Below are 57274 nucleotides of genomic sequence, written 5' to 3'. Positions count from 1 at the left end.
GTCGATGAGCTGCGCGAAAAGGATCACTCCAAAGAAGGAAAGCACCTGCAGCTGACGAAAGGGATTCACCTTGTATTTGATCAGTCCCGCTTCCCGCTGAAACAGGCTGTATACTTCGATACACCGGATAAGCGGATGGTATTCGCGATTCCCCGTGAAGGCAAAACATATGTGGGCACAACGGATACTGTTTACAAGAGCGACAAAGCGAAGCCGAGAATGACAGAAGCAGACCGAAAATACGTCGTCGATTCCATTAACTACATGTTCCCGAGTCTTGAAATTAAGCCTGAAGATGCTGAGTCAAGCTGGGCCGGGCTGCGTCCGCTCATTCATGAAGAAGGAAAAGATCCTTCTGAGATCTCCAGAAAAGATGAAATTTGGACATCTAATTCCGGATTGATCACCATCGCCGGCGGAAAGCTGACAGGGTACCGCAAAATGGCGGAACATATCGTCAACATTGTGGGAGACAGACTTAAAGACGAAACCGGACGGGATTTCGGCACATGCAAAACGAGAAACATGCCAGTCTCCGGCGGACATGTAGGCGGCGCATCCAGTTTCCCTCAATTCAAGAAAATCAAAACGCAAGAAGGCATCGCACTTGGTTTGACTGAGCAGGAAGCAGAACGTCTCGCTCAGCGCTATGGATCAAATGTGGACCAGCTCTTTGAAATCATAGGCCAGGTGAAGGAAGAAGCAAATCGGACCGGTATCCCTGCCTATGTACTGGCAGCAGTGGAATACGCCATTACAGAAGAACTGGCATCCACCCCTGCTGACTTTTTCGTCCGCAGAACCGGTGCTGTGTATTTCAATATTGACTGGGTAAGACAATACAAAGACGCTGTAGTCAATTACATGGCCGTGCGCCTGAATTGGACAGATGAACAAAAGAAGCAGCACGTTGATTATTTGAATGAACAAATCAATGAAGCGGTTGTGCCTCTGGCTGAATAATAACAGAAACCGTTCCGCGCTGCGGGGCGGTTTTTGTCTGACTTTAAAGGAATTTGGTGGTATTTGGCTGACAGAATCTGTTTACCGCCGGGCACTCGCGGGAAAAGTCCAAGTAATAGGCATTCCCGGCACAGCGCGCTTTCAGCGTTCTTTTATGCCTTTACCGGGACTTGACAAATTCCGCCCGGAACAGGCGATTTATGTTAAAATAAGAGAGCGCTTCTTTAAGGAAGAAGGCCGGTTATGAAACTAAATTTTCGTACTGCAGGAGGTAAATAATGAACTGGAAACAAAGCTATGAACGCTGGAAGAGCCAAACTAACCTTGACCCGGAGCTGTTGGATCTGCTTGTAAGCTTTAAAGATGATGAAAAGCAGCTAGAGGATCTTTTCTACAAAAACCTTGAGTTTGGTACAGGCGGGATGCGCGGGGAGATTGGACCCGGCACAAACCGGATGAACATTTATACAGTTCGGAAAGCTTCCGAAGGCCTTGCACAATACATACGATCTTTCGGCGAGGAAGCAAAAAAACGCGGTGTAGCCATCGCGTATGATTCACGCCATAAATCACCTGAGTTTGCGATGGAAGCGGCTAAAACCCTCGCATCTCACGGTATCCAGACATACGTTTTTGAAGAGCTCCGCCCAACACCTGAACTGAGCTTTGCAGTCCGGGAATTGAATGCTTTTTCAGGCATCGTTGTAACGGCAAGCCATAATCCGCCGGAATACAACGGCTACAAAGTATACGGAGAAGACGGCGGCCAGCTTCCTCCTGCAGCGGCAGATGAAGTAATCGCTAAAGTAGATGAAGCGGATGATGAATTATCAATCCAGGTAAAAGATGAAGCATCCCTTAAAGAAGCCGGATTAATCAAGATGATCGGTGAAGAAATGGATGCAAAATATACAGAAAAACTGGTTTCCATTTCAGTGAACCCGGAACTTTCCAAGGAAGTCGACGTAAATGTGGTCTTCACACCTCTTCACGGAACAGCAAACAAGCCGGTCCGCAGAGGTCTGGAAGCACTGGGCTATAAAAATGTGACCATCGTCAAAGAACAGGAGCTTCCGGATCCGGATTTCTCAACTGTTAAATCACCTAACCCGGAAGAGCATGCAGCATTCGAACTCGCGATCCGCGACGGCGAAGCAGCAGGTGCCGATATCCTGATCGCAACAGACCCTGATGCAGACCGGCTCGGAATCGCTGTGAAAAACGAAGACGGCGAATTTACCGTTTTGACAGGAAATCAGACGGGTGCGATTCTTTTACACTATCTGCTGTCTGAAAAGAAAGCAAAAGGCATCCTGCCTGATAATGGGATTGTTTTAAAAACAATCGTAACTTCAGAAATCGGCAGAGAAGTAGCGGACTCCTTTGGACTGACTACAGAGGATACGCTCACAGGGTTTAAATTTATCGGCGAAAAAATCCGTGAATATGAAGAATCCGGCGCCTACACCTTCCAGTTTGGATACGAGGAAAGCTACGGGTACCTGATCGGTGATTTTGCCCGCGATAAAGATGCAATCCAGGCAGCCCTTCTTGCTGTTGAAGTATGTGCGTTCTACAAAAAGAAAGGCATGACTCTGTATCAGGGACTTCTGGAGATCTTTGCGGAGTACGGCTATTTCAAAGAGGGGCTTAAATCCCTCACACTGAAAGGAAAAGAGGGAGCCGAGCAGATTCAGGATATCCTCTCTTCCTTCCGTACCAACCCGCCTGCAGAAATGGCAGGGAAAAAAGTAAGCACGATCGAGGACTATAAGACAAGTGAGAGACAGATCGCCCGATCAGGAGAAAAGGAAGAGATCCATCTTCCAAAATCAAACGTCCTGAAGTATTTCCTCGAGGACGGATCCTGGTTCTGCCTCCGTCCATCCGGTACAGAGCCTAAGATTAAATTCTACTTCGCTGTAAAAGGAACTTCATTAGAAGATGCCGAGCAGCGTCTGGCTCATCTTGAAAAGTCCGTTATGGAGTCTGTAGAAGGAATCATTACCGATAAAGCCGGTAAATAAGTACGGGCCTCAAAACAAAACAGGCGGAGAAATTCTCCGCCTGTTTTTGTGTGATTTCATTAGCTTTCAGCTCTCTGACTATACTGAAAGTGAAAAAATTCTGCAAGCCAAACCAGAGCCCGGTGTTATTGCTCCAAAGTCCGCTCCAAATCCTTATCCATGATGAATACTTCAATCCGTTCCCCAGTCTTTGTGCTGATGTCGCTGTGACTGGACAGCACCTTGCAGCCAGAAAGCCCTTCAATGATTTCCTCATATTTTTCACTATACATCTCCCGCAGCAGCTGTCTCATATGTTTGACGAGCTTGCGTCCGTCATCCCGGTTTACGAGATGCTTCTCCTCAATCGTCAGCACCCCTTTGAAGCGGGTAATGACCATGTCCCTCATAATATAAGTTTTGGCTTCCTGTGGTCCGCGGCCGATCAACTCACGCTGATACTTGATAAGTGCTTCGCTGATATCTGCTTCCAATTTCTTTTTTTGTGTATTTGGCACGTTCTTATCCTCCAAAAGCCTGTCTATTTTCCAGCCTATCTTAATCATGATGAAAAAGTTTGTCAACAGAAGAAAAAGAGAGAAATAGTGAGTGAGATTAGGATTTGATTAAAAAAACGATCGATTATGGGTCATTTTGAGTAAATAGAGCCGGATTTTCGCTGTGCAAAGGGATTTACTTATGAGCCCGGCAGGATTAAAATAATCACGTAACCAACAATTGAAGATCGGCCTAGTCCCTTGAACAGGGAACGGAGGAACCAATTACTTGGGGTTAATTCTGCCTAGCAGAAGGGATGAGATACTCTTTCGCCATCCTACCCGTCAGCTAACTTCGTCGGCTAAAGCGAAGGAGGTCCATGACCGCCTTACCCACAGGTGTTTTTTTGCGGAGTTTTTTAGCAGGAAGCATTTGGAACAGCCGGTCTTTTTAATGTGTTTACAAACTAAAAAAGTGAATGAAAAAGTCTGGGAGACTGGACGTAAAGGAAGCTTCAGGCTTGCTGGACGTAACGTAGACCAATGAGTACTTTTTCTCCATTATGACGATTTGATTATTTGGTGCAGCCTTCTTTCTGAAGGCCAGTCACCCTCTATTCAAATTGGTCCGGGGAAGAGGTAAGCATTGGTCTATTTTTTGTTTCCGGGTTCTTCTTTTCCGAAGGAGGAGAGGGACAGGGGGGCATACAGCGCCAGCAGCGGGAGCTTCCGGCACTCATTCGCCAAAACCTTCTGGAGGGTACTAAGCATGGATATTGCAGCAATTGGCATTGCAGCCGTCTGTTTCGGCCTGTTTTACGGATTCATCAAATTCTGCGAAAAAGTCATTAAAGAATAGGGAGTGGCGTTGTGATTGTATTACTTATAGCCGTACTGGGATTATCCATCTATTTAATCGATGCACTTATTCATCCTGAAAAATATTAATTCGAACGCCGGAGGAGAAAATCATGGATTTTGTACAAATAGGAGTTGTCCTGCTGATTGTTATTTTGCTGGCAATTCCAATGGGGAAATATATCGCTCAAGTCTTCTCGCTTGAACAGACGAGGCTTGACCGGGTATTCGGTTTTGAGAAAATCATATATAAGCTGTCAGGGATAAAGCTTGAACAGATGACGTGGAAGCAATACGCAGTGGCGGCTCTGCTTTCAAATATCGCAATGTTCGCCATTACTTATCTGGTCGTCAGATTCCAGCATGTTCTGCCGGGAAATCCAAGTGGAATTGCTTCTATGGATCCGCTTTTATCCTTTAATACCATCTCAAGTTTTGTAACGAATACAAATCTTCAGCACTACAGCGGAGAGTCCGGATTGTCGTACCTTTCCCAAATGATGGTCATCATGTACCTGATGTTCACTACTCCAGCAACGGGGTTAGCTATCTGTATCGCTTTCTTCAGGGGGCTGACAGGTCAGAAATCCATGGGGAACTTTTATGTGGACCTTGTCCGTGCCCATACGAGAATCCTAATTCCGTTATCCATCGTGGTCGGTCTCGTCCTTGTGAGCCAGGGAGTCCCGCAAACGCTTGGAGGAACCATCAATGCTGCGACGGTGGAAGGGGCTGAACAGCAAATAGCCCGCGGACCTGTTGCCGCTCTGGAATCCATCAAACACCTTGGAACGAACGGAGGCGGATTTTTCGGAGTCAACTCGGCCCACCCATATGAGAATCCGAATCCTTTCACTAATGTCCTTGAGATTATCTCAATGTTCCTGATTCCTGCATCCCTGCCGATCGCATTCGGCCATATGGCAAAAAGCCGGAAACAGGGCTGGATCCTGTTTGGATCAATGGGCATCATTTTTCTCGCCTTCCTGGCCACCGTCTATTTTGCTGAAATGAATGGAAACCCTGCACTGGCCAATATCGGGCTGTCTCAGGAAAACGGCAGCATGGAAGGAAAAGAAGTCCGTTTCGGAATTGCGCAGAGTGCGCTGTTTACAACGGTCACAACGGCAGCCACCACCGGAACGGTCAACAATATGCATGATACACTCACTCCGCTTGGCGGAATGGTGCCGCTCGGCCTAATGATGCTGAACAATATTTTCGGCGGTGACGGAGTCGGAACGATTAACATTCTGATGTATGCCATCCTTGGTGTGTTCCTTGCAGGTTTGATGGTCGGACGGACACCGGAGTTCCTTGGCAGAAAAATTGAAGCGAAGGAAATGAAGCTGATCGCCATCACGATCCTGGTTCATCCGCTGATTATTCTAGTGCCTACTGCCATCGCACTGGCAACGGAGGTGGGTTCCTCAGCCATATCGAATTCAGGGTTTCACGGTGTTTCACAGGTCGTGTATGAGTTTACATCCGCTGCTGCAAACAATGGATCCGGCTTCGAAGGGCTTGGAGACAATACGCCATTCTGGAACATTTCAACCGGAATCGTCATGCTGCTTGGACGGTATCTGTCCATTATCGCCATGCTAGCTGCAGCGGGATCGCTGCTTGCGAAAAAGCCGGTGCCTGCAACACTTGGAACATTCAGAACGGATAATATGACGTTCTTTACGATTCTGGTTTTTACGGTGCTTATTGTAGGAGCCTTAACATTCTTCCCGGTTCTGGCACTTGGGCCAATCGCTGAATGGCTGACCATTTTAAACTAATACAAAGAGATGAGAAGGAGCAAGATCATGAGCAGGAAAGCGACGATGACAAATGAACTTGTCAAAAAGGCGTCCATTGATGCCTTTAAGAAATTAAATCCCGTGACAATGGCTAAAAACCCCGTCATGTTTACAGTAGAAATCGGTTTAATCATCACTCTGATCCTTACAATTGCACCGTCTGTGTTCGGGCCGGGTGAGGGTGCCGGCTACAACGGCATCGTCAGCATTATCCTGTTTGTCACCATCCTGTTTGCAAACTTTGCGGAAGCACTTGCAGAAGGTCGGGGGAAAGCCCAGGCTGATTCATTAAAGAAAACGAAGCAGGATACGAAGGCGAAGCTGCTCCAGAAGGATGGCTCCCATAAAGTGGTCAGCAGCACCGACTTGAGAAAGGGAGACATCGTTTTAGTCGAAGCAAACGAGCTCATTCCGAGTGACGGAGAAATTATTGAAGGGGTATCTGCCATTGATGAATCTGCGATCACGGGTGAATCTGCACCGGTTATTAAAGAATCCGGAGGCGACTTCAGTTCCGTAACCGGGGGGACGAAAGTTATTAGTGACTCTATTAAAGTGAAGATTACGACGGACCCGGGCGAATCGTTCCTTGACCGGATGATCGGTCTCGTTGAAGGGGCAAAACGTCAGAAAACACCAAATGAAATTGCCCTGAACACGCTGCTAGTCAGCTTGACTTTAATTTTTTTGATTGTGTGTGCAACACTCGTTCCAATTTCTTCTTATGTAGATGCAGCAGTACCGGTTGCAACATTGGTTGCTCTCCTCGTCTGTCTCATCCCGACGACAATCGGCGGATTGCTTTCTGCTATCGGGATTGCCGGTATGGACCGTGTGACTCAGTTTAATGTCATCGCCATGTCCGGTAAAGCCGTTGAAGCCGCAGGCGACATTAATACGATTATTCTTGATAAGACCGGTACCATCACGCATGGGAACCGGATGGCTGCTGATTTCGTGCCGGTTGGCGGAGCCGATAAAAACGAATTAAATCAGATTGCAATGGAAACGTCCCTTTTTGATGAAACACCGGAGGGCAGATCGGTCGTTGAACTGGCAAGAAAGCAGGGAGCACGGGGAGAAAGACCTGCAGGAGCAGAAGGTGTGGAGTTCAAGGCCGAGACCAGAATGAGCGGAACCGATTTTGCAGGCGGTCGTGATGTCCGCAAAGGGGCGGTCGATGCCATTAAGGAATATGTAAAGGAACGCGGCGGCAAAATCCCGTCCGATCTCGATGACAAAACGGTCATGATTGCCACTGAGGGCGGAACCCCGCTGGCCGTTTCAGAAGGAAACCGGATCCTGGGCATCATTTATTTAAAGGATACCGTCAAACCGGGTATGAGAGAGCGTTTTGAAGAGCTACGCAGAATGGGGATCAAAACGGTAATGTGTACGGGGGATAACCCTCTGACTGCAGCTACCATCGCCCGCGAAGCAGGTGTGGATGATTTTATCGCCGAAGCAAAGCCGGAGGATAAAATCGCAGTAATCAAAAAGGAACAGGCAGAAGGAAAGCTCGTGGCGATGACAGGTGATGGAACAAATGATGCTCCTGCACTGGCCCAGGCGGACGTCGGCCTCGCAATGAACAGCGGAACGATCGCCGCCAAGGAAGCAGCAAACATGGTCGATCTGGATTCTGATCCGACGAAAATCATTGAAGTAGTCGCGATCGGCAAGCAGCTTCTAATGACAAGGGGTGCCTTGACGACCTTCAGTATTGCAAATGATATCGCCAAGTATTTTGCGATTATTCCGGCCATGTTCATGCTTGCCATCCCGCAGATGGAAGCACTGAATATAATGAGGCTTGATTCGCCTCAAAGTGCAATTTTGTCCGCTTTAATCTTTAACGCCATCATCATTCCGCTCCTGATTCCACTGGCGATGAAAGGGGTCAAATACATCCCGATGAGCGCGGTGAAGCTATTGAACCGGAATTTGTTCATCTATGGATTCGGCGGCGTGGTCGCCCCGTTTATCGGGATCAAAATCATTGATATGATGCTGTCTATATTTTAAACAGTGGTGCCTTTAAAGGCACCACAGCCAATAGGAAAGGATGCAGAGAAAAATGCTTAAAAACCTTAGAATTGCTTTAATATTGCTAATCATATGCGGAGTTGCCTACCCGCTTCTGATGACAGGAATCGCCCAGGCTGTCATGCCTGCACAGGCAAACGGAAGTCTGGTTGAAAAAGACGGCAAGGTCATCGGTTCAGAACTGATCGGACAGACGTTCAAGGATCCATCCTACTTTACAGGACGTGTTTCTTCTATTGAATACAACGCTGCGGGTTCAGGATCCGGAAACTATGCTCCATCCAATAAGGATATGATTGACCGGACGAAGAAGGACATTGAGGCTTTCCTGAAAGCTAATCCAAAAGTGGATAAGAAGGATATTCCGGCAGACCTGCTCACGAACTCGGGATCAGGACTTGACCCTCATATCACACCGCTGGCTGCTGAAATTCAAGTTCTAAGAATTGCTGAAGCACGAGGGCTTGATGAGAGTGAATTGAAGGATCTGATCGAAAAACATACAGAAGGACGCCAGTTTGGATTATTTGGAGAGCCAAGAGTGAATGTCCAAAAACTGAACATGGAACTTGACCGGCTGAAGTAAAAAGGAAGGAGTGGAAGGGATGGCAGAACAATTCAGACGAAAAACCCCAGAGGAGCTTCTGGACTCCATTTCCAAACTCCACCGTGGCAGGCTGAAAATTATCCTTGGTGCCGTAAGCGGCGCCGGGAAAACGTACCACATGCTGCTTGAGGGCCACGCCTTGAAGAAAAAAGGGCTGGACGTGGTCATTGGCGTGATCGGCAAGGGGGAGAACCGCCCGAAAACCGAAGAGAAGATCGGAACGCTTGAAACGGTAATGCCGGTTCAATGGCGAAGAGGGGATACCACCCGCTATGATCTTGATCTTGAAGCACTGTTCGAGCGCAATCCCGAGGTTGTGCTTGTGGATAACCTGGCAAAACGCAACAGACCGGGCTCTCCCAATCCAAGCCGATTTGATGACGTCCTGGATCTCCTGCACCATGGAATCAGTGTCGTTACCACACTTAATATTTATGAATTAAGCGGTGCGAAGCAGATTGCCAAGAAACTTACAGGCGTCAATGTCCGTCTTGAAGAGTGCTTGCCTGAAGACACACTGACCAGGGCAGATGAAGTCAAGCTGTTGGACGTCCCTCCTGAATCGATCCTAAAACGAATCCAGGAGGGCTGTCCGGATAACCTGTACGGGGAGCTTTTCAACAAAGGGAATCTGGCGGCATTAAGGGAACTGGCCCTCCGTTTTCTTGCTGGAGAGGTGAGCGAGGATCTGGAAGATTACCGTGAAAAACAGGGGCTGATTGGAGCCTCCGGTGCTTCCGAACGGATTCTTGTCACTGCCCAGTACCACTGGAACGGATCGATCCTGATCAGGAGGGGCCATCAAATCGCTAAGCGGCTCGGAGGAACGCTCAACGTCGTCTGTTTTGTGCCGCACAACCGATCCGTTTCCGCGGAGGAAGCCTCTTTTAAAAGATCAATGAAAAAGCTGACTGAAAAGCTGGACGGTGTGTTTGAGGAACGGGTTCTTCTGAATGAAGAAGCGTCTGCAGCCATTGTCTCCTATGCGATGAAAAAAAACATCACGCGGATTGTCATGGGCCATTCAAAGAAAAGTGTATGGGAGGAAAGAGTCAAGGGATCGGTCGTCAACAAAATCCTGCGCCATACCCGGAACATTGACATTTTTCTCGTGCCCGACCGTGCGGAGGTTGAAGGGGAAAGGCTGCTTCCGGCCCGGCAAAACGAATCGGGACTGAACCCTTTCAAACGGCTTACCGCAGATGAAATGGCAGATGAAATCAGTAAAATTCGCCGCGGGACGCTAAAGATTTATATCGGAGCTGCCCCGGGCGTCGGGAAGACCTATACGATGCTGCGGGAAGCGAATGAGCTGAGGAAAGAGGGCCTTGATATTGTCATCGGTCTTCTTGAAACACACGGACGGAAGGAAACGCAGGAGCAGGTAGGCGAACTGGAACTCATTCCAAGAAAGCAGATTCCGTACAAAAACGTGCTTCTTGAGGAGATGGACACCGAAGCTATTATCACGCGAAACCCTGAGGTCGTGCTTGTAGACGAGCTGGCACACACAAATGTGCCCTTCAGCAAACACCTGAAACGGTTTGAAGATGTAGAGGAAATTCTCGAAGCCGGAATCTCCGTTATCTCGACCGTCAATATTCAGCATCTGGAATCACTGAACGACAGTGTCGAGCAAATTACCGGTGTCAGAGTCCGCGAAACCGTGCCGGACAGGGTGATGACCCTGGCAGATGAGATCGAGCTGATTGATATTTCCCCTGTAGCATTGCGGCAGCGGATGAGAGAAGGGAGCATCTATGCTCCTGAAAAGGTCGAGCAGTCCCTGCAGAATTTTTTCAAGACCGGCAACCTCATCGCCCTCCGCGAGCTCGCTTTAAGGGAGGTGGCGGATGATGTGGATGAAAGGCTGGAATCTCTGGAAAGAAGTCGGGCCATGCGCGGTCCTTGGCGGAAGCAGGAAACCATTTTCGTCTGCATCAATCTCGGGCCCGAAAGCGAAAGGCTGATCCGGCGGGGATTCCGGATCGCCTACAGGCTGAAAGCAAAATGGTATGTAATGTACGTAAAGGGCCCCGCTCCATTCACTGCTGATCAGGAGGCCCTTTTGAAAAAAGCCAAGCTTCTCACTGAGCGACTCGGCGGCATTTTTTTACTGAGGGAAACGAAAGACCAAAAGAAAATTGTCCAGCATATCGTCATTCAGCTGATCGACAAAAAGGCAACCCAGCTCATTGTCGGCCACACCTCCCGCTCCAGAGTCGAAGAGCTGTGGAAAGGGAGGGTCGTTCAAAACCTGCTGAAGGAAACGAGAAACTATGATGTCCTTGTTGTTGCCAATCCTTACGAAGAATCCAAAGCGTAAATAAAACAGGAGGGTTATGCATGTCCGGTGACTCCAGCTAGCATTCATGCTGTCCGGTACATTCGTTTTTTAAAAAACGGAAAGGGATGAACATGAATGAAGGAAGCAGTAATCAAAACACGGCCAGCCACAGTGGTGATGCCGGAAAAAAGTACAGCAAACGAGCTTCAAAGAGGACTGAAAGCAAGGCATCTAACGATGATTTCAATAGGAGGAAGCATTGGAACCGGCCTGTTTCTTGCGAGCGGCACTTCGATCTATACAGCAGGACCGGGCGGAGCACTGCTTGCTTATACAATCATCGGAGTGATGGTCTACCTGCTAATGACGAGTCTCGGAGAAATGGCTTCCTACATGCCGGTATCCGGATCGTTCAGTACGTACGCTTCCAAATTCGCTGATCCCGCACTTGGATTCGCGCTAGGCTGGAATTACTGGTTCAGCTGGGCCATCACCCTTGCTGTTGAAACATCGGCTGCCGCTATCTTAATGAAATACTGGCTGCCGGATTCATCTTCACTCATGTGGAATGTGCTGTTTTTACTGCTGATCGTCGGACTGAATCTCATGCCGGTCAAAAAATATGGTGAAGCAGAATACTGGTTCGCCATGATTAAAGTGGCAGCGATTGTTGTCTTTATCATTACTGGTCTTCTTATGATCTTCGGAATCCTCACAGGAGAGACCTCAGGGCTAAGCGGCTTCACTGCTGGAGATGCACCCTTCCACGGCGGCATTCTCGCTGTCCTCGGCATCATGATGATTGCCGGCTTCTCCTTCCAGGGAACCGAAATCGTCGGGATCGTGGCCGGAGAAAGCGACAACCCGAAGAAAAACATCCCGATCGCCGTCAAACAAATCTTCTGGAGAATCCTGCTGTTTTATATGCTGGCCATTTTTGTCATCGCCATGATCATTCCGTTTACTGACGAAAGACTGATGGGCGGCGGCCTTTCCAACATGGCCATGAGCCCCTTCACTCTTGTGTTCGAAAGGGCCGGAATCGCCTTTGCTGCATCCGTCATGAACGCCGTCATCCTGACCTCCGTCCTGTCCGCCGGTAATTCAGGACTATATGCTGCAACCCGGATGCTGTATGTGATGGCAAAAGAAAAGAAGGCACCCGCCTTCTTAACCAGAATCAATAAAAACGGAGTTCCCATCTTTGCTCTGCTCCTGACAGGATTGATCGGCATGCTTGCCTTCATGAGTTCGCTTTACAGCGAAGAAACCGTCTTCCTCTGGCTGCTGAACGCCTCCGGACTGACCGGATTCATCGCCTGGATGGGAATTGCCGTCAGCCATTACCGGTTCAGAAAAGGCTACCTCGCTCAGGGAAATCGTCTCGAAGACCTGCCTTATAAGGCAAAATGGTATCCGCTCGGACCGATCATGGCCGGCACACTCTGCCTGTTCATCATCCTTGGACAAAACTATCAGGCCTTTATCGGAGGGCCGATCGACTGGTATGGCATCCTTGTCACCTACATAGGCCTGCCAATCTTCATCGGCACATGGATCTGCTACAAGCTTTTCCATAAAACAAAATGGGTGAAACTGCAAAAAATGGACCTATCACAATGACCATAGTCTGCCGGAGAAATCACTTCGGTAAATGGCTATAAATGAAACCCGCTCACAGCCGAAGGATTTACAGCCATCAGGCGAAGTGATTTCCTGCAGTAAAAGGGGGACCCGGCATATGGGGATGCCGGGTTTTTTGTGGTTTTTTGATTTAGTACTGGGTGGGGTGATGGTGGTGGTGGTGGTGGTGGTCGTGCTCTGACCCCACATTCGCTAAAGTACTAAACCTCCGTCCCCTTGCCTTTAATAATGCAGTCACAGCAAGGGTTTCAAGGGATGAAGCTTGTTGCCCCTGCCGCTTTAAAGCAAGTGGGGTCAGAGCGATGCACTGACCCCACTTTCGCTAAAGCATTAAACCTCCGTCCCCCATCGCTTGAAAAGCCTTAAGAGCAAAAGGCTGAAGGGAAGCCGCTTGTGCCCCCGCCGCTTTAAAGCAGGTGGGGTCAGAGCAAGCTCCCTAAAAAACCTTCATAACAGAGAATCATACCTTGCTTACTTGTTTTCCTGTTCTTCTTTCAGCTCGTCTTTATCATCATTTTTGTTCATTTCATCGTTCTGCTCAGACGGTTCCTCTGTCGGATCTGGCTCTTTTTCATCATTGGGGGCATTGCAGCCGGCAAGCATTCCAAGGCTGAGAAGAGACGCGGCCGAAAGGCTCATCCATTTGTTGATTTTCATAAGTCGTTCCTCCTTTATTCAAAGAATACACTTATGGTGTGATGGATGCTGATTTCTATACATTCAATTGGAATCAGGCAGGTAAAGGGTTTCCGTGCCATCCCCGTTTTCGCTGGCAAGTCAGGTAAACGTTTCCGTGCCAGTCCCCACATTCACTGCCGTACTAAAGCTCCGGCACCTGCCCTGCAAAGTGCCGTGGCACAAGGGATTGCAGCAGTGGGTCTGTGTCCCCCGATGCGTTAAAGCAATACGGGACTGACCCGGCCCTCACATTTTCCACCGTCCCATCAGCCAGACTGACCGCCGTCACGAGACTGACCCGGCTCATACACCTGCATCTATCAAGCTGACCGAGTCTTACACGTTTGCTACCCTGCCATCTCCATCTAAAGTCTTACTCGAAAATCCTTCTTCACGTGTAAGATTTGGGAGGGGTTACCTGATATACTGAGTAGTAAGAAGGAGCGGAACTGGATGATGCAGGATGAGAGAAGAATACGGGAATTGAAAACGCTGAAGACCATTGCGGAGAAGCTAAATCAGGGCAGTGAACTTGCTTCACTTTTACCGGAGGTTCTAAAGGAGCTTATCGGGCTTGCGGATATGCAGACCGGCTGGATTTTCCTTGTAGACGCTGAAGGGAATCAACGGCTGGCTGCTGATTATCACCTTCCGGAAGCATTGGCCTTTGATCATAAGAAAGCGATGTGCGGGGAGAGCTGCTGGTGTATGGACCGTTTTCGGACCGGCAGGCTTCAGCAGGCGGCTAATATCCTGAATTGCCGCCGGATAGAGGATTCAGAGGAGCATGAGTACGGGGATACCGGTGGAATTACGCATCACGCCACGGTTCCTTTGGCAGCCGGAGGGGAGAGGTTCGGAGTACTGAATGTGGCAGCACCCGGGAAGACTCATTTTTCTGAAGATGAGCTTGCCCTGCTTGAGTCGACGGCACTTCAAATTGGGTCTGCGATAAAGCGGATTCAGCTGGCAGAGGACGGGCAGAGGCTTGCTCTGGAAGCTGAACGGGGAAGGCTGGCCCAGGATTTGCATGATTCGGTGAACCAGCTTCTATTTTCGATTTCCCTTACGGCTGGCGGTATGAAAGAGATGGTGGAGGAGCCTCATTTAAAGGAAATGCTTCTTTATATGCAGGAACTCTCAGGTAAGGCTCTTGATGAGATGAAGGAGCTGATCTGGCAGCTTAGGCCAGCCGGACTTGAAAAAGGATTGATGTGTGCTCTCAAGCAATATGGTGAGATGCTTCAGCTTGAACTTGAATGTGTATCAGAAGGAGTGCAAAATCTTCCGCCCAAATTGGAGGAAGCCCTGCTCAGGATCGGCCAGGAGGCTCTTAATAATTGTGTTAAGCATTCTGGTCTGCAGCAGGCGCGGCTGACGATAACCCGAACCGCTGACAGCGTGCAGCTGATGATTGAGGATCATGGCAGCGGTTTTATCTCCACTGATGATCCTGAAGAGCTTGGATCGCTTGGGTTAAAAGGAATGAAGGAACGGGCTGCCCGGCTTGGAGGAACATTCCTTATCCGCAGCAAGCCAGGGAAAGGCACGATTGTTCAAGTATGTATACCAGTTAAGGGAGCAATCAAGAGATGATAAACATACTCATTGCGGATGATCATCCGGTCGTAAGAAGGGGGCTTGCCTTCTTTCTCGGCATGCAAAAGGATATGGAAATTACAGGAGAGGCATCAAGCGGAGCTGAGGCTGTTCAGAAAGCTTCTGAGCTTAATCCGGACCTGATCCTTATGGATTTAAGCATGCCGGAAATGGATGGTGTTCAAGCTGCAAAAGCAATCAAGGCAAAGCATCCGGAAATGAAGATTGTCATATTGACAAGCTACGCCGATCAGGATCATGTCATACCGGCAATCCAGGCGGGGGCATCCGGTTATCAGCTGAAAGATGTTGAACCAGCAGAGCTCGCCCAAACGATTCGGGATGTAATGAAAGGCGAGAACAAACTCCATCCGAAAATTACGGGCCATGTACTTGCCCATCTTTCAGGCAAAAGCAATAAGATAAGCCGCCTGTCTGAACTCACTGCAAGAGAACTTGAAGTATTAAAGGAAATCGCAAAAGGAAAAAGCAACAAAGAGATCGCTTCATCTTTGTTCATTACCGAAAAAACGGTGAAGTCTCATGTATCCAATCTCCTTCCAAAACTGCAGGTCGCTGACCGGACACAGGCAGCACTCCTTGCGGTAAAAGAAGGATTAGCTTAGGAGGAACGGAAATGAATATCCTGATTTTAAGCGGCGGACCGCGGAAGACAGGCAGGTCTGCTCTTGCAGCAAACTACCTGGCATCTTTGAATGACGGCATGGAGCTGATTGATTTATCTGATCTTGTTTTACCTGTTTATTCAGGAGAAGAGGAGCAAAACCATTTGCCTGAAGTGAAAAAATTAAAAGAAGCAGCCAGGAAGGCAGATGGTTTTGTCATGATTTCGCCTGAATACCATGGAGGCATATCAGGGGCGTTAAAAAATGCGCTCGATTATCTGGGCAGTGATTATTTTGCCCATAAAGCAGTGGCTTTAACAGCGGTAGCAGGCGGTGGCAAGGGGGGCATCAATACGCTGAACCAGATGAGGACAATTATGAGAGCCCTATATGCCAATGCCATTCCTAAGCAGCTTGTACTGGACCCGCATTGCTTCAACAGGGAAGAAAAAACGCTGCTTGAAGAACCGGCCAGACTGATCAACGAATTATTGGATGAACTGCAGCTTTATACGAAAGCAGGAATACAAATCAGAAAAGAAGGCCTCCGCTAAAGCTTGGAGAGCCTTCTTTTTTATGTGAAAGGAAGAGCCTCTTCCTGAATGTCCGGTGCTGAAGCATGGTCGATGTAGCGGAGCAGCGTATATAAATTCTGCTCAATCATCGTGTAATCATGGTCAAAGTTATAGGCATGAAGGAAATGTTCAATCTTTTTGGAAAGAAAATCATCCTGGGTTCTGACCATTAAAATCAGCAGGTTATCCCATTGGGAGCGGTGTGTATAATATAATGCTTTGTCATAGTCCGCGATGTTCACGATGATCTTCCTCCTCATTTGGGAGTCCTTCTTAATGTGTACGAAAATCGTGAGCGGCCGCAGGGGAAAAGTTGCCTCTTCAGTTTGAATCAGGCTGGGAGTTACTGTGAAGGATAAGATTATTTTAATTGGTCAGGGGCACAATAATGGAAACAAACGAAGCGGAGGGATCTTTCTTGAAATCGCGGAACTGGCTGAAGCTCGCTGCCCTGCTCCTTTTTTTCGTTTTCTGTGCGGATTCCGGTATGGCCTATCTACAAAATGAAGAAGTGCAGCTGGAGGAAGGCCAATATGTGCTTAAGGCTGTAAAAGGAAGCTATCCCTGCGCTGCCATCCGCACCTTCTCCTATAAGGGACGGAGAGAAGCGGGGGAAGAAGCCCTTGATTACTACAGAGTGGAGGCTGCCGGAAAAAATAAAAACCCCCTTGTCCTGATTGTAGAAGTGACTGTTAATCCGGAAACAAGTGAGCCGAAGAAAGCACATGTGAAAAAACTTTAAACGTTTCTCCTCCTCTTTCCGGTGGTATAAAGTAGTCAACCATACAAAGGGGGCGGAAATAGATGTTTTACCAAACAGAAAGAAAACTGATTTCCTTGTTTATGGAAAAAGAATGGGACGAAGCCTATGCCCTTGTACTTAAAGCAGAATCGGAATATCCCAATAAACTTCACAAGACCAGCTTCTGGAAAGCCTGCCTTCAATGTATAAACCATGAAACGGGCGACGCGATGGAAACGCTCCAGAAGGCCTATGATAAAGGATTTTGGTGGAATCCCGATTTGTTGAAAGGCGACAGCGACCTTGATCCGCTCCGTGATAAAAAAGCGTTTCAGCAGCTTGTGGAAGAATGTGAAGAACGCAGGGAGCAGGCGAAGAAGGAGGCAGTTCCTCTGGTCGAATTTCACGGGAAACAGGATCCGGAGGAAGCAATTGTCGTTTTGCATGGCAGAGGAGGGAACATGGAGGATACGATTCCTTATTGGATGAACGAGCTCTCCATCCGTAATTATTTGTTTGCCTTTCCCCAATCATCTCAAATGGCCGGGTACGAAGCATTCTGCTGGGATGACGAAGAACGGGCCACAGATGAAATTTCGGGTGTCCTGAAAAAAATCAAAAATAATTTTCCGGACATTAAGCGAATCATTCTGGCAGGATATTCACAAGGCGGGAAGCTCGCATTGAAGCTTGTGCTGAACGGGGAATTTGAAGAAACAAAGGAGTTTTTTGCAGTGGTACCGGCCATCCGCGAAGACGAAGTACAGCTTTCTGCGAAAAGCGGGACAAGCGGCTGGCTCGTTGCGGGTAAGGATGATCCTTTTTATGAAGATACTAAGAAATTGAAAAAAAAGCTCGATGAACAGAAAATCCAATGCAACTGGCTGGAATACGGAGAACTGGGGCACACCTATCCGGAAAACTTTTCAGACCAGCTGTCCGATGCGCTCAAAAAAAGTATGTAGAGAAGGGCAGAAAGCGATGCTCCTCTCCCTTTTAGTTTGGAAAAAACGGAACAGAATCCAAGACGTCCTTCGAAGGGCGTCCGCTTTTGTTTTGACGGTGAAAAGACCGTAATTTCTTGATGCCTTCATCAAACTGTTCCTTGGACATCTGGTTTGACGCATACATATTATACATGAGTGCAAACGCAATCGGCATCGTATCAACCTCAACATTTACATCCACATCTGAATTCCCGCTGTGATTAACGGAAGCAAGCTGATGGATCTCTCCTGCGGAGGGATATTTTTTTCCATGTCTGAAATCTTTTGGTTTTTCCACTTTGATTCTCCTCTTTTGATTGAATGAAATTGTCCTGGAGCAAACTATTTCCGTGCCAAACAGAATTTACGTGCCAAACCAGAGCAGTCACGTGCCGAACCCGGTACTTTCCGTGCCGAATCATCCGGTTTACCTGCCGGAAACAAAGATCAACGTGCCAAACAGAATTTATGTGCCAAACCAGGACAGTTACGTGCCGAATCTGGTACTTTTCGTGCCGAATCATCCGGTTTACCTGCCGGAAACAAAGGTCAACGTGCCAAACAGATTTTACGTGCCAAACCAGAGCGGTCACGTGCCGAATCCGAACCTATACGTGCCGAATCATCGGGTTTACCTGCCGGAAATAAAGATTAACGTGCCAAACAGAATTTACGTGCCAAATCCGAACTTATTCGTGCCATAGCCCGACTCTTTCCGTGCCGAAAAAGTCCCTTCACATTCACAAGCGGGCGAGAAAACAGCCCGCCTGCAGGTGTATTAGTGTTTGTAGAATCCTTCTCCGTCGGACTCCTGGTTGGAGTATTGCTTGTTGTATTGGTCCTGGTCGTTGTCTTGCTTTGCTTTCGTGTGGGCATCGCTTTCGGAGCTCACGTAAATTTTAACGTAAGAATTTCCGCTATTGTGGATGGATGCCTGGCTTTTAACGGCTGTATCGTTGTCGGATTCTGATGCGGATTTGTTGTAAGCTTTGCTGTTACTGTCGCTGTTTGCTTTGTTGTAAGCTTTGCTGTCTGCATCGCTGTAGGATTTATTATCGTTGTCGTTTTCGTTGAAGCTTTTGCTGAAGCTGTCTGCATCGCTTTTGGAGTTAACGTCTACATGTTTGGACAAGTATGGTTTTTTGTAGCTCATATACACACCTCCCTTGAAGGTAATACTTATGCATATGCAAGTACAGGAGAGCCTGTCTGTGCCATTCAATCAATCCAATTGAAAAAGGAGCGGATCTGCTGAAGGATCCGCTCCTTTTTCATTTATGAGAATAAAGTGAGAAAATGAGCTGGTTACATTTTGCTTAGCTGTGCTGTATATGCGCTTATATCGATTCCGAGGGAATCCGCCAGGCGCTGGCCATACTCGGCATCGGCGCGGTAGAAATTGCAGATTGCCAGCAGTTTCGTACGCTCATGGACACTCTGGAGATCATCTGTAAGGTTTTTGATCAGATTGTCCTGTTCTTCTTTCGTATAGCTCCGGTATTTTTCACCGGCTTGTTTAAAGTCATTCGGCTTTTCGATTTTCTCCCTCGTAATGTAGCCGGACGGCAGCGGCTGAACACTGTCGCGGAAGGCAGGTGATTCTTGAGGGGCTTCGGCATGCCTTGTCGGTTCGTAGTTAACAGGAGACGGCTGCTGATTTGTCTGCATGAAACCGTCGCGCTGATTGTTGCGGACTGGTGCATAAGGGCAGTTTACCGGAATCTGCATATAATTCGGTCCGAGACGGTGACGCTGTGTATCCGGGTAAGAGAACAGACGGCCCTGAAGAAGTTTGTCTTCAGAAGCTTCAATTCCGGGTACGAGTGCGCTTGGAGAGAAGGCCGATTGCTCGACTTCCGCAAAAAAGTTATCCGGGTTGCGGTTCAGTGTCATCGTTCCGGCTTTCTGCAGCGGATACTCATCCTCCGGCCACGTTTTTGTCGGATCGCATGGATCAAAATCAAGGCTGTCATATTCGTCAAGCGGCATGATTTGAACGTAAAGTTCCCACTGCGGGAATTCGCCCCGTTCAATCGCATCATAAAGATCTCTCGTTGCATGATTGAAATCTGATTTTTGAATCTCTGCCGCTTCTTCAGCTGTCAGGTTTTTCACTCCCTGAACCGGTTTCCAGTGATATTTTACGTAGACTACATTGCCCTGTGCGTTAACCCATTTAAAGGTGTGTACGCCGAACCCTTCCATATGGCGGTAATCGGCAGGCGTTCCATAATCCGAGAACAGGAACGTCATCATGTTCGTGGATTCCGGTGTTAAGGACATGAAATCCCAGTAGCGGTCCGGATCCTGTATATTCGTAGCAGGTGATGGCTTCAGTGAATGAACCATATCAGGAAATTTCATCGCGTCTCTGATGAAAAAGACAGGCAGATGGTTTCCGACTAGGTCATAGTTTCCTTCGTTCGTATAAAATTTAACGGCAAAACCGCGCGGGTCCCGGAGTGTTTCCGGTGATCCCTTTGAATGGATGACGGTGGAGAAGCGGACGAATACCGGAGTTTCTCTTCCTTCTTCACTCAGGAAATCAGCACGGGTGAAGGGGAACATGCTCGTTTCGGTTTTAAACACTCCATGTGCACCTGCACCTCGGGCGTGAACAACCCGCTCGGGAATCCGTTCGCGGTCAAAGTGGGCGATTTTTTCAAGTAAATGATAGTCCTCAAGGAGTGTCGGGCCGCGCTGGCCGGCAGTTCTGGAATTCTGGTTGTCGCCGACAGGCACACCTTGATTAGTAGTCAGATTTGGACGGTTATTTTCAGTCATTATGTATCCTCCCTAGTGATTTATTTATAATTATTATTATATAGGTAATGTTATAATAGTCAATATTTAATTATAATTATTTTAATCTGGGTTTTTAAAAAGGGAGAATTTGTTTTTAGTAAATCTATATTTGATCTCTGAAATTCGGGTATCAGCGCTTAAAGGGACTCGTCCAATTTGGACCACGTAATCATTTTTTCTGGGATACAGCAGATAAAACTTTTCATTTTCCGGGAATTACATTATCATTAAATCGTAATAGTTACGATTTATAATCTGACGAATGCTGGTGATTAGGAGCAGAAGACAACGCCGTTTTGCCTGACCGTTCCACCAGTTTAGCTCCTCGAGGTTTCAAGATTCTCATAATCCCTGAAATGAGCTGCTGAATCTAAATGGCTGCCACAATCAAAACGCTATCAAGCTATAGAGTGTAAGTAAAATCATGCACAAACACACAGGAGGTTAGTCAGGATGTCTGATAAAAATTTGGACGTTACGATTATAGGAGGCGGTGCAGCGGGATTAAATGCTGCATTAGTTCTCGGCCGGGCGAGGAGAAAAGTTCTGGTTATCGATGAAGAGAGGCCCAGAAACAGAGTAACCAGGGAATCACACGGATTCCTGACTCAGGATGGCATTTCACCAAGTGAGTTTCGCAGAACAGCAAAGGAACAAATCTTAAAATATCCGTCCGTTTCATTTGTGTCCGGAATTGTTGACGGAGTTACAGGAGTCGATGGGGATTTCCGTGTTCATACAGGATCAGGAGATGCTTTCCGCTCCCGAAAAGTCCTATTTGCTACAGGGATGAAGGATGTAGTTCCGGACATTGAGGGGCTTGCAGAAGTTTACGGCACAAGTGCCTTTGTCTGCCCGTTTTGTGATGGATGGGAGTTAAGAGATAAAAAGGTTTGCGTAATTGGGACAAATGAAAAGGTATTTCATTTAGTGAAAGTTCTCACGGGATGGACAAAGCATATAACGCTGCTTACCAATGGTATGGATATTTTAACAGCAGATCAGCTGCTGGAATTGGAGCAACACCAAGTGCCGGCGAACCAAGACACCATCAAATGCATTGAATCGGTTAATGGTTTTGTAAAAAAGATTACTCTGCGTACAGATGAAGCGATTGAATGTGAGGGGATTTTCTTCACCCCAAATCTCGTCCAGGCCACTTCAATCCCGGAGTCTCTTGGCTGTAAAATGACGAACGATGGTCCTTTTGCTGCGATAGCAGCAGATCAAATGGGGCGTACAAATGTAAAAGGGATATTTTCTGCAGGAGATGCATCCACTACATTTCATCAGCTTATATATGCAGCCTCAAGTGGAGCAATAGCAGCCGTCACGATTCAACTAGAGCTTAATGAAGAAGAATGGGATGGGTTTAGGAAGTGAGGCACCTTGGCAGGTGAGGCAAATCGAAATGATATGGAGATGCAAAAAAACAGCAGAACAACCCCCGGGTTTGCCGAAAACTGAAAAAACCGCCTGCTATAACAGGCGGTTCATTAATTCGGATGCAGCAGTTCCTGAAGCTGGCGCTGATTCGTTACAAGGTCAGCGAGGGTGTAGCCATCAAGGATCTGGAAGTAGGACTGAAGAGCTTTGTTTAATACGTGGCGCAGTCCGCACACCGGAGAAATGACACATTGGTTTGCGACAGGATCAAAGCATTCCACCATGTTGAAATCATCTTCAGTCTTGCGGACGACCGATCCGATATTAATGTCAGAAGGATCTAAAGCGAGCTTGATGCCGCCGTTGCGGCCCCGTGTTGTACTGAGAATGCCCATTTTTCCAAGCTCGTATGTTACTTTCATTAAATGGTTTTTAGAAATTCCGTATACATCTGCGATTTCCTTAATGTTGGAGAGCTTCTCCTGGTCTTTCGCTGCCAGATAAATCAGGACTCGCAGCGAGTAGTCGGTATAATTTGTTAGTCTCATATATACAACTCCGCATTAGAATCTTATTTTTATAGTAACACAATAAAGTGCTGAATCGGTTGAGAATGACTCAAATCAAGCGCATTTGTGAATGTTTTGTGAATTTTTATGGGGGTAGTGATCCAAAAAAAAATTTATGCGTTAAGGAAACCTTTACCTGATTTCATTTTTTTCCCCGAGGGCTCATACATTGAGATAACGATGCAATTAAGGGGGAAAGCCATTGAATGGATCCAGACACGAATCCCTTCAATATGCGATCGAGCAAATAAGTGAGATCGCTGATGGATTTGGGCTTGATTATTATCCGATGCGCTATGAAATCTGTCCGGCGGACATTATTTATACGTTTGGTGCATACGGGATGCCGACCCGTTTTTCTCATTGGAGCCATGGAAAACAATTTCATAAAATGAAAATCCATTATGATCTCGGACTCAGTAAAATCTACGAACTCGTCATCAACTCGGACCCTTGCTATGCCTTCCTGCTTGATACAAATTCTCTCGTTCAAAACAAGCTGATTGTCGCCCATGTACTCGCTCACTGTGATTTTTTCAAGAATAATTGCCGCTTCGGCAATACAAAGCGGGACATGGTGGAGAGCATGGCAGCAACGGCTGAAAGGGTCAAGCATTATGAAATCCTGTATGGAAGAAAAGAAGTAGAGGACTTTCTGGATGCGGTGCTCGCGATTCAGGAACACATCGATCCTTCACTGATGAGGCCGAAGCTTGCATGGAGCATGGATGATGAAGAAGAAGAGATCGCTGCTAAAAACAGTCCATACGATGATTTATGGAACCTGGACGGCAAAAAGGAGAAAAAGGAAAAAAAGAAAAAGAAGAAGCATCTCCCTCCTTCTCCTGAAAAGGACCTTCTCTTATTCATTGAAGAGTACAGCCGTGAGCTGGAGGAATGGCAGCGGGACATTCTGACGATGATGCGGGAAGAAATGCTGTACTTCTGGCCGCAGCTGGAGACGAAAATCATGAACGAAGGCTGGGCCTCCTACTGGCACCAGCGGATCATGCGGGAGCTTGATCTCACCTCAAGCGAAGCCATCGAATATGCAAAGCTGAATGCAGGCGTTGTCGTTCCGTCGAAAACGAGCATCAATCCATATTACCTTGGGCTTAAAATCTTTGAAGACATCGAAGAACGATATGACAATCCGACCGAGGAAATGAAAAAGCTCGGCGTCAAGCCGAACTCCGGCCGCGAAAAAATGTTTGAGGTGCGCGAGATCGAATCGGATATTTCCTTTATCCGCAACTATTTAACAAAGGATCTTGTCCTCCGTGAAGATATGTATCTTTTTCAAAAGCAGGGCCGCGATTACAAAGTAGTCGATAAGGAATGGAAAAGTGTCCGCGACCAGCTCGTCAGCATGCGAGTGAACGGGGGCTTCCCTTACCTTACCGTGAACGACGGAGACTACATGAAAAACAACGAGCTGTATTTAAAACACTGGTACGAGGACATCGAACTTGATCTTAAGTACCTGGAAAAAGTGCTTCCGTATGTTCACCAGCTATGGGGACGCCCGGTGCACATGGAAAGCATGCTGGAAGGAAAACGGGTGCTGTTCACGTATGACGGGAAGAACGTGCATCGGAAGTATTTGTAAGAGATGCAGAGAAAAAGAAGGGTGTTTGCCCTTCTTTTTTGTTTTATTTAAGGAGATAATTCATCCTCTGTCACCCATTTGTGATTTTTTACTTTTTCACCGCCACCAGCCGGAGTGTAATCTACCATGTAAACAGTGGTTTGCTCTGCCGAATCGATGACTGCTTCCGCACCCTTCATTCCTTTCATATGGTCTGCCTCTAAGGTTACTTCCTCTCCTGGCTTGAAAGGCTGCTCGCCTGCGCTTCGTATTTCTTCATGAATGACCCATTTATGGTTCGTTACTTTTTCTCCTCCTGATTCTGGAGTATAGGAGACGGAATAAACGGTTGTATCATAAGCACCTGCGATTGTGGCTTCCGCCCCTTTCATCCCGGCCATGTGGTCTGTATTCAGGACGGCCTTGTCACCTGTTTTATAGGCTGGATCTGAAGCTTCCTGCAATCCGTCAGGGACTTCTCCTGAGCTGGAGTGGTTCATCTCCGAATGATCCATATCACCATGCCCTGATTCTTCACTATCTCCGTTTGAACAGGCTCCGACCACCAGGATGGTTAAAAAGGACATGCAAAACATCAAGAATTTTTTTGCCATGACTCTTTTCCTCCTTTTATTTGTTATAAAAAGAATACCAAATTTTTTTGGATGGGCGAACCCCAAGGCCGGACTTCTTTTCTATTTTCCTAAATGCAGTACCCGTCTCCGTTCGATAGACACCGATCATCCTGTCCTTTCCCCGTTAGATTTTGACCTGTATACTGGGAGAAAAGAGCAGGGAGGGCAACCATTGCTGATATCATTCGTTCTATTTATTCTTGCAGGATTCGCGGAAATCGGGGGAGGCTATTTAATCTGGCTGTCGATGAGAGAGGGAAAGCCGGTGTATTGGGGAATTGCAGGAGGGATTGCACTGGCGCTTTACGGGGTTATTGCCGCGTTTCAGACGTTTCCTTCCTTTGGGCGCGTCTATGCAGCATATGGCGGGATTTTTATTGTCCTTTCGGTGTTATGGGGCTGGGGTGTGGACCGGAAAACCCCTGATTTTTATGATTGGGCAGGAGCGGGAATTTGCCTAATCGGCGTTTCGGTCATGCTGTTTGCACCGCGTACATAAGCAACTTTGAAATCCGGACTTAGAGGAGTCCGGATTTCTTTGACACACATATTAGCCACTGGTAATATAATATACATTAGTCCTTACTAATGTATAAGGAGGATCTTAGTGGAAACAATCGCTCTGGATACAAAAGTGAAATTCCTTCGCGGATTTTCAGATAAAACCCGGATTCAAATACTGGAAGCACTGCTGGATGGAGAGAAAACGGTCTCTCAGATCACGGAAAAAATCAGTGGAAACCAGTCGAACATTTCCCAGCACCTTGCCTGCCTGAAGGGCTGCGGAATTATTACCGGAAGACAGGAAGGGAGATATTCCCTTTATCGAATTCGAAATGATCAGATTCGTGAGCTGCTGATGATGTTTAATACGGTACTTGCGGATATTGAAAACGACGTTGAGCGGTGCGGGGTTCAAATAGAGGAGTGAGACGGCGTGTCAGATAACTGCTGCAGCAATAAGGATGACAGAATGAACGGAGAATTTTCAGGGGAAAAGATGGTTTACCTCGTGGACAGGATGGATTGTCCGTCTTGTGCAAGGTCCCTGGAAAAGGGAATCGGGCAGATGAAGGACATTCTGGATGTTAAGGTGAATTACAGCACCGCTAAGATGCAGGTAACTGCCGCTAACGAAGCGGCTCTCTTGCCGGTGGAAAATCAGGTGGAGAAGCTTGGCTTCAAAGCACAAGCTGTTCAAGGCAATACCCGGACATACCATGTCACCGGGATGGACTGCGGAAGCTGTGCGAAAAGCATAGAAAATCACCTCGGGCTGCAGCCGGCCGTCCAAAAGGTGAGCGTGAGCTTTGCTTCTGGGAAGATGAAAGTGGAACATACGAACAGCCCCGGGGAAATCATAAAAGAAACAGCGAAAATCGGTTTCAAAGCAGAGCTTGAGGAAGCGGGCGAAAACCCAGTCTCAGGTAGAAAAGATCATCTGTGGCTGATTTTGTCTGGTTTACTCATTGCAGCGGGCTTTGCAGGTACTTATTTTGACATCCCAGCCGCTTTCTCTATCCTGTTTTATGCAGGCGCCATGGTCATAAGCGGGCTGAAACCGGTAAAAGCAGCCTTCTATTCGATTAAAAGCCGCTCACTCGATATGAACGTGCTCATGTCTGCTGCTGCCATTGGCGCAGCCCTGATCGGTGAATGGCTTGAGGGAGCGACCGTCGTCTGGCTGTTTGCCCTTGGTAACGTCCTTCAGAATAAGTCCATTGAACAGACCCGGAAGTCCATCCGCGGGCTCATGGATCTTGCTCCGCCAGAGGCATGGGTAAAAATCGGGACAGAATTTGTGAAAAAAGCGGCAGCCGAAGCAGTACCTGGGACCATTATTTTAGTAAAGCCCGGGGACAAAATTCCGCTGGACGGAGAAGTTGTAAAAGGGACATCCAGCATCAACCAGGCTCCGATCACAGGTGAGTCCATACCGATAGACAAAGCTGCCGGAGATTCCGTTTTCGCGGGAACCATCAATGGACACGGAACCCTCGAGATTAAGGTTACGAAACACTCTGAAGATACAGCCCTTGCAAAAATTATTCATCTTGTAGAAGAGGCGCAGGAGCAAAAAGCTCCCACGGAAGCATTTATTGATAAATTTGCAGCCATCTATACGCCGATTGTGTTTGTTTTAGCCCTTCTCATCATGGTACTTCCGCCGCTTCTAAGCTTAGGAACATGGGGAGAGTGGTTTTACAAAGGACTCGAATTGCTCGTGATCGCATGTCCTTGTGCACTCGTCATCTCTACGCCGGTCGCAATCGTTTCTGCCATCGGAAATGCTGCACGGAATGGAATTTTAATAAAAGGTGGAACGTTCCTTGAGAAAGCAGGCGCATTGACCGCCATTGCTTTTGATAAAACCGGAACGCTGACAGAAGGACGCCCCGCCGTAACACACGTAAAAGCGGAAGAGGGAACACAGGACGAACTGCTTGCCATCGCCTATGCACTGGAGCATGACTCCACTCATCCAATAGCCAAGTCGATCACAGAGTTTGCCAGGCAGAGAGGAGCTGTCCGGTTCACTGCGGAAAACCACCGGAATATCGCCGGCAGAGGAGTGCAGGGAGAAATAGATGGAATGGTATACTTTGCCGGGAACAGAGCTCTTTTTGAAGGGAAAAAGGTCTCTATAGAAGCACCGGATGAAGAGGGCGAGACCATGATCTGGATTGGAACAGAGGAAAAAATCCTCGGTTCCATCGCTGTATCCGATACCATCAGGGATTCAGCAGCTGCAGCCATCCGTGCTTTAGCAGGAAAAGGAATCCGGGAGACTATTATGCTGACGGGCGACAATGAAGGCACAGCGAAAAAAATAGCCAGTGAAGCACACGTCACCCGTTATTTTGCCGAACTGCTTCCAGAGGACAAAGTGACAGCTGTGCAAAAGCTGCAGCAGGAAGGCCACCTTACCGCCATGGTTGGAGATGGAATCAACGATGCACCTGCCCTCGCCGCTGCTGATATCGGAATCGCGATGGGCGGTGCCGGAACAGATACCGCCATGGAAACCGCCGATATTGTCCTGATGGCTGACAACCTGGATAAACTCCCGCACACCATCAGTCTGAGCAAAAAAGCACTCCGTATCATTAAACAGAACATCTGGTTCTCCATTTTAATTAAAGCAGCCGCCCTCGCTCTGATTTTTCCGGGCTACCTGACACTGTGGATGGCTGTACTGAGTGACACCGGAGCAGCACTGATCGTGATTTTAAATGCATTGAGATTGCTGAAGGTTAAAGATTGAGGAAAGAGAGCAGCTTGGGGGCTGCTCTTTTTTACGCTTTGGATTGTGTACCGGGACATGGAATACAAGAAAGTGCCACTTTTGATTGTACGGAGAACTGGGGGGGCGGGGCGGATTTTGTCGAAAAGTCGATATATTGAAATTTTGACCAATATATTCCGATTCTGACCGATATATGGAAAACTTGATCGATATATGAAAAATTTGACCGATAAACTGGAAATATCGCCGATATATGATTTTGAGCTGCCTGAAAAACATCCCAAACATGCAAATCCTCTGCAAAAATCTCAGCAAAAGCCAAAAAGAGCCTATTTGGATGTCAGCAAATCCATGTTTGTATGTAAATAAGGCCCAAAACCCACTCGAGTGCAAAAAAAAGCATTCCAAAACCGGAATGCCGGAGCCATTTTGCCCGCTGAAAGCAAGCTGAAGGCTTATATCTTCGAAAAAATTTTTTTATCTTCGAAATCAGGAATATATCTTCGAAATCATAAAGATATCTACGAAAATAAAATTATATCTGCGAAACCTTGATTTTATCTCCGAAATCCGTTTTATCACAAAAAAGAAGGCATCGCTCCAGGCTGTGGTCCCGACTGAAAACTCTATAATTAATTAAGGCTCTTTTCGCATAGATTGTTGCTATTTTGACCATCCTTATACGAGGTGATAAAATACTCTTTCAGGAGGCGGTTTCTCTATGATGAAAGACATCTATGCCCATTTTTCGGACTTAACTAAAGACGAGCAAATCCAACTTTTTAACCTTTTAAAAGAAGACTTCATCGATAATGATGATGCAGATATGAAAGATGCGTTCACAACGATTAGAGAAACCCGCTTTAAAGAGGGATTAGGCTGCATTCATTGTGGAAGTGTGAAAGTAAAACGAAATGGCAAGTACAGAGATAGACAAAGGTATCTCTGTCGTGACTGCGGAAAGTCTTTTAATGACCTCTCCAATACACCGATTTCGGGGACACGTTATCTCGGTAAGTGGGCTAAATACTTTCAAATGATGGTGGAAGGATACACTTTACCGAAAATCGCAAAACGGTTAAAAATACATATCTCAACTGCATTTTACTGGAGGCATAAAATTCTTTTTGCTCTTCGTTCAATGGGATATCAAATGTTGAAAGGGATTATCGAAAGTGATGAGACCTTTTTTAAGGAGTCTCTGAAGGGGCGGAGAACTCTGGACAGGAAGCCTAAGAAACGTGGAGGAAGAGATAAAAAGAGAGGGATTAGTAATCTTAAGATTGCTGTTGTGGTCGCTCAGGACCGAGGTGGGCAAGTCATTGCTCAGAAGGCTGGAACTGGTCGAGTAAGAGCTGAAGAGATTGACGCGGTTATTGGAAGTTATATTGACCCGTCTTCTTTGTTGTGCACAGATACAGCCACGAACTACAAGAAATTCGCTCTCATCAAGGCACTGAAACACGAACCCATCAATCTGAGCAAAGAGGGATATGTCAAAAAAGGCATCTACCATCTGCAAAACGTGAACAACTACCATAAACGATTAAAGGGATGGATGGGTAGGTTCCAAGGAGTGGCAACGAAGTATTTGGACAACTACCTCTACTGGTTCAGTTTCCTTCAGCAAAGTAAGAAGTTGGCGGAAAAAGAGCAGATAAACCAAATGCTCCTCAGTTCTTGTCAAAACTCTAATAGTATTACAGTGAATTTCTTACGGGAGATATAAAAAAAAGCCATTCTTTTGGGAACGGCTCTAATTGTTATTCAGTTTAGGACAGCAAATCCTTTAATTCTGAGACAACATTTTTCTAATAATTCTTATTTGACCTCTATGGTTAATTTCATCTTCAAATACGTGAAACCAGATGAAATAGTTATTAGATGGGTGGTTATCCCATATTCTGTTTTCATACAACCAATCATCATCTAGATTAGCAAACTCTCTTAAGGTTCTGCTTCTCACTTCTTCTAGTTTGGCTAAATAAAACTCTAAGGGACGTCCTTTGATATGTGCTCTTCCTTTATCTCCTAGACTGTATGGTGCACCCCATTCCTCCATCTCTTGCTCATTCGGTTTCCTTCCATCAAAAATCTCTATTTGAAACCCTTTTTCAACAGCAGCCATATGTAATAAAAGGGAACCGATACTATTACTTTCCTTGCTAGGTAAATAATCTAATTCGGCAGTAGTTAAGCCAAATACAGCTTCTAAAGTTGTTTTTCTAGCATAGTTCATTTGTGAGACAAGATGACCTATTTGGGGGCTAAAACCCTTTAATTTTTCTATCTTAAATTCCATAGAACTGCACCTCATTTACTCGATTAGAAATTTCGATATCCCTATTCTTTAGCTGGGTATCTCCTATAACAATAGTACCATAAAAAGTAAATTTATCCTTGTATTATTGAAAGCAACAATCTTTACGAAAAGAGCCTTAATTAAAGAGGACCTGGCTCCCGTGCCCCGCCAGCCGGCCTTTTAACTCTGAATCGAGAACTTCGCGCCCCACCTATGAACTCCGAATCAGGATGCGGCGCCGCCAGCCGGTCCATGCCCCCTGAATCAAACAGTCATCCCCTAATCATATATCCCGGCCACTGGCCTTCACCTCTTAATCCGCTCACCCGAATCCCGCGTCTATCCCCTTATCCTGCTCACAGCCAGCAGCATGAGAAACGAGATGCCGATCATGCTGGCGACGAGGAGCCAGGCGAGCTGCATGTTTCCGGAGTCGAGGGCGATATAGATGGCTGTGGGGGCGGTTTGGGTTTTGCCGGGGATGTTGCCTGCAAACATCAGGGTCGCCCCGAACTCGCCGAGTGCCCTGGCGAAGCTGAGGATGGCTCCGGTGATGATGGCTTTTAACGCGAGGGGGATCGAGATGAACAGGAATAGTTGCCTGCTATTTGCTCCGTCGACTTTGGCGGCTCCGGTGATTTCTTCATCAATCGCTTCAAATCCGGTTTTGGCTGACTGATACATAAGCGGGAAGGCGACGACTGCTGATGCGATGACGGCCGCCCACCACGTAAACATAACGGACTGATGAAACACCCATTCCACCCATTGGCCTGCGGGGCTGTTTCTGCCGAAGATCACAATCAGCAGAAACCCCGTTACGGTTGGCGGCAGGACGAGCGGCAGTAGAAACAGCGTTTCAATGAAGGTTTTTCCTTTGAAGGACTGGTTCGCCATCAGCCTTCCGAGAAAAATGCCAGCCGCGAGCACAGCTAAGCCTGATACGAAAGCTACCTCCAGCGAAAGCATTAGCGGATCCCAAAATTCTGCACCCACTAGTTCAAACCTTTAAATCCGTATTCTTCCAAAATCCTCTTAGAAGAGTCCGATTGGAGAAACGTATAGAAAAGTTTTGCTTCCCGGAGGTGGGCTGTGTTCTTCACAATCCCCGCCGGATAAAGAATCGGGGAATGCGTTTTTTGGCCGGCCGTATCTGCTATTTCCATATTTGAGGTGGACAGGACATCGGTTTTGTAGACGATTCCGGCATCCACATTTCCTGTTTCCACATAGGTAAGCACTTGACGGACATCCTTTGCATAGACGATTTTTTCTTCTGCAGCACTCCACACATTCTGGTTTTCCAAGCTTTCTTTGGCATAGCGGCCAGCGGGTACGGTCTCGGGTGTTCCGATCGAAATCCGTTTTGCTTTGCTCAGGTCTTGAAAAGATTGTATTGGGGAGTCTTTAGGCACTGCGAGAACCAGTTCGTTCCCTGCCAGAATGGTCCCTTTATCAAGCATGAGTCCCTGCTGCACGAGGCGGTCAAATTGTTCTTCCGCAGCTGATATGTAGAGATCAGCAGGGGCTCCCTGGGAAATCTGCTGCTGAAGGGCACCTGAAGATCCGAAATTAAATTGGATATGAATAGCAGGATGTTCTTTTTCAAAAGAAGTCCTGATTTCTTTTAACGCATCCTGCAGGCTTGCTGCTGCGGAAACAGTCAGCTCCTTTTCCTTGCTCTCAGCCGCTGAACACCCAGCAGTTAATAGGACAAACCATAATAGAATAATAGGGATTTTACTCAACCTGCATCTCTCTCTTCTGTTAAGTGATATCTGTTTTAGTATACATAAAGTTGTGATGCTGAGTAAAACCCGGTACCGGAGTTATGATTTGTCTTTTAAAACTCCTGATAACCTTACTGTTGCTATAACTAGAAAGGCTCCTATGAAGCTTCCTGTCATCACAGTCCAAGGCTGGTCTTCCCCTAGAAAATAAGACAGCAATGCAACAATCGGAGAAAAGATAAATGGCACATACCATCGGAACATTTTTCCTCACCTCGGTTTATTAGATAATTAGCCCATTCAGGCAGTGAATAACCATCTTGAATTTTAGCAGAAAAGAAAAGGATAATTGGAAGGGAAGGGGAAATGATAGAGAGATTCTTATAAATAGGGGAGAGGTCATATGACAAGCCTTAATGAAATCAGCCGGGAAATATGCCGCTTCATCGGGCTGCGCAAAGAAGCAGCTGCAGGTACATTCCATATGCCTTCAGATGAAGACTTTAGCAGATGGGCTCAGGAATTCGGGCTGGAGCAGGAGATGCTGGAGGCAGTTTTCCTTGCTTTGGAGAACGAAGAACAGTATCAAGAGAAAGTGGAGCCTGAAGGATTCAGGAAACTGCTTCCTGTTATGAAAACTGCAGAGGCAGGAGGAAGCTTTTATACGATAACGTACATAAGGCAATTCGAGAATGCGAGCACAGTTTTTCTTCATGCAGATTGGGAGGAAGAAGATCATCAGCATCTAAAAGGTATCGACCACTTTTCCATGCAAATCGATGAACGATTCAGCTGCCGTTTTGAAGGAGGAGGCGGGGGAGATGGAACTTATACCCATCGATTTATTGTATCTCCTGCACTTCCGGATGATTTGAGGGGAATATCTTTGCTCTTTACAGAAACGGAGGATCCTTTCTTTGGGAAACCGTCCGGAAAAAAGATGGTGTTTGATTTGTCTATTTAAGATTAGATGAATGAATATGCAAAAACCGGCCAGCCGGCCGGTTCCACTTTCCTCAATGATTTGCTGCCTTTGAATCAGGACGGTGATAGACGGCTGTTTTTTGAATAAGCTCTGAGCTTTTGGCATTTAATCCTGTGACTTCCACCTGATTGTGATTTTGCCTGAGCTTAAGAACAATTTTATCGATAGCCCCTACACCGGAATCATCCCAGATATGTGCATCGGTCAGATCCAGCGAAATCGTTTTGTCTTTGTCGGTAAAATCTATTTGCTGAACAAAATCGGTAACGGAGGCGAAAAACAGCTGACCGGTTACTTTATATGTCTTTGTGGATTTTTCTTCCTTCACTGCTGTCTGAACTTTTGAAAGCTGGCCTGCGAAAAAAATGGCGCTCAGTAACACACCTGCAAGCACCCCCTTTGACAAGTCATGTGTCAGGACAACTGTACCAACGGTCACAGCCATTACAGCCGTATCTGTCAAAGGAACTTTATGAAGCCTGGTGAGTGAGGACCAGTCAAAGGTGCCAATAGAGACCATGATCATAACCCCGACTAAAGCAGCCATTGGGATTTGGATGAGCAGATCATTAAGCAAAACAATCAGAACGAGAAGGAAAACGCCGGCTACAAGAGTGGAAAGTCTTCCGCGTCCACCCGATTTAACGTTAATGACGGACTGGCCGATCATGGCACAGCCTGCCATTCCGCCGAATAAACCAGCTGTAATGTTGGCGATCCCCTGTCCTCTTGCTTCCCTATTCTTGTTGCTGTGCGTATCTGTCATATCATCGACAATTTGCGCAGTAAGCAGAGACTCAAGGAGTCCGACAAATGCGAGAGCAATGGAATAGGGGAAAATGATTTCCAGTGTTTCAAAGGTAAATGGGATATCAGGCAGCATGAACACAGGAAGCGATTGTGACAGCTCTCCCATATCTCCGACCGTCCGCACTCCTGCCCCTGTAAAAATGGCAACAATCGTAATAACAACAATGGCGACTAGCGGAGAAGGGACCGCTTTCGTCACTCTTGGCAACAAGTAGATCACTGCAAGCGCTCCGGCGGTCAGTGCATACATCTGCCACGATTCTCCAGCAAAGTGTGGAAGCTGGGAAGTGAAAATCAAGATGGCCAATACATTCACAAAGCCGATCATCACCGGGCGGGGGATAAATTTCATCAGATGTCCGAATTTTAGGACTCCGAGAACAATTTGAATAACCCCTGTAAGAATAGTAGCCGCAAGCAGATACTGCAGGCCGTGATCGGCGACAAGTGAGCCCATGACCAGCGCCATTGCGCCGGTAGCAGCTGAAATCATGCCAGGTCTGCCTCCCGTAAAAGCAATCACCACCGCTATGCAGAAGGAAGCATAAAGACCCACCATCGGGTCAACGCCTGCAATGATGGAAAAGGCAATGGCTTCTGGAATTAAGGCAAGAGCCACCACAATCCCTGACAGGATATCCCCGCGTACATTTCCAAACCACTGCTGTTTAATTGTCTGTTCCAAATGGAAACGCCTCTCTTTATTTTATATTTGGCTTCTGCCGGCTGTTTTTCCGGTTTCGCCATCTTGTGACTTTCAACTCTCATGAAAGCCGGGGCCGTTGGCAACGAAAGTGATTATACCACGGTTTGCAAATCGGATACAGGATGATTTAAACGTGTAATCCCAATATTTCTTTCCAATATGAACCATAAATTTTTAAAAAAGAGAAACGTTAGACGGTCTGTAAACGTAGAAAAGAGAAGGGAGGAATGCAGTTATGCTAGAAACACTGATTCTTCTGGCGTTCGCTGGAGGATCCTATTACCTGCTGCAGCATCGCAAAAACATCATGAAAGCGGCTGACCTTTCGCGTAAAGCAATCTATCCGCAAACAAAAGAAGAGTTCAGTTCAACTCTCGTTCCTTCAGAGTGGAAGGAAATGGAGCCGATCTCCAAAGAAACAAGATCGTATCAGCTTGTGAAATGGGGGACGCCCGGTCTCCTTTTGGTATTTGCCGGAGCATCAGCGGTCATTCTTGTTTCGGATGCAGAATACAACGTTCTTCTGCTGCTGAATGTATTCGCTGGGCTGTTTAATCTGATTAAACATCAGGGAAACCTTTTTATTCTTGAAAAAGGATGCATCATAGATGGAAAGCTTTACAGCTTCCATCAAATCAAGGATTTTGAAGCGGAACGCATTACTTTGTCTCATTCTTTATACGGGCTAAACTCAAGACTGAATAAAGCGTATAAACTGACTTTCCGGTACCGTAACCAGTGGCACTACTCGCGATATGTGGTCATTGAGGATGAAAAGCATTTGAAGAAAATAACCGATTTGCTGGAGGAGAGAGGAGTCAGTGGAACGATCCGGGCTTCAGCACCTGCAGTGAATAAATTTACTGACAGATGAAGCCATCAAGGTGTACATAAATGCTTTTTTGGGGAGTAAAGGAGGCCTGAGAAAATGAAGAAAAATTATACAGTCATGTTTCTTATGTTTTTTGCCGCATCCATTACGGGTGGTTTAGCATTAAAGGATACCTTTGATTATTCAATGATTGCGGGAGCTGGTTTAGGGATCGTATTCCTTCTATGTTCCGCATTGTTTGCAGGAAAACAAAAAAATTCGAAGGCACAGCAATAAAAATGGATATCTTCTATAATATTTCAAAAAAGAGGTGAACTAAATGTTGAACATAGGTGATATTGTTTTTCAGTTATTTGCACTTTTAATTCCTATTGCAATCATTGTCACTATTATCATTGTTGTTCGTTCTTCTAAGAAGAGGAATGAACAATTAGATAGAATTGAAGAAAAGATAGATAGAGGATCAGGATAATCGTCAAGGAAATAGGTTATTAGGCTCGGCTTAAAAAGCCGGGCTTTTGTTTACAGTAGTGAGAACACGTTCTTGAGAGGGCATTATCTTGTTTAGGAAACGATGCCAGAACAGGTAATGATCAAACACTTTGAAATTTATCCGCACGGGGAACTCAGCATGAGAAAATGATCTGGAATTGAATAACTGAGGTTAATGAGGGAGGTCAAAATGGTTAGTAGGGAACTTACTAAAGGTGAAGAACTTCCAATGGAATTATTGTTATTAGCAGACCCTTCAAGAGAGAGTGTTGAGGAATATAGGAATAGAGGAGACTGTTTTATAGCTGAAAACGAACAGCAAATAATTGGTGTTTATGTATTACTGCCAACCAGACCAGGAACAGTTGAACTTGTTAATGTTGCAGTGATAGAAGAACAACATGGTAAGGGTATAGGAAAACGGCTTGTAAAGGATGCAATTGAGGAAGCTAAGAAAAGAGGCTATAAAACGATTGAAGTTGGAACGGGAAATTCAGGCATAGGGCAACTGGCTCTTTATCAAAAGTGCGGCTTTCGAATCGTTGGCGTTGATATGGACTTTTTCGTCAGGCATTACCCAGAAGACATTTTTGAAAATGGGATTCAGTGCAGGGATATGATTCGTTTATCTCAAGATTTATAGGTTCTACCTGAAGGATTAGACCGTTAGGTAAAATTTATATCAGCGGCCCCTTTAATCAAAGAAAAACAGTATTAAAAAAATCCGCTTTCCCCCATTGACCTTCACGCTGCGTAAAGGTGTAATCTGATTTTACCAGGAGGTGAACATGATGGAATATACCGTGCAAAAGCTCGCTGAATTAGCAGGGGTTACACCGAGAACGTTGAGGTATTACGATGAGATTGGCATTCTGAAGCCGGCCAGGATCAATTCATCGGGCTACCGCATTTATGGAAAATCAGAGGTGGACCGCCTGCAGCAGATTCTCTTTTACAGAGAACTTGGAGTGGGTCTTGAACAGGTTCAGGAAATCCTCTCAGACCCGCAATTCAGCGGAGCTCAAGCTCTTATCCAGCATCGCCGGAAGCTCCTGGAAAAACGAAAGCAGCTGGATCTGCTCATTGCGAATGTAGAGAAAACCATTTCAGCTGCAGAAGGGAGAACACAGATGTCCGATCAGGAAAAATTCGAAGGGTTTAAGCGAAAGATGGTTGAGGAAAATGAAGCGAAGTATGGAGAGGAAATCCGCGCAAAATATGGGGAAGATACGATTGACCGCTCCAATCAGAATCTGCAGAACATGACAAAGGAACAATATGAAGAAGTCACCGGACTGGAACAGCAGGTTAAAGTTGCCCTGGCGGAAGCTTTTAAAACAGGTGATCCATCCAGTGCGGAATCACAAAAGGCAGCGGATCTTCATAAGCAGTGGCTGAGCTTTTACTGGGACAGCTACAGCAAAGAGGCCCACAGTGGTCTGGCAGACATGTATGTGGCAGATGAGCGCTTCAAGGCTTACTACGATGAAAAGCAGCCGGGGCTTGCTCAATTTCTGCGTGATGCCATCTATGTCTACACTGGCAAGGAAAATTCAGGTTCTGAACAGTAAAATTTCTTTCAAATAGAAGTCAACGAAAACGGAGAGGCAGAAAACACTAGACCAGATCAAACAGGGGAACCTACGGGTCTGGTGAGGGCGACATGCAGGTTGAGAAATAAAAAAGTGATGCGGTCTAAATCCCGCATCACTTTTTCTTTATATTAACAGTCCCACGATGGCTGCTGACAGGAAGCTGACAAGTGTAGCTCCGAAAAGAAGCTTCAGGCCGAAGCGCGCGACGACATTTCCTTTTTGCTCATGCAGTCCTTTTACGGCACCGGTAATGATCCCGATGGAGGAGAAGTTCGCAAAGGAGACAAGGAACACAGAAATGATAGCTGTTGTGCGCTCAGAAAGGCCTTTCATATTGGACAGGTCGAGCATCGCTACGAATTCATTGGAAACGAGCTTTGTAGCCATGATTGTACCGGCTGGAACCACCTCGTTCATTGGGATTCCGATGATAAACGCGAACGGTGCAAATACGTAACCGAGCATTGTTTGGAAGGTGATGCCGAAAATCATATCAAACAATCCGTTGATGGCAGCAATGATTGCGACGAATCCGATCAGCATCGCACCAACAATAATGGCTACTTTGAACCCATCCATAATGTATTCCCCGAGCATTTCGAAGAAGGTTTGTTTCTCGCCTTCCTCTACTTCTACAAAATCCTCTTCTTCCGTTACTTCGTAAGGGTTGAGGATATTGACGATGATAAATCCTCCAAACAGGTTAAGGACCAGAGCCACAATCACGTATTTCGGATCAATCATCGTCATATAAGCGCCGAGGATAGAAGCTGATACGGTGGACATGGCAGACGTGCAAAGCGTATATAACCGGTGATCAGGAAGATGGCCCAGCTGTTTTTTAACTGAAATGAATACTTCAGACTGCCCGAAGATAGCAGAAGCTACAGCGTTAAAGGATTCAAGCTTCCCAAGACCGTTAATTTTACTAAGGACAAGGCCCAGATACTTGATGATAAAAGGCAATACTTTAATATATTGCGCGATCCCGATCAAAGCGGAGATAAAAACGATTGGCAGCAGAACGGTTAAGAAAAACGGCGGGTTTTCATCCGGGTTGGCCATTCCCCCAAATACGAAGTTGATGCCTGCAGCCGCATATTCAAGCAGCTTTGTAAAGGTTGCCGAAATTCCTTCAATGACAAATAATCCGACTCCTGTGTTCAGAAGAATAAATGTCAGAACAACCTGTAAAACGAGCATAATTAAAATCGGCTTGTACTTAATCTGTTTTTTATTGTTACTGACCAGATAAGCCAGAACGAAAACGACAGCGATTCCGACAAGTGAAATAATGAAATTCAATGCTGCAACCTCCTCAAGTAGTATAAAATCATGGCACAGAATCATCGGGAGTAACGACTGTTACTTATCTTTACCCAAACGAACCTGAATTTGCACAAAATCTGCAAATGCACTTTGTCGATATTTGGCGCAATTTGCCCCTACTTATTATACTGGTTTATTAATAGATGGGAAGAGGTTTTTTAAGAAATGTATTCGTTTTCTTTGATGATGTTGCCCCGTATGGATAAGCATCCGGCAGGAAGCCAGAGGAAAGGTGAGATATATAAAGATCGCTTACATTTATAGTAAAATGCTCACATTTACATCATGGAGAGCGGGGAGTAAGATAAACAGGAATGGAATACGGCCTAATTCCGGCACACCGGGAGCGGAGGAACCGATTAATTGGGGCTCATTCTCTAATGAGAAGGGATGAAGAACTTCTTCGCCATCCTGCCCGTCAGCTAACTTCGCCGGCTTTTGCGAAGGAGGTCTATAAGACCGCCTTAAACGGGAATCATATGTCCCGGTGTAAGAGGTCTTTTTGTTTTGCAAAAAATAGATAAAAAGAGGGGTCTAACGTTAACATGAATATTGCTTTTTTCCTGATTCCAAAAAGCGAGGTTGTCTACCTTCCGGCTTCGGCAACGATCAGACAGGCTCTGGAGAAAATGGAATACCACCGTTATTCTGCATTGCCTCTTCTCGATGAAAAAGGAAGGTATGTTGCTACCCTGACAGAAGGGGATCTGCTTTGGAAGCTGAAGAACACACCCAATTTAAACTTTGAAAACACTCATAAAATGAGTTTGTCTGAGATTGACATGCACCGGAAAAATGAACCCGTGCAGATTACGGCTAGGATGGATGAAATCATCGACAGGGCAATGGAGCAGAATTTTGTTCCGGTCATCGATGATCAGGGGATCTTTATCGGAATGATCCGGAGGAGAGAAATCATTGAATATTGTGCAAAACATTTGTTTCAGCAGGATTTAAAATAGAGGAATTTTCCGGGTCTGCAGAAAATAGATAAAGGATACGTGCAGACTGGAGGCAATACGATGGGAATAAGATGGAAAAAAGAGGATCAGATGTTTGAAACGCTTTGGGAAGCAGAAATGTGGGCAGATTCAATCGTTAATGAAATGCATGCACAGCTGTACGAAGGCTACGAAACGTCTGACCATAAGATTGCTTATGTTCTTGCCTTCTATCTATCTTCCGGCCATGATAACCGCGTCATAAAAACAGAGCGCTTCTGTAAAGGGGATTCCCGGGTTTACAGAGTATGGATGGAGAAGCCGGGTGAAAGTTGACCGGCAAATAGAGGAAACCCCCGTGACGCTTTGAAAGCATCACGGTTTTTTTTTTTCGGATTTCCTGCACTCATCATGCCTTCTTCCCTATCCCGGAATGGAATTGCCGTTTAGCGGAAACACTACTTCACATAATGAAGCTGGTCAGGAGGCAAACCAAATGAATATAAAGGCAAGCTGCCATAATGAATATGGGAAGTTGAAAAGCGTACTGCTCTGTCCGCCGAAATATCTTAAAATAGAAGAGATCATCAATGAAACCCAAAGACATTATAAACACGACCCGCTGGATGCTGAAAAGGCTGAACGGCAGCACAAAGAGTTCATTCGATTACTCCAGGAACAAGGAATCCGGACATCCTTGCTTGAACCGGATGAGCGCTACCCTGAACAGGTATTTACAAGGGATATCGGATTTGTCCTGGGAGATACTTTTTTTATCGCGAATATGGAGATGGACATACGGTTTGGGGAAGAAGCCATTTTAAAAAACTGGCTGGAAAAAGAAGGCCTGAAATATGTGGATTTAAAAGGAGCGGGAATTGAAGGCGGGGATGTTTTGATTGACGGCAAAACGGTATACATTGGAATCAGTGAACGGACATCTCCTGACAGTGTCCCTATGCTGGCGAAGCATTTGCCGGATTACGATTTGGTGCCACTACCGATTAAAGAGGAGTACCTCCACCTCGATTGTGTATTCAATATCCTGTCCGAAAAAGATGCACTCCTCTTTCCTGATGCTCTTTCATCTAAAGAACTTGAACTGCTGAAATCCAGGTTTGATGTAATAGAAGTAAAAGAAGAGGATCAATTCAGGCTCGGTGTAAATGTGCTTTCCCTGGGAAATAAAAAACTGGCAGCACTTCCGCAGAACAAGCACACCAACGACCAGTTGAGAGAACGGGGCTATGACGTAGTGGAAACCGATATTTCGGAGATTATCAAATCCGGAGGAGCATTCCGCTGCTGTACGCTGGCGCTTGAGAGGGAATAGGTTCAAATGCTTTATATGGATAAGGGACCCATGATTGCCGGGTCCCTTCTTTTTTTTCAGAACCGGTGCAGGACACGGTTCAAGCTGACTGCGACTCCCAGCCACTGCGCTCAATTTTCCTGCACCAAAGTCCCTTTTGCTCTAACCAGGAGCCAGGACAGCGCGAAACTGATCACGGCCAGGATCAAGGTTCCGCCATAGATGGTATGAATTCCTGCCGAAAGAATCTCCTGCAGTCCGGCGAGCTCTTCAGCCGGAACATTTCCATGTTCAAAAGAAGAATTAAGATCAAGCCCGCTGCTTCCCGACTGCGATAGGGCAACGAGATTAAAAATGGTGCCGAAAACGGCAGAGCCGAGCGTCTGGCTGAACGTACTGATGAATGTATTCAGCGCAACAGCCGATCCCCGTTTGTTGGACGGAACAGAGCCTTGAATAATCAGCATGAAAATTGGGGTCATCAAACCCATTCCAAGCCCGAGCAATCCGATGGATACGTAGATCAGAAATTCAGGGGACTGCATGGAAAGAGTGAACAGGAGCAGGGCTCCGATGCTTAACACTCCGGTTCCGAGGACAATAATGGTTCCTGCCCGGAGCCTGCCGACAAGATTCCCTGACAGGATCGACCCGAACGTCCAGCAGACAGGCATCGGCATTAAAATAAAGCCCGCAGCTGTGGCACTTTTTCCGAGAACCCCCTGGCTCCAAATGGGCAGGTAGATCGTGATGCTGATGATCACTGCCCCTGTTACAAGAGTGAGCAGATTGACAAGCATCACTCTGCGGTTTGAGAACAAATGAAGCGGAATGATTGGCTCTTCTGCTTTTTTTTCAATCTGGATAAAAAATCCATACACCACAAACGCTGCAGCGAACAGTCCAATGATTGCCGGATTGCTCCAATCCTGGCTCTGGCTGCCGGTAAGCAGTGCATACAGCAGTGAAATGGTACCGATCGAGAAAGCAGCAGCTCCCAGAAAATCAATTTTCTGTTTCTCCTTAGCGATGTCTTCCTGGTAATACTTGATCAGCATAATGAGCGCGATGAGCCCGAATGGCAGGTTCAACAGGAAAATATAGCGCCAGGACATAGAGTCTACAATAAATCCTCCAAGCAGGGGGCCGAGTACACCGGATACGCCCCATACCGCGCTGAGCCAGCCCTGCGCTTTAGCCCGCTCTCTTGTGCCCGTATAGATGTCTCCAAGAATGGTCATTGTCACAGGCATGACCACACCAGCACCGAGCCCCTGAACAGCCCGGAAAATAATCAGCTGTTCCATTGTAGCAGCAGCACCGCATAAGGCAGCTCCAATCAAAAATAGAATGATGCCAACTATCATCACGCGCTTGCGGCCGTAGAGATCGGCAAGCTTTCCGTAAATAGGGGCCGAGACCGCTGTCGCGAGCATATAAATCGCATAGACCCAGCTGACAAGCTCAATTCCTGATAAATCACTTGTGATTCTTGGCACTGCCGTGCTGACGATGGTGCCTTCCATTGCTGCGAGCACCGTGATCAGCAGGAGCGCACCCATTATTTTTTGTCTCATCCCGCAGTCTCCTCTGTATGTACGATAGGAAATAGTTTACCATGAAATTGTCAGCCGAGGTGGTTCCGGGGTCGGAATCCTGCCATTTGTGGATAATTGCGGTAATGGGTATGGAGGATCCGTGCTCTGACCCCACATCCGCTAAAGCACTAAACCTCCGTCCCCGGTCTCTAGGAAGTCATACAGGACAAGGGCCGGCAGTCTTTCTGCTTGTTCCCCCGCTGCGTTAAAGCAAGAGGGGTCAGAGCTGAGCTCTGACCCCACATCCGCTAAAGCACTAAACCTCCGTCCCCGGCCCCTAGGAATCCATACAGGACAAGAGCCGGCAGTTCTATTGCTTGTTCCCCTGTTGCTTTAAAGTAGAAGGGGTCAGAGCACAGAGCACAAAGCACAGAACACAGAGCACAAAGCACAAAGCACAAAGCACAGCTGAATCCGCGCAGAGACGTATTCCTAATTCTGTCCGCATAACCTATTAAAAAGGAAGTGAGCCATTATGGGAAAACGTGTTAAAGCTCTGATCGCGGACACGGGGTGGATTATGGCTTACGGTGCGCTGCTCAGTCTCTTTTCCTTCGCTTTACAGCCACTGTTTACGATCGATGCAGGGACTTCCCAGGCTGCCGGGTCGATGATGCTGGTTCTGCCTGTCGTTTTGTTCTTTGCTTATGCTGAATCCTCTGTACACCAAGGAACGCCCGGCAAACGCTTTGCCGGGCTGAAGGTTGTAAATGATCGCGGAAACAGAATTTCTTTTTTTCAGGCACTCATCCGCAGCTGTGTAAAATTTCTGCCGTGGGAGCTTGCGCACTACGGTATTTGGCAGATGGTATTTTCCCCCAATGTAGAGGAGCCGCACACGCTGATCGTCCTGATTGCTTCAAATCTTTTAGCCATTGTTTACTTCGTACTTCCCTTTCTTAACCGCAAAAGAAAATCCGTTCATGATTTTGCGGCAGCTGCAGTGGTTGCAGACCGGGAAGTTTCTGCAGTTTGAATGCCGTATTCCATTGCTTCATATAAGAGATCGGCAAGATGTACGGCCTTAACCTTTCCGGTTAGGCCTTCCCGTTCAATGCCAAGCTGCATCTGCAGCAGGCATCCCGGGTTGGCTGTGGCAATAATGGCCGCTTCAGATGATTTTGCCTGTTCCATTTTATAATCCAGGATTTGCATGCTCATTTCGGATTCCACGATATTATAGATCCCGGCAGATCCGCAGCAGCGGTCGGCATCCTTCATCTCCCTGAATTGAAGGCCGTCTATTGCGTTCAGCAGCCTGCGGGGAGCGGAGGAGGTATGCATGACATTGCGCAAATGGCAGGAATCCTGATAAGTCACGGCAGCAGGGGGAAGGGAGAGCGGAACGTTTTCATGCAGCCTGCACTCGATGAGCACCTCGGTAAAATCCTTGAGTTTTGCCGAGAAGGCTTTCGCACGGTCGTGCCATTCCGGTTCATCCTTCAGCAGATGATCATATTCGATCAAAAAGGCTCCACAGCCGCCGGCGTTTGTAATGATATAGTCGGCCTTGATCTCCTCGAATGCCTGAATGTTCCGTTTTGCAAGGGCCTTTCCTTCTGCTTTTTCTCCACTGTGTCCGTGAAGGGCGCCGCAGCACGCCTGGCTTTTAGGGATGACGATTTCACAGCCCCCGGCCTGCAGGAGCTTGACGGTCGCATTGTTTGTTTCAAGGAACATCGTATCCATCAGGCAGCCGCTGAAAAAAGCAACGCGTTTGGAGACTTTCCCTTCCGCCGGCAGATATTCGGGACGGTTTTTCATTTCCTTCATCTTCGGTACGGCCGGCAGCACTTTTTCCATCGTTGCCATCGTCTCCGGAAAAAGCTTCATGACTCCGGTGTTCCGAGCGAGCTTCTGCAATCCTGACCGCTGATAAAATCCCAGCAGACCTGTTATGTTTCTCATCCGGTTTTGATGGGGGAATAAGTGATGAAAGACTGCTTTTCGCACGACCTTTACAGGAAACGAGTGCTTTTTATTTTGATTGATAATGTCGCGGGCTTCTTCTAATAAATGGCCGTAATTCACTCCTGATGGACAGACCGGCTCGCACGCTCTGCAGCCGAGGCAAAGATCCAGGGAGCGCTCCACATCTTCATCTGGTTCAATGAGTCCATCAACAACCCCTTTCATAAGTGCGATTCTGCCTCTCGGGGAGTGTGCTTCGTCAAAGCCTGATTCAACATAAGTGGGGCAGGAGGGCAGGCAAAAGCCGCATCTCATGCAGTTCAGCAGCTCATCCTCGTTCATCCGCTCCTTGAATTGCTCTTGAATCTTTTCCTGCTCTTTTACGGTTGTCATGATGTAACGACCACCCTTTTTCTAGTGTCTTTCGCAAAAATTTTACCTGGATTCATAATTCCGTTCGGATCCAGTGCATCTTTGATCGCCTTCATGGCATGTATTCCGGCCGTTCCGAGCTTCCATTCAAGGTAAGGAGCCTTCATTTCCCCGACCCCATGCTCTCCTGTAATCGTTCCGCCCAGTTCGATCGCTTTTTCAAAAATGGCAGCAAAAGCCTGTTCCACCCGCTCCATTTCCTCATGGTTCCGTGCATCGGTTGCAACGGTAGGATGGAGGTTTCCGTCACCGGCATGGCCGAATGTACAGATTTGAACGTTGTAGGTTTCCCCGATTTCATTGATGGCTGTAACCATCTTGGCAATTTCAGATCTCGGAACCGTTGCATCCTCAAGAATGGTCGTCGGCTTCAGACGTGCAAGAGCTGATAGGGCAGAGCGTCTCGCTGTCCGGAGTGCCTCTGCTTCCTCTGCTGTTTTCGCAAGCTGTACGGATACAGCGTCCTCCTGCTTGCAAATCTCCGCCATCTTCAGCATGTCTTTGCTGACGAGATCTGCAGGCCCGTCCTGCTCAATCAGTAAGACGGCTTTAACATCTGTCGGAAGCCCGATTTTTGCAAAGTCTTCAACGACCTTTAAAGTCGGCTGGTCCAGAAACTCCAAGGTAGCTGGAATGATTTTGCCTGCGATAATTTTAGAGACAGATCGCGCCGCCGCTTCCAGGTCCTGATAAAGCGCGAGCATCGTGCTCTTCGTTTCCGGCATTGGAATGAGCTTCAACGTGGCTTCTGTCAAGATGCCAAGTGTTCCTTCCGATCCTGTGAACAGCCGGGTGAAGTCATATCCGGCTACATCCTTCGCAAGCTTGCCGCCTGTCCGGATGATGTCTCCGTTTGCCAGCACGATTTCAAGAGCCATGACATAATCCCTTGTCACTCCGTATTTCAGTCCGCGGAGGCCCCCGGAGTTTTCATTGATGTTCCCTCCGATGGTTGATATTTTCATAGAGCTTGGGTCAGGCGGATAAAACAAACCCTTTGCTTCCACCTGATTAATGAGATCGAGGGTAACGGCTCCCGGCTGCACGGTTACCGTCAGATTCTCTTCATCGATTTCAAGGATTTTGTTCATATGCTTGAATAACAGGACGATTCCGCCCTGGGTCGGGCATGTGCCGCCTGCGAGATTGGTTCCGGATCCGCGGGGGACAATCGGCACCTTGTATTCGCTGCATAGTTTCACAATTTCAGAGACTTCATTTGCTGAGCGGGGCGAGACGACAGCATCCGGAAGAGACTGAAAGCCCGGTGTGGCATCATAGGAATAGACAAGCCGGCTTGCATTGGAATCTTCAACATTTTGTTTGCCTGCCACCAAAATCAGTTTTTCTTTGAATTCCTTGTTCAGCATACCGATCCCCCTGTTTAAGTAAGCGTTTTCTATAAGTATAAAAGAAAGCGGGCAGAGCCCGCTATGTAGATTCCTATAAAAATGGTGCGGTAAAATGGCAGTCATTTTGGCTGTTTATCCATAAGTAAAACAGCAAGATACAAAATGAGAGCATCATTCAGTCTGGAAGGATTCAGTCCGGTCACTTCTTCTATTTTTTTGAGCCTGTAATGAAGCGTATTGATATGAACCGGCAGGGCTTCTGCAGTCTTTTTCAGAGAATGGTTGTTTTCAAAAAGGGTTTGCAGTGTGGTGAATAAATCCCCTTCTGCCAGCAGCGGGGATATGGTCCGTTCAATGTATTCCTCTTTTGTTTTCAAGCTGACTTCACTGAGCAGCATTTCAACCGTTAAATCTTCATCATAGACAATCCGTTGAGTGAGCGGCTTATGAGAGAGCAAAGCGCGTTCCGCCTGCTGATAAGAATCTGCTATTCTGGCAGGGCGCACAGACTTCCCGGCACCGATCAAAATTTCTGTCCGGAATTCCTCTTCTAAATAATGATGGAAGGAAGCTATTCTGTTTTTTGTATAGGATAGATCTGTACAATGCAAAAACAGCACGATCCGATTTGTGCCCCATTGGACGAGCAGGTCATCCGGATGGCTGTTCTGCCATGTGTGAATAACGGAAGAAATGCTTCTATGCTCGATCCCTTCATCGGGAACAGCAGCGATTGCTGCCAGGCGCTGGATTGTCAGATCGATATTGAGGAGATGTGCCCGGTTCTTAAAGGCTGGTGTCCATTCTTTCAGCTGGATCCAGTCAAAGACGAAGGCTTCACGGGTCCTCGCTTCCCAATTCAGCTGCTCTGAATAATAGTTTTCATTCACAAGCAGCTCGGTCATTTTTCGGACCACTTCTCCGAAAGGGGAGATTTTTTCTGGAATTCCGGTGATGCCGATCACTCCGGCAACCTCTCCCTGAAAAAAAACAGGGAGATTAATACCGGCCTTAACCCCGGTGAGAATTTGTTCATCTTCTTTTGATATAATGATTTTGCGTTTTTCAGAGGAAGCAATCTTTGCTCCTTCATGAAAGCTTCCCATCCGGCTGTCATCAGTACTTGCGATGATCGTGCCGTCAGGAGTGACGACAATCACGTCTTCATTCATCACTTTCTTTACTTCTTCAACGATTTTTGCGGCCAGTCCAGGCAGCAGCATGCTGCTCACTCCTTTGGTTCCTGTCTGCCATCATTATAAATCACAGTGATTTTTTACGGAATCATCCATTGCAGGAATGTATGCTGCACAAACGTGATGATGCAAACGAGTAAGAGCAGGAACAGACTATGCTTGATTGTAAAGCGGAACAGATGAGACTCTTTTCCGGCGAGCCCGACTGCAGCGCAGGCAACGGCGATGGATTGCGGCGAAATCATTTTTCCTGTTACTCCGCCGGAGGAATTGGCAGCGATCGCAAGCACTGGATCCATCCCTATAGACTGTGCCGTGATCTTCTGCAGGTTTCCGAAAAGCAGGTTGGCAGATGTATCTGAGCCGGTGATAAAGACACCAAGCCAGCCAAGAACAGGAGAGAAGAATGCGAACCATTCCCCTGTGTGGGAAAGGGTCATCCCAAGTGTTGTGCTCATCCCGGAAGCATTTGTGATATAGGCAAAAGCAACAACAGAACCGATTGTAATAAGCGGCATTCTAAGCTCCTTGAAAGTTTCCCCGAATGCTTCAGCCCAGTTCTTCCAGGAAATGTTCACAACAAATTTAGTAACAATGGCTGCAAGCAGGATTGCGGTACCGGCCGCACCAAGCACCTCAAGCTTGTAAAAAGCAGGGATCGGATCCCCTGAACCGCCGATGATCCGGTTGTGCAGCAGCGGAACTTCAGGACTGAAGGTCAGCAGATGGCCGATCGAATTAATCGCTATCAAAAATGGGTTTGTGCCTTCGTAATGCCCTGTCAGCGCAAGCTTGACCGCCGGAATCCCCCAAAGCGAAATAAATATAGTCAGGATCAGGAACGGGGACCATGCTTTAAATACCTGTCCTTTTGAGTAGCCGGCAGCAGGCTCTTCTATTTTTAATGCCTCTGAGGCAGCTGCTGTCTCTGATTCGGATTTGAACCTATAGATGGTTTTCGGCTTCCAGAATTTCAGGAACACCGTGAGCGCAACAAGAGAACCGAGCGCTGAAAGAATATCGGGAAGCTCAGGACCGATAAAGTTGGAGCTCAAATATTGAATGAGTGCAAAGGATACCCCTGAGACAAGGATAGCGGGCATGATTTCAAGAGCCCGTTTAAATCCGGCCATCACGATAACGAGGTACAGCGGAATAAACACAGAGATGAACGGGAGCTGACGGCCGACCATTTGGGAAATTTCCATAGCAGACTCCCCGGTAGGCCCCGCTACTGCAATAATCGGAATCCCGATGGCACCAAAGGCAACAGGTGCCGTGTTGGCGATGAGGCAGATCCCTGCTGCATAGAGAGGATTAAATCCCAGTCCTGCGAGAAGGGCTGCGGAGATCGCGACCGGTGCACCGAAACCTGCTGCTCCTTCTAGGAACGCACCAAAGGAGAAGGCAATCAGCAAAGCCTGCAGCCGGCGATCCTCGGTTATAGAGAGCACGGAGTTCCGGATAATATCGAACTGGCCGGTTTTAACGGTCAGCTTATACAAAAAAACGGAAGTTATGATAATCCAGCCGATGGGAAGAACCCCGTATACGGCGCCTTGGGTAGCTGACATAGCAGCCGTTTGGACCGGCATTTTGAAAGCGAATACGGCCACAGCGAATGCGACAAGCAATGTGGACAACCCTGCCCAATGCCCTTTCATCCGTTTAATGGCAAGCGCCCAGAAAAAATACAATGCCGGAATGAGGGCAATAATAGCTGAGAGAGCCAGATTGTCTCCAACAGGGGTAAAGTCTTGCATCCAATTCATGTTTTTTTCCTCCTTTGTCATGTGTGATTTGTAAACGATTACATTGTTTTAGTCCAGAAAAGCTCTTATTAAAAATCAAGTATAATGAATGATGTGCTGCCATTCTATGTAGGTACCTATAAAAAACAAGAGCTTTTCCCTATGATTTTTTGTAGAATAAACCAGCAGATGCTCTATGGTGATAAGGTCATCAGATGACTTATTCTCTGCTAAGAGTATAAAACGCCGTTTCATTTCAATCAACTGTTTTCTGAATTTTCTTTCGCTGCTTTAATAAAAGCTGCCCACAGAGTATACTTGTTACATTGAAGCCAGCCGAGGTGAATAAGGAAAGTGACCTACAAACAAATCAAACCGAAAAAAATATACGAAGAAGTTGCAGAAGCAATTCTTGATACGATAAAAAAAGGGGAAATCAAGCCTGGTGAAAAGCTGAACTCTGTTCAGCAGCTTGCAGAGGATTTTCATGTGGGAAGGTCTGCGATCCGTGAAGCATTGAGCGCCCTGCGAGCAATGGGCATCATCGAGATGAGGCAGGGAGAAGGCACTTATGTAAAAGAATTTGATCCCCATTCCATCAGCGGCTCCCTTTTTTCCTCCATTCTCATGAACCGTGAATCTATTGCCCATTTACTTGAAGTCCGCAAAATTCTCGAAGCCGGTATTGCCGCTTCTGCAGCTAAGAACCGGACGGAAGAGGATATTGAAGAGCTTAACCGGATCCTATTGGAGATGAAGGGGACAATCGGGAATGAAGAGCTTGGGGAAAAAGCCGATTTTGACTTCCATATGGCGATCGCACGTGCTTCCCGTAATCCGATGCTGATGGGGCTCATGAACAATGTGTCAGAGATGATGTTGAATACCATGCGGGAAACCCGGAGAATCTGGCTTTATTCAAAGCAGACAACATCAAAGCGCCTGTACCAGGAACATGTGAAAATTTTTGAGGCAATTTCGGCAAAGGATGAAGCGAAAGCCCAGGAACTGATGATGAATCATCTTGCAAATGTGGAAGAAGTATTGATGAAATATTTAAAAAAGTAGGAGAGGAACAGGGATGAACCCTGTTCTTTTTCTTTGTACATTTATGGGGAGGCGCAGGACGCCGCACCATCTTTTGTGCTTCTTCTGCCTGTTTTTCTCTTGAGCTTCTCTGCTGCATGTTCTATAATGGTGAAAAATCACATCAAGTCATCAGATGACCTGCTGACTTATTTCCTTAAGGAGATGAGAGAATGAGAGTTTCCCTGTTTGCTACCTGTCTCGTCGATCTTTTTAAGACAGAAGCCGGTAAGGCGACGGTCGAATTGCTTGAGCGGCTCGGATGCGAGGTAGAGTTTCCGGAAAAGCAAGTGTGCTGCGGTCAGCCGGCTTATAACAGCGGGTACGTTAAAGAAGCGAAGGAAGCGATGAAGAATATGATTCGTGCATTTGAAAAGGCGGAATATGTAGTCTCGCCGTCCGGTTCGTGTGTAGCCATGTTTAAGGAATACCCGCATCTTTTTGAGAACGATTCAAAATGGCGGGATCAATCGAAAGCGCTTGCAAATAAAACGTATGAACTGACGGATTTTATCGTCAACGTGCTGAAAATGGAAGACGTCGGTGCGAGTTTTCCGGCGAAGGCTACGTATCACACGTCCTGCCACATGACGAGGCTTTTAAAGGTAACCGATTCTCCTTTTAAACTGTTAAAAAACGTAAAAGGCCTTCAGCTTGAGCCTCTTCCGCATGCTCAAAACTGCTGCGGATTCGGCGGAACATTCTCTGTCAAAATGGGAGCCATCTCTGAGCAAATGGTGGATGAAAAAGTAGACTGTATCGAACGGACAGAAGCTGATTTTCTAATAGGCAGCGACTGCGGCTGTCTGATGAACATCGGGGGAAGGATCGACCGGAAGGGAAGGCCTGTTAAGGTAATGCATATTGCAGAAGTACTCAATCATCAATGAGGGGAGAGAGCGGCTATGCCGATGAGAATCGGAACGGAGAATTTTAATGACCGGGTAGGCAAGGGAATTGGAGATTCTTTTATGCGGCTCGCAGTGTCTGGGGCCCAGGAAAGATTGCAGGGCAGGAAAAATGAAGCCGCGGAAGAACTGGGCAGCTGGGAGGAATGGCGTTCCCACGGCGAGGAAATCCGCCAGCACACGCTTGAAAACCTGGATTATTATTTGGAGATGCTGAGTGACAATGTGGTGAAAAGGGGAGGACATGTCTTTTTTGCAGAAACGGCCGAGGAGGCCAATGCGTACATTGCTTCAGTAGCGAAAGAGAAAAAAGCGAAAAAAATCGTTAAATCCAAATCGATGGTGACAGAAGAGATCCACATGAACGCGAGTCTTGAGGAGATCGGCTGCGAGGTCATCGAAACGGATTTGGGGGAGTATATTCTGCAGGTGGATGACCATGACCCTCCGTCCCACATTGTTGCACCGGCATTGCATAAAAACAAAGAACAGATTCGCGATGTGTTCCGGGAAAAGCTCGGTTATACGAAATCGGAGAACCCGGAGGAGCTTACCCTGCACGCAAGAGAGATGCTCCGAAAGGAATTTCTCACTGCAGATCTTGGCATAACAGGCTGTAACTTTGCAATCGCCGAGTCCGGGTCAGTCAGCCTTGTCACCAATGAAGGGAATGCAAGACTGGTTACTGCCCTCCCCAAAACACAAATAACCGTAATGGGCATGGAACGGATCGTTCCGACGTTTGAAGAGTTCGAGGTTCTCGTCAGTCTGCTCACAAGAAGTGCCGTGGGACAAAAGCTGACAAGCTATGTTACCGCTCTGACAGGCCCGAGGCAGGAGGGCGATGCAGATGGACCGGAAGATTTTCATTTAGTTATTGTTGACAATGGCCGGTCAAAAATATTGGGGACAGAATTCCAGTCCGTTCTTCAATGCATCCGCTGTGCGGCCTGTGTGAATGTGTGCCCTGTTTACCGGCATGTCGGAGGCCATTCCTACGGTTCGATTTATTCAGGTCCGATCGGAGCAGTCCTTACCCCGCTGCTTGGCGGCTACGAAGAGTATAAGGAACTGCCGTATGCCTCGACTCTCTGTGCAGCGTGCACGGATGCATGCCCGGTGAAAATTCCTTTGCATGAGCTTTTGCATAAGCACCGGCAGGTAATTGTTGAGAGGGAAGGAAAAGCCCCTATTTCAGAAAAGATGGCGATGAAGGCATTCGGACTCGGTGCCGCTTCACCGGGATTGTACGGACTTGGCGGAAAAGCGGCACCGGCTGCCATGGGGCCGTTTACAGCAGGCGGAAAAATATCGAAAGGTCCTGGCCCGCTGAAGGCATGGACCGATATAAGAGAGTTCCCGGCACCGCAAAAAGAACGGCTGCGCGACTGGATGAAGAGCCGTCTAAAACAGGAGGGGGAACGATAATGGAAGGGACGCTGCAGAATAGAGAAGCTTTTTTAAATAAAATAGCCCATCATCTCGGCCGTGAGCGCAGAACGGCAGGCATCACACGGCCGGATTGGAAGCATCGCCCGCAGGACCACGTTCTTCAGGGACTCAACCAGGATGAACTGCTGGAAGTGCTAAAGGAACAATGCGTCCGGATTCATACATCCTATATGGAGGCAACAGCAGATCAGTTATATGAAACGGTTAAAGAAGCCGTCCGCGAGTATGGAGGAGGGCCGGTGGTAACCTGGAATGACCCGAGGTTTCAGGAGTTCGGATTATCCGGGCTTCTTGAGAAGGACTGGCCTGAAGAAGGGGTAAGCACTTATTTATGGGATGAAGCAAGCGGGAAGGAAAACATCGAGCGGGCTGAACAAGCGAACGTAGGGATTACCTTCAGCGATCAGACACTAGCAGAATCCGGAACCGTTGTTCTGTTCAGCGGCAGAGGAAAAGGACGCTCTGTGTCGCTGCTTCCCGCAACGTACATTGCTATCATCCCGAAAAGCACCCTCGTTCCGCGGATTACCCAGACCGCTCAAAGCATCCACGGCCAAATTGAGGCAGGCAGCGACATTCCGTCCTGCATAAATTTTATCACCGGGCCGAGCAACTCTGCAGATATTGAAATGAACCTCGTCGTTGGGGTACATGGTCCGATTAAAGCGACGTATATAGTGGTGAACGACCGCTAAAATTGATTATAGTTATAGCCCTCTGGCGCAGGAAAATGAATAAATCCTTTTTCTCTCGCCAGTCGGCTGCTTTCTTTATGGTTCCGGTCTGAAACTGTGAGGACGGAGAATCTGTATTTTCTCGACAGGTGCCGTGTTTTTTCCATCCATTCTTTCGACCAATCATCACTTGAGATTTCCTTGTACTCAAAGTTTTCCCACATCAGTCCGTCTATATATGGAGCCGTTCTCTGAACTGTTTCCAGTCCCCAGTTCTGGATGATGGACACTTCCTTTTTCTGCAGCTGCTTTAAAAGAAGAATCAGTCCATCCTGCTGGGCGGTCCGTTCATCCCGGTCTTCGGAAAAGCGGTCATCGATGTTTCCGACGGTGTCCAAAAATACACCATCCAGCCCTTTTTGAACAATTTGCTTCTCCGTTTCATCAAGAAGCACTTCCCTGAAGTGAGAGGACTTCATATCCATTAGATAGGAATTCCATTCCTCTATATAAATGCGCTCCCCGTTCCTTTTATAAAAATCTCCATCATCAAAACGGCTGTACAAATCCTTGTTCCAGAGGTCAGCTTCCATGGAATTTACATACCCGTACACAAGTGTCCCGTTTTCCTGAATCAGGCTGATTTGCTCCGCAGAATAAAAAACCGGTTCGATAATGACCATTTGGTATTTTGAGAGTTGCTTCATTATTTCAGGCGTTGGAGTGTCATAGTAAATTTTATATTTTTCCACTGAAGCAAGCGGTCCCTTCTGAATAGATTGATGATAAATGAAAATTGCTGCTGCCAAAAATGCGAAGCCGAAGACTAGCAGAAGAATCTTTTTTTTCACACCGGCATCATCCTTCCTATATTAAAGATAGCATAATCAGCTTCGCACCGTTAAAACACAAATTTGTCAAATAGATGGTGCAAATTAGGAGAAGAATAACGTACAATATAATTGTGAAGAGCTTCACAAAAAAGCTGAAATCATGAAAGGATGAGCAGGATGGGAACCGGAAAAACGAATCGAGTCGTGTTAATTGGAACAGGAGCTGTTGGAGCAAGCTACGCATTTGCCTTAATGAATCAAGGGATAGCCGACGAACTTTTTTTAATTGATCTGAACGAAGAAAAGGCAATGGGCGATGTCATGGACTTGAACCACGGCAAAGTTTTTGCGCCCTATCCCACTCCTGTAGTACTGGGCAGCTACGGAGACTGCAGAGAGGCAGATCTCGTCGTCATCTGTGCCGGAGCGAATCAGAAGCCAGGAGAAACCCGTCTTGATTTAGTGGAAAAGAATACAAAGATTTTTAAAAGCATAACAGATCAGGTGATGGGTTCAGGCTTTGATGGCATTTTCCTGATTGCGACCAATCCCGTCGATATTCTCACCTACGCCGTCTGGAAATACAGCGGACTCCCGAAAGAGAGAGTAATTGGATCCGGTACGATCCTGGACACTGCCCGCTTCCGCTATGAGCTTGGCACCTATTTTAATGTAGCTCCGCAAAACGTTCATGCCTATATCATTGGAGAACATGGGGACAGTGAACTTCCCGTATACAGTGCAGCGGATATCGGGGGAGTTCCAGTTTTGAAAAGAATTGCCCGGGACCCTGAGGCGAGCATGGAGGATCTTGACCGGATTTTCATACAGGTTCGGGATGCTGCCTATGAAATTATTAAAAGAAAAGGTGCCACTTATTATGGAATCGCGATGGGGCTCGTCCGGATCACAAAAGCCATCCTTCACAATGAGAACAGTGTATTGACCGTATCTGCGTTGCTCGAAGGAGAATACGGGGAAAGCGATGTATACATTGGCGTTCCAGCTGTAATCAACAGGGATGGAGTCCGGGAAGTCGTCGAGCTGGATTTGAATGAAGATGAAAAAGAACGGTTTGCTGCGAGTGCGGAGGTATTGAGAAAGTCAATCCGTCCGTTATTTTAATAGAAAAGCCATTCCGGCCTGTACGATTTCGTGCAGACCGGAATGGCTGTTGTAAACAGATTAGTAGGCTGAAAGGTTTCTACAGTTCAAGCTTCCTCAAAAGACAGATTGACCGGATTGTCCAGCATAACATATTGGGTTTCTGCATTAGTAGTCGAAACACTTTTGTCCACTTCCTCGAAGGTTATACCATCCGCCCATACGCATCCCGTTCCTGAGAGGATAATGCCGAATGAGATAGAGGCACTGTTTTCAGGAACATCGAGCACGATGGAATAATGGTTCCAGTTCGCCGTCCCCTGAATAGGCCGGTTGCTCATATTATCGAATTGCAGAATGTCCTCTGATGCACTGTCCACTCTCATCCAAAAGGCTGCCATGATCTTCACATCCTTCGTCCTCAAAAACCCAGAAAGCCTCATTCTTTTTCCTTTGTATTGATCTGCTTTGAATTGCTGCATCATCGTCGCGAATTCCCCCTCAGCAAGGGTAACAGCTGTTGATTTTAAATAACCTGATTTTCTCCCGTTATGGACGATTTCAGTGTCTGTTCCCATCTCATAACTATACGGGTTGCTCCCGCTTAAAAACCAGCCTTTGATTGGTTCTTCCATTTTCATTTCCTCCTTAGGAGCAATCAGCTCCTTCATTAGTTTTCGATATTGTCCCGGGGGAAGCTGATACACTCTCTTAAAAGCCCGGGTAAATACTTCCTGAGATTCAAAGCAGCAGGAGAGCGCGATATCAATGATTCGCTCATCTGTATGGATCAGGGCAGCAGCAGCACTTGTCATTCTTCTATTTCTCAAGTACTCGGAAAAAGACACGCCGACCGCAGCCTGAAATATCCTGTGAAAATGAAATTTAGAGAAACCTGCTGCAGAGGCAATGTCCCTTGCCGATATGTCTTCTTGAAGATGGTCTTCAATCCAATCAATTGTTTTCTGAATGATCGTCTCATTTGTCATCTCTCCGGCCCCCTCTAAGAAAATCATAGCAAATGTCCAAATTTTATTTTTGACTTTTTTTGCTGTAATAGGGAGTTGTGGGATATTGTCATGTAGATATAAAGAGCAGCTGTTTTTAAAGAATACTGATTTTGTAAGCCCGATCGCTGTAAAAAAAGCCTTAATCTTCTAAAATAGCGTCTCCTGAGACCGGCAAACGAGGTATCGGTCTCCAGAGCCGCTATTCCAACAAGGCAACCGCTTACACATCTCGGATCGGTCTCAGATGCAGCTATTTTCTGTTTTCACGTTACAAACCCCGTATTTTCTCCGAAATAACGTCCCCTGAGACCGATCGCCGTTAAAAAGGGCCGAAACGACAAAAATAGCGTCTCCTGAGACCGGAAAACGAGGTATCGGTCCCCAGAGCCGCTATTTTACGTGCGAAACCGTTTACAAACCTCGGATCGGTCTCAAATGCAGCTATTTTCTGTTTTCACGTTACAAACCCCGCATTTTCTCCAAAATAACGTCCCCTGAGACCGAACGCCGTAAAAAAGGGCCGAAACGACAAAAATAGCGTCTCCTGAGACCGGAAAAGGAGGTATCGGTCTCCAGAGCCGCTATTTTACGTGCGAAACCGTTTACAAACCCCGAATCGGTCTCAGATGCAGCTATTTTCTGTTTTAGCGGTACAAACCCCGCATTTTCTCCAAAATAACGTCCCCTGAGACCGGAAAACGAGGTATCGGTCCCCAGAGCCGCTATTTTACGTGCGAAACCGTTTACAAACCTCGGATCGGTCTCAAATGCAGCTATTTTC

57 protein-coding genes and 2 riboswitches (1 of these 59 cut by a window edge) are annotated in these 57274 nt (G+C 46.9%); of the genes, 36 read left to right on the top strand and 21 right to left on the bottom strand.

Annotated elements, in window-relative coordinates:
- The 3 genes in view from GKZ89_RS08425 to GKZ89_RS08415 are tightly spaced (at most 31 nt apart) and all read left to right on the top strand, a layout consistent with a single transcriptional unit that may run on beyond the window.
- Positions 1–963, top strand: the 3' portion of a protein-coding gene (locus GKZ89_RS08425) for a glycerol-3-phosphate dehydrogenase/oxidase (RefSeq protein ID WP_155111968.1). 696 nt of this gene lie to the left of the window's left edge; 963 of the gene's 1659 nt are visible here — the last part of the coding sequence; its start codon lies off the left edge, out of view; it ends in the stop codon at positions 961–963.
- Positions 923–1210 carry a hypothetical protein gene (locus GKZ89_RS08420; protein WP_155111967.1) on the top strand — a complete coding sequence of 96 codons (288 nt, stop codon included), beginning with the start codon at positions 923–925 and terminating at the stop codon, positions 1208–1210. Before GKZ89_RS08425 ends, GKZ89_RS08420 begins: the two co-directional genes overlap by 41 nt.
- 31 nt (positions 1211–1241) lie before the next feature.
- The gene (locus tag GKZ89_RS08415; RefSeq protein ID WP_155111966.1) at positions 1242–2990 is read left to right on the top strand and encodes a phospho-sugar mutase; all 1749 of its coding nucleotides are present in this window, start codon (positions 1242–1244) and stop codon (positions 2988–2990) included.
- A 125-nt stretch (positions 2991–3115) separates the two neighbouring features.
- On the opposite strand, the gene GKZ89_RS08410 is transcribed toward GKZ89_RS08415, so the two are convergent.
- Positions 3116–3487, bottom strand: a complete 372-nt coding sequence (locus tag GKZ89_RS08410) for a Na-translocating system protein MpsC family protein (RefSeq protein ID WP_162356606.1) — start codon at positions 3485–3487, stop codon at positions 3116–3118.
- 219 nt (positions 3488–3706) lie between these two features.
- Positions 3707–3845: riboswitch (cyclic di-AMP (ydaO/yuaA leader) on the top strand.
- Between the two features lie 491 nt (positions 3846–4336).
- Here GKZ89_RS08410 and GKZ89_RS21585 point away from each other — a divergent pair.
- From GKZ89_RS21585 to GKZ89_RS08380, 6 genes are all read left to right on the top strand, one after another.
- Positions 4337–4414 carry a potassium-transporting ATPase subunit F gene (locus GKZ89_RS21585; protein ID WP_430697025.1) on the top strand — a complete coding sequence of 26 codons (78 nt, stop codon included), beginning with the start codon at positions 4337–4339 and terminating at the stop codon, positions 4412–4414.
- Between the two features lie 23 nt (positions 4415–4437).
- A complete protein-coding gene (gene kdpA, locus GKZ89_RS08400) occupies positions 4438–6111 on the top strand; it encodes a potassium-transporting ATPase subunit KdpA (protein WP_155111964.1) in 1674 nt (557 codons plus the stop codon).
- 27 nt (positions 6112–6138) lie between these two features.
- Complete coding sequence (gene kdpB, locus GKZ89_RS08395) at positions 6139–8157, top strand: potassium-transporting ATPase subunit KdpB (RefSeq protein ID WP_155111963.1); 2019 nt, start codon at positions 6139–6141, stop codon at positions 8155–8157.
- Positions 8158–8209: 52 nt separating this feature from the next.
- Positions 8210–8764, top strand: coding sequence for a potassium-transporting ATPase subunit KdpC (gene kdpC, locus GKZ89_RS08390; protein ID WP_155111962.1), 555 nt, complete (start codon positions 8210–8212; stop codon positions 8762–8764).
- 19 nt (positions 8765–8783) lie between these two features.
- Complete coding sequence (locus GKZ89_RS08385; RefSeq protein ID WP_155111961.1) at positions 8784–11111, top strand: universal stress protein; 2328 nt, start codon at positions 8784–8786, stop codon at positions 11109–11111.
- A 138-nt stretch (positions 11112–11249) separates the two neighbouring features.
- The gene (locus tag GKZ89_RS08380; RefSeq protein ID WP_155112060.1) at positions 11250–12695 is read left to right on the top strand and encodes an amino acid permease; all 1446 of its coding nucleotides are present in this window, start codon (positions 11250–11252) and stop codon (positions 12693–12695) included.
- Positions 12696–13187: 492 nt separating this feature from the next.
- Here the strand turns inward: GKZ89_RS08380 and GKZ89_RS08375 are convergent, their stop codons facing one another.
- Complete coding sequence (locus GKZ89_RS08375) at positions 13188–13373, bottom strand: hypothetical protein (RefSeq protein WP_155111960.1); 186 nt, start codon at positions 13371–13373, stop codon at positions 13188–13190.
- Positions 13374–13850: 477 nt separating this feature from the next.
- Here GKZ89_RS08375 and GKZ89_RS08370 point away from each other — a divergent pair, with 477 nt between their 5' ends.
- Genes GKZ89_RS08370 through GKZ89_RS08360 form a run of 3 tightly spaced genes read left to right on the top strand, consistent with a single transcriptional unit; the run spans position 13851 to position 16173 of the window.
- Entirely contained in the window at positions 13851–14990 is a 1140-nt protein-coding gene (locus GKZ89_RS08370; RefSeq protein ID WP_155112059.1) for a GAF domain-containing sensor histidine kinase, read from the top strand.
- Positions 14987–15619 carry a response regulator gene (locus GKZ89_RS08365; RefSeq protein WP_155111959.1) on the top strand — a complete coding sequence of 211 codons (633 nt, stop codon included), beginning with the start codon at positions 14987–14989 and terminating at the stop codon, positions 15617–15619. The genes GKZ89_RS08370 and GKZ89_RS08365 overlap by 4 nt, the downstream gene beginning before the upstream one ends.
- Positions 15620–15630: 11 nt before the next feature.
- Positions 15631–16173 carry an NADPH-dependent FMN reductase gene (locus tag GKZ89_RS08360; protein ID WP_155111958.1) on the top strand — a complete coding sequence of 181 codons (543 nt, stop codon included), beginning with the start codon at positions 15631–15633 and terminating at the stop codon, positions 16171–16173.
- Positions 16174–16193: 20 nt separating this feature from the next.
- Here GKZ89_RS08360 and GKZ89_RS08355 read toward each other — a convergent pair whose 3' ends face one another.
- A complete protein-coding gene (locus GKZ89_RS08355; RefSeq protein WP_162356622.1) occupies positions 16194–16436 on the bottom strand; it encodes a YhdB family protein in 243 nt (80 codons plus the stop codon).
- 146 nt (positions 16437–16582) lie between these two features.
- Here GKZ89_RS08355 and GKZ89_RS08350 point away from each other — a divergent pair, with 146 nt between their 5' ends.
- Positions 16583–16936: a DUF3889 domain-containing protein gene (locus GKZ89_RS08350; RefSeq protein WP_155111956.1), complete on the top strand. Its 354-nt coding sequence runs from the start codon at positions 16583–16585 to the stop codon at positions 16934–16936.
- A 62-nt stretch (positions 16937–16998) separates the two neighbouring features.
- Positions 16999–17901, top strand: coding sequence for an alpha/beta hydrolase (locus GKZ89_RS08345; RefSeq protein ID WP_155111955.1), 903 nt, complete (start codon positions 16999–17001; stop codon positions 17899–17901).
- A 31-nt stretch (positions 17902–17932) separates the two neighbouring features.
- On the opposite strand, the gene GKZ89_RS08340 is transcribed toward GKZ89_RS08345, so the two are convergent.
- Entirely contained in the window at positions 17933–18220 is a 288-nt protein-coding gene (locus tag GKZ89_RS08340) for a hypothetical protein (protein ID WP_155111954.1), read from the bottom strand.
- A 52-nt stretch (positions 18221–18272) separates the two neighbouring features.
- On the opposite strand from GKZ89_RS08340, the gene GKZ89_RS08335 reads away from it, so the two are divergent.
- Complete coding sequence (locus tag GKZ89_RS08335; RefSeq protein WP_155111953.1) at positions 18273–18626, top strand: hypothetical protein; 354 nt, start codon at positions 18273–18275, stop codon at positions 18624–18626.
- Between the two features lie 74 nt (positions 18627–18700).
- Here the strand turns inward: GKZ89_RS08335 and GKZ89_RS08330 are convergent, their stop codons facing one another.
- Positions 18701–19075 (bottom strand): hypothetical protein, encoded by a 375-nt coding sequence (locus GKZ89_RS08330; RefSeq protein WP_155111952.1) that lies wholly within the window; start codon positions 19073–19075, stop codon positions 18701–18703.
- A gap of 152 nt (positions 19076–19227) precedes the next feature.
- The gene (locus GKZ89_RS08325) at positions 19228–20706 is read right to left on the bottom strand and encodes a catalase (RefSeq protein WP_155111951.1); all 1479 of its coding nucleotides are present in this window, start codon (positions 20704–20706) and stop codon (positions 19228–19230) included.
- Between the two features lie 474 nt (positions 20707–21180).
- On the opposite strand from GKZ89_RS08325, the gene GKZ89_RS08320 reads away from it, so the two are divergent.
- Positions 21181–22110, top strand: a complete 930-nt coding sequence (locus GKZ89_RS08320) for an NAD(P)/FAD-dependent oxidoreductase (protein WP_155111950.1) — start codon at positions 21181–21183, stop codon at positions 22108–22110.
- Positions 22111–22223: 113 nt separating this feature from the next.
- Here GKZ89_RS08320 and GKZ89_RS08315 read toward each other — a convergent pair whose 3' ends face one another.
- Complete coding sequence (locus tag GKZ89_RS08315) at positions 22224–22661, bottom strand: RrF2 family transcriptional regulator (RefSeq protein ID WP_155111949.1); 438 nt, start codon at positions 22659–22661, stop codon at positions 22224–22226.
- Between the two features lie 223 nt (positions 22662–22884).
- On the opposite strand from GKZ89_RS08315, the gene GKZ89_RS08310 reads away from it, so the two are divergent.
- Positions 22885–24291: a SpoVR family protein gene (locus tag GKZ89_RS08310; RefSeq protein ID WP_155111948.1), complete on the top strand. Its 1407-nt coding sequence runs from the start codon at positions 22885–22887 to the stop codon at positions 24289–24291.
- Positions 24292–24338: 47 nt separating this feature from the next.
- Here GKZ89_RS08310 and GKZ89_RS08305 read toward each other — a convergent pair whose 3' ends face one another.
- Positions 24339–24884 (bottom strand): YdhK family protein, encoded by a 546-nt coding sequence (locus GKZ89_RS08305; protein ID WP_155111947.1) that lies wholly within the window; start codon positions 24882–24884, stop codon positions 24339–24341.
- A gap of 193 nt (positions 24885–25077) precedes the next feature.
- On the opposite strand from GKZ89_RS08305, the gene GKZ89_RS08300 reads away from it, so the two are divergent.
- From GKZ89_RS08300 to GKZ89_RS08285, 4 genes are all read left to right on the top strand, one after another.
- On the top strand, positions 25078–25404 hold the full coding sequence (locus tag GKZ89_RS08300; RefSeq protein WP_155111946.1) for a YnfA family protein: 327 nt from the start codon (positions 25078–25080) through the stop codon (positions 25402–25404).
- Between the two features lie 108 nt (positions 25405–25512).
- Positions 25513–25836, top strand: coding sequence for a metalloregulator ArsR/SmtB family transcription factor (locus GKZ89_RS08295; protein WP_162356604.1), 324 nt, complete (start codon positions 25513–25515; stop codon positions 25834–25836).
- A gap of 42 nt (positions 25837–25878) precedes the next feature.
- Entirely contained in the window at positions 25879–28170 is a 2292-nt protein-coding gene (locus GKZ89_RS08290) for a heavy metal translocating P-type ATPase (RefSeq protein WP_155112057.1), read from the top strand.
- A 703-nt stretch (positions 28171–28873) separates the two neighbouring features.
- Entirely contained in the window at positions 28874–29881 is a 1008-nt protein-coding gene (locus GKZ89_RS08285) for an IS1595 family transposase (RefSeq protein ID WP_155111945.1), read from the top strand.
- A 60-nt stretch (positions 29882–29941) separates the two neighbouring features.
- On the opposite strand, the gene GKZ89_RS08280 is transcribed toward GKZ89_RS08285, so the two are convergent.
- From GKZ89_RS08280 to modA, 3 genes are all read right to left on the bottom strand, one after another.
- Positions 29942–30454, bottom strand: a complete 513-nt coding sequence (locus GKZ89_RS08280) for a DinB family protein (RefSeq protein WP_155111944.1) — start codon at positions 30452–30454, stop codon at positions 29942–29944.
- A gap of 339 nt (positions 30455–30793) precedes the next feature.
- Positions 30794–31423 carry a molybdate ABC transporter permease subunit gene (gene modB, locus GKZ89_RS08275; protein ID WP_155111943.1) on the bottom strand — a complete coding sequence of 210 codons (630 nt, stop codon included), beginning with the start codon at positions 31421–31423 and terminating at the stop codon, positions 30794–30796.
- A gap of 26 nt (positions 31424–31449) precedes the next feature.
- Positions 31450–32202, bottom strand: a complete 753-nt coding sequence (gene modA / locus GKZ89_RS08270; protein WP_155111942.1) for a molybdate ABC transporter substrate-binding protein — start codon at positions 32200–32202, stop codon at positions 31450–31452.
- Positions 32203–32587: 385 nt separating this feature from the next.
- Between modA and GKZ89_RS08265 the strand changes: the two genes are divergently transcribed.
- Positions 32588–33148, top strand: a complete 561-nt coding sequence (locus tag GKZ89_RS08265) for a hypothetical protein (RefSeq protein WP_155111941.1) — start codon at positions 32588–32590, stop codon at positions 33146–33148.
- 52 nt (positions 33149–33200) lie between these two features.
- Here the strand turns inward: GKZ89_RS08265 and GKZ89_RS08260 are convergent, their stop codons facing one another.
- A complete protein-coding gene (locus tag GKZ89_RS08260) occupies positions 33201–34664 on the bottom strand; it encodes a SulP family inorganic anion transporter (RefSeq protein WP_155111940.1) in 1464 nt (487 codons plus the stop codon).
- A gap of 256 nt (positions 34665–34920) precedes the next feature.
- Here GKZ89_RS08260 and GKZ89_RS08255 point away from each other — a divergent pair, with 256 nt between their 5' ends.
- The 5 genes from GKZ89_RS08255 to GKZ89_RS08235 all read left to right on the top strand — a co-directional run bounded on the left by GKZ89_RS08255 (position 34921) and on the right by GKZ89_RS08235 (position 37580).
- Positions 34921–35559: a hypothetical protein gene (locus tag GKZ89_RS08255; RefSeq protein ID WP_155111939.1), complete on the top strand. Its 639-nt coding sequence runs from the start codon at positions 34921–34923 to the stop codon at positions 35557–35559.
- Between the two features lie 54 nt (positions 35560–35613).
- A complete protein-coding gene (locus GKZ89_RS08250) occupies positions 35614–35793 on the top strand; it encodes a hypothetical protein (RefSeq protein ID WP_155111938.1) in 180 nt (59 codons plus the stop codon).
- A gap of 43 nt (positions 35794–35836) precedes the next feature.
- Positions 35837–35989, top strand: a complete 153-nt coding sequence (locus GKZ89_RS08245) for a DUF4083 domain-containing protein (protein WP_241680176.1) — start codon at positions 35837–35839, stop codon at positions 35987–35989.
- 210 nt (positions 35990–36199) lie between these two features.
- Positions 36200–36652: a GNAT family N-acetyltransferase gene (locus GKZ89_RS08240; RefSeq protein WP_155111937.1), complete on the top strand. Its 453-nt coding sequence runs from the start codon at positions 36200–36202 to the stop codon at positions 36650–36652.
- A gap of 148 nt (positions 36653–36800) precedes the next feature.
- The gene (locus GKZ89_RS08235; protein WP_155112055.1) at positions 36801–37580 is read left to right on the top strand and encodes a MerR family transcriptional regulator; all 780 of its coding nucleotides are present in this window, start codon (positions 36801–36803) and stop codon (positions 37578–37580) included.
- Between the two features lie 147 nt (positions 37581–37727).
- On the opposite strand, the gene GKZ89_RS08230 is transcribed toward GKZ89_RS08235, so the two are convergent.
- Positions 37728–38909, bottom strand: coding sequence for a NupC/NupG family nucleoside CNT transporter (locus GKZ89_RS08230; RefSeq protein ID WP_155111936.1), 1182 nt, complete (start codon positions 38907–38909; stop codon positions 37728–37730).
- A gap of 337 nt (positions 38910–39246) precedes the next feature.
- Positions 39247–39385, top strand: a riboswitch (cyclic di-AMP (ydaO/yuaA leader).
- Positions 39386–39478: 93 nt separating this feature from the next.
- On the opposite strand from GKZ89_RS08230, the gene GKZ89_RS08225 reads away from it, so the two are divergent.
- The 3 genes from GKZ89_RS08225 to GKZ89_RS08215 all read left to right on the top strand — a co-directional run bounded on the left by GKZ89_RS08225 (position 39479) and on the right by GKZ89_RS08215 (position 41207).
- Positions 39479–39895 carry a CBS domain-containing protein gene (locus GKZ89_RS08225; RefSeq protein WP_155111935.1) on the top strand — a complete coding sequence of 139 codons (417 nt, stop codon included), beginning with the start codon at positions 39479–39481 and terminating at the stop codon, positions 39893–39895.
- Between the two features lie 60 nt (positions 39896–39955).
- Entirely contained in the window at positions 39956–40210 is a 255-nt protein-coding gene (locus GKZ89_RS08220; RefSeq protein ID WP_155111934.1) for a hypothetical protein, read from the top strand.
- Between the two features lie 160 nt (positions 40211–40370).
- Positions 40371–41207, top strand: coding sequence for a dimethylarginine dimethylaminohydrolase family protein (locus GKZ89_RS08215; RefSeq protein ID WP_155111933.1), 837 nt, complete (start codon positions 40371–40373; stop codon positions 41205–41207).
- A 110-nt stretch (positions 41208–41317) separates the two neighbouring features.
- Here the strand turns inward: GKZ89_RS08215 and GKZ89_RS08210 are convergent, their stop codons facing one another.
- Positions 41318–42763, bottom strand: a complete 1446-nt coding sequence (locus GKZ89_RS08210; RefSeq protein WP_155111932.1) for an MDR family MFS transporter — start codon at positions 42761–42763, stop codon at positions 41318–41320.
- Positions 42764–43259: 496 nt separating this feature from the next.
- Here GKZ89_RS08210 and GKZ89_RS08205 point away from each other — a divergent pair, with 496 nt between their 5' ends.
- Positions 43260–43760 carry an RDD family protein gene (locus GKZ89_RS08205; protein ID WP_155111931.1) on the top strand — a complete coding sequence of 167 codons (501 nt, stop codon included), beginning with the start codon at positions 43260–43262 and terminating at the stop codon, positions 43758–43760.
- On the opposite strand, the gene GKZ89_RS08200 is transcribed toward GKZ89_RS08205, so the two are convergent.
- The 4 genes from GKZ89_RS08200 to GKZ89_RS08185 form a co-directional block, all read right to left on the bottom strand.
- Positions 43706–45088: a (Fe-S)-binding protein gene (locus GKZ89_RS08200; protein WP_155111930.1), complete on the bottom strand. Its 1383-nt coding sequence runs from the start codon at positions 45086–45088 to the stop codon at positions 43706–43708. The two genes, GKZ89_RS08205 and GKZ89_RS08200, sit on opposite strands and share 55 nt — an antisense overlap.
- Positions 45085–46497 carry a glycolate oxidase subunit GlcD gene (gene glcD / locus GKZ89_RS08195; RefSeq protein ID WP_155111929.1) on the bottom strand — a complete coding sequence of 471 codons (1413 nt, stop codon included), beginning with the start codon at positions 46495–46497 and terminating at the stop codon, positions 45085–45087. Before glcD ends, GKZ89_RS08200 begins: the two co-directional genes overlap by 4 nt.
- A 101-nt stretch (positions 46498–46598) precedes the next feature.
- Positions 46599–47702, bottom strand: a complete 1104-nt coding sequence (locus GKZ89_RS08190; protein ID WP_155111928.1) for a CdaR family transcriptional regulator — start codon at positions 47700–47702, stop codon at positions 46599–46601.
- A 53-nt stretch (positions 47703–47755) separates the two neighbouring features.
- Entirely contained in the window at positions 47756–49447 is a 1692-nt protein-coding gene (locus tag GKZ89_RS08185) for an L-lactate permease (protein WP_155111927.1), read from the bottom strand.
- 333 nt (positions 49448–49780) lie between these two features.
- Here GKZ89_RS08185 and GKZ89_RS08180 point away from each other — a divergent pair, with 333 nt between their 5' ends.
- From GKZ89_RS08180 to GKZ89_RS08165, 4 genes are all read left to right on the top strand, one after another.
- Entirely contained in the window at positions 49781–50494 is a 714-nt protein-coding gene (locus GKZ89_RS08180) for an FCD domain-containing protein (RefSeq protein WP_162356599.1), read from the top strand.
- A gap of 191 nt (positions 50495–50685) precedes the next feature.
- On the top strand, positions 50686–51402 hold the full coding sequence (locus GKZ89_RS08175) for a (Fe-S)-binding protein (RefSeq protein ID WP_155111926.1): 717 nt from the start codon (positions 50686–50688) through the stop codon (positions 51400–51402).
- Positions 51403–51417: 15 nt separating this feature from the next.
- Entirely contained in the window at positions 51418–52848 is a 1431-nt protein-coding gene (locus GKZ89_RS08170) for a LutB/LldF family L-lactate oxidation iron-sulfur protein (RefSeq protein ID WP_155111925.1), read from the top strand.
- Positions 52845–53567 (top strand): LUD domain-containing protein, encoded by a 723-nt coding sequence (locus GKZ89_RS08165; protein ID WP_162356617.1) that lies wholly within the window; start codon positions 52845–52847, stop codon positions 53565–53567. The genes GKZ89_RS08170 and GKZ89_RS08165 overlap by 4 nt, the downstream gene beginning before the upstream one ends.
- Here the strand turns inward: GKZ89_RS08165 and GKZ89_RS08160 are convergent.
- Positions 53564–54397, bottom strand: coding sequence for an endo alpha-1,4 polygalactosaminidase (locus tag GKZ89_RS08160; RefSeq protein ID WP_155111923.1), 834 nt, complete (start codon positions 54395–54397; stop codon positions 53564–53566). The two genes, GKZ89_RS08165 and GKZ89_RS08160, sit on opposite strands and share 4 nt — an antisense overlap.
- Before the next feature lie 159 nt (positions 54398–54556).
- On the opposite strand from GKZ89_RS08160, the gene GKZ89_RS08155 reads away from it, so the two are divergent.
- The gene (locus GKZ89_RS08155; RefSeq protein ID WP_155111922.1) at positions 54557–55504 is read left to right on the top strand and encodes an L-lactate dehydrogenase; all 948 of its coding nucleotides are present in this window, start codon (positions 54557–54559) and stop codon (positions 55502–55504) included.
- Positions 55505–55590: 86 nt separating this feature from the next.
- Here GKZ89_RS08155 and GKZ89_RS08150 read toward each other — a convergent pair whose 3' ends face one another.
- Together GKZ89_RS08150 and GKZ89_RS21080 are read right to left on the bottom strand one after the other, a co-directional pair.
- On the bottom strand, positions 55591–56472 hold the full coding sequence (locus GKZ89_RS08150; protein WP_155111921.1) for a helix-turn-helix transcriptional regulator: 882 nt from the start codon (positions 56470–56472) through the stop codon (positions 55591–55593).
- Between the two features lie 480 nt (positions 56473–56952).
- Positions 56953–57274, bottom strand: a 322-nt coding sequence (locus tag GKZ89_RS21080) for a hypothetical protein (RefSeq protein ID WP_206672150.1), incomplete at its 5' end; no start/stop codon positions are given.

The sequence above is a fragment of the Metabacillus mangrovi genome, assembly GCF_009711125.1.
Taxonomy (GTDB): Bacteria; Bacillota; Bacilli; order Bacillales; family Bacillaceae; genus Metabacillus_B; species Metabacillus_B mangrovi.
This window is presented reverse-complemented; position numbering and strand designations above follow the sequence as displayed.

Bases quoted from the DNA above. Each gene is read 5' to 3' on its own strand.
- GKZ89_RS08420 (WP_155111967.1), top strand. From the start codon at position 923: ATGAACAAATCAATGAAGCGGTTGTGCCTCTGGCTGAATAATAACAGA.
- GKZ89_RS08415 (WP_155111966.1), top strand. From the start codon at position 1,242: ATGAACTGGAAACAAAGCTATGAACGCTGGAAGAGCCAAACTAACCTT.
- kdpA (WP_155111964.1), top strand. From the start codon at position 4,438: ATGGATTTTGTACAAATAGGAGTTGTCCTGCTGATTGTTATTTTGCTG.
- kdpB (WP_155111963.1), top strand. From the start codon at position 6,139: ATGAGCAGGAAAGCGACGATGACAAATGAACTTGTCAAAAAGGCGTCC.
- kdpC (WP_155111962.1), top strand. From the start codon at position 8,210: ATGCTTAAAAACCTTAGAATTGCTTTAATATTGCTAATCATATGCGGA.
- GKZ89_RS08385 (WP_155111961.1), top strand. From the start codon at position 8,784: ATGGCAGAACAATTCAGACGAAAAACCCCAGAGGAGCTTCTGGACTCC.
- GKZ89_RS08380 (WP_155112060.1), top strand. From the start codon at position 11,250: ATGCCGGAAAAAAGTACAGCAAACGAGCTTCAAAGAGGACTGAAAGCA.
- GKZ89_RS08375 (WP_155111960.1), bottom strand. From the start codon at position 13,373: ATGAAAATCAACAAATGGATGAGCCTTTCGGCCGCGTCTCTTCTCAGC.
- GKZ89_RS08370 (WP_155112059.1), top strand. From the start codon at position 13,851: ATGCAGGATGAGAGAAGAATACGGGAATTGAAAACGCTGAAGACCATT.
- GKZ89_RS08365 (WP_155111959.1), top strand. From the start codon at position 14,987: ATGATAAACATACTCATTGCGGATGATCATCCGGTCGTAAGAAGGGGG.
- GKZ89_RS08360 (WP_155111958.1), top strand. From the start codon at position 15,631: ATGAATATCCTGATTTTAAGCGGCGGACCGCGGAAGACAGGCAGGTCT.
- GKZ89_RS08350 (WP_155111956.1), top strand. From the start codon at position 16,583: ATGGAAACAAACGAAGCGGAGGGATCTTTCTTGAAATCGCGGAACTGG.
- GKZ89_RS08345 (WP_155111955.1), top strand. From the start codon at position 16,999: ATGTTTTACCAAACAGAAAGAAAACTGATTTCCTTGTTTATGGAAAAA.
- GKZ89_RS08330 (WP_155111952.1), bottom strand. From the start codon at position 19,075: ATGAGCTACAAAAAACCATACTTGTCCAAACATGTAGACGTTAACTCC.
- GKZ89_RS08325 (WP_155111951.1), bottom strand. From the start codon at position 20,706: ATGACTGAAAATAACCGTCCAAATCTGACTACTAATCAAGGTGTGCCT.
- GKZ89_RS08320 (WP_155111950.1), top strand. From the start codon at position 21,181: ATGTCTGATAAAAATTTGGACGTTACGATTATAGGAGGCGGTGCAGCG.
- GKZ89_RS08315 (WP_155111949.1), bottom strand. From the start codon at position 22,661: ATGAGACTAACAAATTATACCGACTACTCGCTGCGAGTCCTGATTTAT.
- GKZ89_RS08305 (WP_155111947.1), bottom strand. From the start codon at position 24,884: ATGGCAAAAAAATTCTTGATGTTTTGCATGTCCTTTTTAACCATCCTG.
- GKZ89_RS08290 (WP_155112057.1), top strand. From the start codon at position 25,879: ATGAACGGAGAATTTTCAGGGGAAAAGATGGTTTACCTCGTGGACAGG.
- GKZ89_RS08285 (WP_155111945.1), top strand. From the start codon at position 28,874: ATGATGAAAGACATCTATGCCCATTTTTCGGACTTAACTAAAGACGAG.
- GKZ89_RS08280 (WP_155111944.1), bottom strand. From the start codon at position 30,454: ATGGAATTTAAGATAGAAAAATTAAAGGGTTTTAGCCCCCAAATAGGT.
- modB (WP_155111943.1), bottom strand. From the start codon at position 31,423: ATGCTTTCGCTGGAGGTAGCTTTCGTATCAGGCTTAGCTGTGCTCGCG.
- GKZ89_RS08265 (WP_155111941.1), top strand. From the start codon at position 32,588: ATGACAAGCCTTAATGAAATCAGCCGGGAAATATGCCGCTTCATCGGG.
- GKZ89_RS08255 (WP_155111939.1), top strand. From the start codon at position 34,921: ATGCTAGAAACACTGATTCTTCTGGCGTTCGCTGGAGGATCCTATTAC.
- GKZ89_RS08250 (WP_155111938.1), top strand. From the start codon at position 35,614: ATGAAGAAAAATTATACAGTCATGTTTCTTATGTTTTTTGCCGCATCC.
- GKZ89_RS08245 (WP_241680176.1), top strand. From the start codon at position 35,837: ATGTTGAACATAGGTGATATTGTTTTTCAGTTATTTGCACTTTTAATT.
- GKZ89_RS08240 (WP_155111937.1), top strand. From the start codon at position 36,200: ATGGTTAGTAGGGAACTTACTAAAGGTGAAGAACTTCCAATGGAATTA.
- GKZ89_RS08235 (WP_155112055.1), top strand. From the start codon at position 36,801: ATGGAATATACCGTGCAAAAGCTCGCTGAATTAGCAGGGGTTACACCG.
- GKZ89_RS08225 (WP_155111935.1), top strand. From the start codon at position 39,479: ATGAATATTGCTTTTTTCCTGATTCCAAAAAGCGAGGTTGTCTACCTT.
- GKZ89_RS08220 (WP_155111934.1), top strand. From the start codon at position 39,956: ATGGGAATAAGATGGAAAAAAGAGGATCAGATGTTTGAAACGCTTTGG.
- GKZ89_RS08215 (WP_155111933.1), top strand. From the start codon at position 40,371: ATGAATATAAAGGCAAGCTGCCATAATGAATATGGGAAGTTGAAAAGC.
- GKZ89_RS08210 (WP_155111932.1), bottom strand. From the start codon at position 42,763: ATGAGACAAAAAATAATGGGTGCGCTCCTGCTGATCACGGTGCTCGCA.
- GKZ89_RS08205 (WP_155111931.1), top strand. From the start codon at position 43,260: ATGGGAAAACGTGTTAAAGCTCTGATCGCGGACACGGGGTGGATTATG.
- GKZ89_RS08200 (WP_155111930.1), bottom strand. From the start codon at position 45,088: ATGACAACCGTAAAAGAGCAGGAAAAGATTCAAGAGCAATTCAAGGAG.
- glcD (WP_155111929.1), bottom strand. From the start codon at position 46,497: ATGCTGAACAAGGAATTCAAAGAAAAACTGATTTTGGTGGCAGGCAAA.
- GKZ89_RS08190 (WP_155111928.1), bottom strand. From the start codon at position 47,702: ATGCTGCTGCCTGGACTGGCCGCAAAAATCGTTGAAGAAGTAAAGAAA.
- GKZ89_RS08185 (WP_155111927.1), bottom strand. From the start codon at position 49,447: ATGAATTGGATGCAAGACTTTACCCCTGTTGGAGACAATCTGGCTCTC.
- GKZ89_RS08175 (WP_155111926.1), top strand. From the start codon at position 50,686: ATGAGAGTTTCCCTGTTTGCTACCTGTCTCGTCGATCTTTTTAAGACA.
- GKZ89_RS08170 (WP_155111925.1), top strand. From the start codon at position 51,418: ATGCCGATGAGAATCGGAACGGAGAATTTTAATGACCGGGTAGGCAAG.
- GKZ89_RS08155 (WP_155111922.1), top strand. From the start codon at position 54,557: ATGGGAACCGGAAAAACGAATCGAGTCGTGTTAATTGGAACAGGAGCT.
- GKZ89_RS08150 (WP_155111921.1), bottom strand. From the start codon at position 56,472: ATGACAAATGAGACGATCATTCAGAAAACAATTGATTGGATTGAAGAC.